The 55,616-nt window shown below is 53.6% G+C and carries 64 protein-coding genes and 1 tRNA gene (2 of these 65 only partly in view); 22 read left to right on the forward strand and 43 right to left on the reverse strand.

The annotated features are described in order from the left end of the window. The 4 genes from dnaA to mutM form a co-directional block, all read right to left on the reverse strand. Positions 1-1,095: the 5' portion of a chromosomal replication initiator protein DnaA gene (gene dnaA / locus G523_RS17345; RefSeq protein WP_022693128.1), read on the reverse strand. Its footprint begins 345 nt before the window's first position; only the first 1,095 of its 1,440 coding nucleotides appear in the window; the start codon lies at positions 1,093-1,095; its stop codon lies beyond the left edge, outside the window. A 612-nt stretch (positions 1,096-1,707) separates the two neighbouring features. Beyond that, the gene (rpsT, locus tag G523_RS0100905) at positions 1,708-1,971 is read right to left on the reverse strand and encodes a 30S ribosomal protein S20 (protein WP_022693129.1); all 264 of its coding nucleotides are present in this window, start codon (positions 1,969-1,971) and stop codon (positions 1,708-1,710) included. A 109-nt stretch (positions 1,972-2,080) separates the two neighbouring features. Beyond that, positions 2,081-2,857, reverse strand: coding sequence for an enoyl-CoA hydratase (locus G523_RS0100910; RefSeq protein WP_022693130.1), 777 nt, complete (start codon positions 2,855-2,857; stop codon positions 2,081-2,083). 134 nt (positions 2,858-2,991) lie between these two features. After that, on the reverse strand, positions 2,992-3,846 hold the full coding sequence (mutM, locus tag G523_RS0100915) for a bifunctional DNA-formamidopyrimidine glycosylase/DNA-(apurinic or apyrimidinic site) lyase (protein WP_022693131.1): 855 nt from the start codon (positions 3,844-3,846) through the stop codon (positions 2,992-2,994). 91 nt (positions 3,847-3,937) lie between these two features. Here mutM and G523_RS0100920 point away from each other — a divergent pair, with 91 nt between their 5' ends. Next, positions 3,938-4,546 carry a hypothetical protein gene (locus G523_RS0100920; protein ID WP_022693132.1) on the forward strand — a complete coding sequence of 203 codons (609 nt, stop codon included), beginning with the start codon at positions 3,938-3,940 and terminating at the stop codon, positions 4,544-4,546. 6 nt (positions 4,547-4,552) lie between these two features. Here the strand turns inward: G523_RS0100920 and G523_RS0100925 are convergent, their stop codons facing one another. Both G523_RS0100925 and G523_RS0100930 read right to left on the reverse strand, forming a co-directional pair. Continuing rightward, on the reverse strand, positions 4,553-5,971 hold the full coding sequence (locus G523_RS0100925) for an MBOAT family O-acyltransferase (protein WP_022693133.1): 1,419 nt from the start codon (positions 5,969-5,971) through the stop codon (positions 4,553-4,555). Further along, a complete protein-coding gene (locus G523_RS0100930; protein ID WP_022693134.1) occupies positions 5,968-7,047 on the reverse strand; it encodes an SGNH/GDSL hydrolase family protein in 1,080 nt (359 codons plus the stop codon). The genes G523_RS0100925 and G523_RS0100930 overlap by 4 nt, the downstream gene beginning before the upstream one ends. Positions 7,048-7,295: 248 nt before the next feature. On the opposite strand from G523_RS0100930, the gene G523_RS0100935 reads away from it, so the two are divergent. Beyond that, positions 7,296-7,371 (forward strand) — tRNA-Thr (locus tag G523_RS0100935). On the opposite strand, the gene G523_RS20580 is transcribed toward G523_RS0100935, so the two are convergent. The 6 genes from G523_RS20580 to G523_RS0100965 all read right to left on the reverse strand — a co-directional run bounded on the left by G523_RS20580 (position 7,355) and on the right by G523_RS0100965 (position 12,213). Continuing rightward, on the reverse strand, positions 7,355-8,917 hold the full coding sequence (locus G523_RS20580) for a recombinase family protein (protein ID WP_081648660.1): 1,563 nt from the start codon (positions 8,915-8,917) through the stop codon (positions 7,355-7,357). The two genes, G523_RS0100935 and G523_RS20580, sit on opposite strands and share 17 nt — an antisense overlap. After that, positions 8,914-9,252 (reverse strand): hypothetical protein, encoded by a 339-nt coding sequence (locus G523_RS0100945; RefSeq protein ID WP_022693135.1) that lies wholly within the window; start codon positions 9,250-9,252, stop codon positions 8,914-8,916. Before G523_RS0100945 ends, G523_RS20580 begins: the two co-directional genes overlap by 4 nt. A gap of 164 nt (positions 9,253-9,416) precedes the next feature. Next, the gene (locus G523_RS0100950) at positions 9,417-9,710 is read right to left on the reverse strand and encodes a hypothetical protein (protein ID WP_022693136.1); all 294 of its coding nucleotides are present in this window, start codon (positions 9,708-9,710) and stop codon (positions 9,417-9,419) included. Beyond that, on the reverse strand, positions 9,707-10,051 hold the full coding sequence (locus tag G523_RS17355; protein WP_022693137.1) for a hypothetical protein: 345 nt from the start codon (positions 10,049-10,051) through the stop codon (positions 9,707-9,709). The genes G523_RS0100950 and G523_RS17355 overlap by 4 nt, the downstream gene beginning before the upstream one ends. Positions 10,052-10,066: 15 nt before the next feature. Next, positions 10,067-11,818 (reverse strand): type IV secretory system conjugative DNA transfer family protein, encoded by a 1,752-nt coding sequence (locus tag G523_RS0100960; RefSeq protein ID WP_233347246.1) that lies wholly within the window; start codon positions 11,816-11,818, stop codon positions 10,067-10,069. A 101-nt stretch (positions 11,819-11,919) separates the two neighbouring features. Continuing rightward, positions 11,920-12,213 carry a hypothetical protein gene (locus G523_RS0100965; protein WP_022693139.1) on the reverse strand — a complete coding sequence of 98 codons (294 nt, stop codon included), beginning with the start codon at positions 12,211-12,213 and terminating at the stop codon, positions 11,920-11,922. A gap of 345 nt (positions 12,214-12,558) precedes the next feature. Between G523_RS0100965 and G523_RS0100970 the strand changes: the two genes are divergently transcribed. Together G523_RS0100970 and G523_RS0100975 are read left to right on the forward strand one after the other, a co-directional pair. Continuing rightward, positions 12,559-13,251, forward strand: coding sequence for a hypothetical protein (locus G523_RS0100970; RefSeq protein ID WP_022693140.1), 693 nt, complete (start codon positions 12,559-12,561; stop codon positions 13,249-13,251). 506 nt (positions 13,252-13,757) lie between these two features. Further along, positions 13,758-14,336, forward strand: a complete 579-nt coding sequence (locus G523_RS0100975) for a recombinase family protein (RefSeq protein WP_022693141.1) — start codon at positions 13,758-13,760, stop codon at positions 14,334-14,336. Positions 14,337-14,345: 9 nt separating this feature from the next. Here G523_RS0100975 and G523_RS0100980 read toward each other — a convergent pair whose 3' ends face one another. Next, positions 14,346-14,930, reverse strand: coding sequence for a hypothetical protein (locus tag G523_RS0100980; RefSeq protein WP_022693142.1), 585 nt, complete (start codon positions 14,928-14,930; stop codon positions 14,346-14,348). Positions 14,931-15,664: 734 nt separating this feature from the next. Between G523_RS0100980 and G523_RS0100985 the strand changes: the two genes are divergently transcribed. The 8 genes from G523_RS0100985 to G523_RS0101025 all read left to right on the forward strand — a co-directional run bounded on the left by G523_RS0100985 (position 15,665) and on the right by G523_RS0101025 (position 21,824). Further along, complete coding sequence (locus tag G523_RS0100985) at positions 15,665-16,732, forward strand: HD domain-containing protein (protein ID WP_155802550.1); 1,068 nt, start codon at positions 15,665-15,667, stop codon at positions 16,730-16,732. 151 nt (positions 16,733-16,883) lie between these two features. Continuing rightward, the gene (locus G523_RS0100995) at positions 16,884-17,177 is read left to right on the forward strand and encodes a YciI family protein (RefSeq protein ID WP_022693145.1); all 294 of its coding nucleotides are present in this window, start codon (positions 16,884-16,886) and stop codon (positions 17,175-17,177) included. Positions 17,178-17,434: 257 nt separating this feature from the next. Next, on the forward strand, positions 17,435-17,737 hold the full coding sequence (locus tag G523_RS0101000) for a hypothetical protein (RefSeq protein WP_022693146.1): 303 nt from the start codon (positions 17,435-17,437) through the stop codon (positions 17,735-17,737). After that, the gene (locus G523_RS0101005) at positions 17,734-18,093 is read left to right on the forward strand and encodes a helix-turn-helix domain-containing protein (RefSeq protein ID WP_022693147.1); all 360 of its coding nucleotides are present in this window, start codon (positions 17,734-17,736) and stop codon (positions 18,091-18,093) included. Before G523_RS0101000 ends, G523_RS0101005 begins: the two co-directional genes overlap by 4 nt. Beyond that, on the forward strand, positions 18,093-18,971 hold the full coding sequence (locus G523_RS0101010) for an ImmA/IrrE family metallo-endopeptidase (protein ID WP_022693148.1): 879 nt from the start codon (positions 18,093-18,095) through the stop codon (positions 18,969-18,971). The genes G523_RS0101005 and G523_RS0101010 overlap by 1 nt, the downstream gene beginning before the upstream one ends. After that, positions 18,972-19,796, forward strand: coding sequence for a thymidylate synthase family protein (locus G523_RS0101015; RefSeq protein WP_022693149.1), 825 nt, complete (start codon positions 18,972-18,974; stop codon positions 19,794-19,796). Between the two features lie 113 nt (positions 19,797-19,909). Beyond that, a complete protein-coding gene (locus tag G523_RS17360) occupies positions 19,910-20,962 on the forward strand; it encodes a nucleotide kinase domain-containing protein (RefSeq protein WP_051134783.1) in 1,053 nt (350 codons plus the stop codon). Beyond that, positions 20,952-21,824, forward strand: a complete 873-nt coding sequence (locus tag G523_RS0101025; RefSeq protein ID WP_022693151.1) for a nucleoside triphosphate pyrophosphohydrolase family protein — start codon at positions 20,952-20,954, stop codon at positions 21,822-21,824. The genes G523_RS17360 and G523_RS0101025 overlap by 11 nt, the downstream gene beginning before the upstream one ends. Before the next feature lie 4 nt (positions 21,825-21,828). On the opposite strand, the gene acpS is transcribed toward G523_RS0101025, so the two are convergent. Then, positions 21,829-22,248: a holo-ACP synthase gene (gene acpS / locus G523_RS0101030; RefSeq protein WP_233347247.1), complete on the reverse strand. Its 420-nt coding sequence runs from the start codon at positions 22,246-22,248 to the stop codon at positions 21,829-21,831. Between the two features lie 233 nt (positions 22,249-22,481). Between acpS and G523_RS0101035 the strand changes: the two genes are divergently transcribed. Together G523_RS0101035 and G523_RS0101040 are read left to right on the forward strand one after the other, a co-directional pair. Continuing rightward, on the forward strand, positions 22,482-22,997 hold the full coding sequence (locus tag G523_RS0101035) for an antirestriction protein ArdA (RefSeq protein ID WP_022693152.1): 516 nt from the start codon (positions 22,482-22,484) through the stop codon (positions 22,995-22,997). Position 22,998: 1 nt separating this feature from the next. Further along, complete coding sequence (locus G523_RS0101040) at positions 22,999-23,289, forward strand: hypothetical protein (protein WP_022693153.1); 291 nt, start codon at positions 22,999-23,001, stop codon at positions 23,287-23,289. Positions 23,290-23,315: 26 nt separating this feature from the next. Here G523_RS0101040 and G523_RS0101045 read toward each other — a convergent pair whose 3' ends face one another. The 7 genes from G523_RS0101045 to G523_RS0101080 all read right to left on the reverse strand — a co-directional run bounded on the left by G523_RS0101045 (position 23,316) and on the right by G523_RS0101080 (position 28,674). After that, positions 23,316-24,554 carry a Fic family protein gene (locus G523_RS0101045; protein ID WP_022693154.1) on the reverse strand — a complete coding sequence of 413 codons (1,239 nt, stop codon included), beginning with the start codon at positions 24,552-24,554 and terminating at the stop codon, positions 23,316-23,318. Positions 24,555-24,634: 80 nt separating this feature from the next. Continuing rightward, the gene (locus tag G523_RS0101050) at positions 24,635-25,990 is read right to left on the reverse strand and encodes a relaxase/mobilization nuclease domain-containing protein (RefSeq protein ID WP_022693155.1); all 1,356 of its coding nucleotides are present in this window, start codon (positions 25,988-25,990) and stop codon (positions 24,635-24,637) included. 4 nt (positions 25,991-25,994) lie between these two features. Continuing rightward, positions 25,995-26,396, reverse strand: coding sequence for a hypothetical protein (locus G523_RS0101055; RefSeq protein ID WP_022693156.1), 402 nt, complete (start codon positions 26,394-26,396; stop codon positions 25,995-25,997). A 476-nt stretch (positions 26,397-26,872) separates the two neighbouring features. Further along, the gene (locus G523_RS20775) at positions 26,873-27,043 is read right to left on the reverse strand and encodes a hypothetical protein (protein ID WP_022693158.1); all 171 of its coding nucleotides are present in this window, start codon (positions 27,041-27,043) and stop codon (positions 26,873-26,875) included. Between the two features lie 34 nt (positions 27,044-27,077). Beyond that, positions 27,078-27,476 carry a hypothetical protein gene (locus G523_RS20780; RefSeq protein ID WP_155802551.1) on the reverse strand — a complete coding sequence of 133 codons (399 nt, stop codon included), beginning with the start codon at positions 27,474-27,476 and terminating at the stop codon, positions 27,078-27,080. 422 nt (positions 27,477-27,898) lie between these two features. Then, the gene (locus G523_RS0101075; RefSeq protein ID WP_155802552.1) at positions 27,899-28,321 is read right to left on the reverse strand and encodes a hypothetical protein; all 423 of its coding nucleotides are present in this window, start codon (positions 28,319-28,321) and stop codon (positions 27,899-27,901) included. An 11-nt stretch (positions 28,322-28,332) separates the two neighbouring features. Further along, entirely contained in the window at positions 28,333-28,674 is a 342-nt protein-coding gene (locus G523_RS0101080; RefSeq protein WP_155802553.1) for a hypothetical protein, read from the reverse strand. A gap of 245 nt (positions 28,675-28,919) precedes the next feature. Between G523_RS0101080 and G523_RS0101085 the strand changes: the two genes are divergently transcribed. Continuing rightward, positions 28,920-29,375, forward strand: coding sequence for a group III truncated hemoglobin (locus G523_RS0101085; protein ID WP_022693162.1), 456 nt, complete (start codon positions 28,920-28,922; stop codon positions 29,373-29,375). On the opposite strand, the gene G523_RS0101090 is transcribed toward G523_RS0101085, so the two are convergent. The 9 genes from G523_RS0101090 to hemC all read right to left on the reverse strand — a co-directional run bounded on the left by G523_RS0101090 (position 29,372) and on the right by hemC (position 38,632). Next, on the reverse strand, positions 29,372-30,124 hold the full coding sequence (locus G523_RS0101090; RefSeq protein ID WP_022693163.1) for a MauE/DoxX family redox-associated membrane protein: 753 nt from the start codon (positions 30,122-30,124) through the stop codon (positions 29,372-29,374). The genes G523_RS0101085 and G523_RS0101090 overlap by 4 nt on opposite strands. 21 nt (positions 30,125-30,145) lie before the next feature. Continuing rightward, complete coding sequence (locus G523_RS0101095) at positions 30,146-30,658, reverse strand: DUF305 domain-containing protein (protein WP_022693164.1); 513 nt, start codon at positions 30,656-30,658, stop codon at positions 30,146-30,148. Positions 30,659-30,733: 75 nt separating this feature from the next. Then, positions 30,734-31,543 (reverse strand): copper resistance protein B, encoded by an 810-nt coding sequence (locus G523_RS0101100; RefSeq protein WP_022693165.1) that lies wholly within the window; start codon positions 31,541-31,543, stop codon positions 30,734-30,736. After that, complete coding sequence (locus G523_RS0101105) at positions 31,540-33,582, reverse strand: copper resistance system multicopper oxidase (protein WP_022693166.1); 2,043 nt, start codon at positions 33,580-33,582, stop codon at positions 31,540-31,542. The genes G523_RS0101100 and G523_RS0101105 overlap by 4 nt, the downstream gene beginning before the upstream one ends. A 67-nt stretch (positions 33,583-33,649) precedes the next feature. Further along, positions 33,650-34,042 (reverse strand): hypothetical protein, encoded by a 393-nt coding sequence (locus G523_RS0101110; protein WP_022693167.1) that lies wholly within the window; start codon positions 34,040-34,042, stop codon positions 33,650-33,652. After that, complete coding sequence (locus G523_RS17365; RefSeq protein ID WP_022693168.1) at positions 34,043-35,512, reverse strand: heme biosynthesis protein HemY; 1,470 nt, start codon at positions 35,510-35,512, stop codon at positions 34,043-34,045. Next, on the reverse strand, positions 35,509-36,939 hold the full coding sequence (locus G523_RS0101120) for a hypothetical protein (RefSeq protein ID WP_022693169.1): 1,431 nt from the start codon (positions 36,937-36,939) through the stop codon (positions 35,509-35,511). Before G523_RS0101120 ends, G523_RS17365 begins: the two co-directional genes overlap by 4 nt. A 23-nt stretch (positions 36,940-36,962) precedes the next feature. Then, positions 36,963-37,682, reverse strand: coding sequence for a uroporphyrinogen-III synthase (locus G523_RS19955; RefSeq protein ID WP_022693170.1), 720 nt, complete (start codon positions 37,680-37,682; stop codon positions 36,963-36,965). A gap of 2 nt (positions 37,683-37,684) precedes the next feature. After that, positions 37,685-38,632, reverse strand: a complete 948-nt coding sequence (hemC, locus tag G523_RS0101130; RefSeq protein WP_022693171.1) for a hydroxymethylbilane synthase — start codon at positions 38,630-38,632, stop codon at positions 37,685-37,687. 47 nt (positions 38,633-38,679) lie between these two features. Between hemC and tsaD the strand changes: the two genes are divergently transcribed. Further along, the gene (gene tsaD / locus G523_RS0101135) at positions 38,680-39,807 is read left to right on the forward strand and encodes a tRNA (adenosine(37)-N6)-threonylcarbamoyltransferase complex transferase subunit TsaD (RefSeq protein WP_022693172.1); all 1,128 of its coding nucleotides are present in this window, start codon (positions 38,680-38,682) and stop codon (positions 39,805-39,807) included. Between the two features lie 226 nt (positions 39,808-40,033). Then, positions 40,034-40,564 (forward strand): response regulator, encoded by a 531-nt coding sequence (locus G523_RS0101140; protein ID WP_022693173.1) that lies wholly within the window; start codon positions 40,034-40,036, stop codon positions 40,562-40,564. Between the two features lie 4 nt (positions 40,565-40,568). Here the strand turns inward: G523_RS0101140 and rarD are convergent, their stop codons facing one another. The 4 genes from rarD to G523_RS0101160 form a co-directional block, all read right to left on the reverse strand. Beyond that, the gene (gene rarD, locus G523_RS0101145) at positions 40,569-41,465 is read right to left on the reverse strand and encodes an EamA family transporter RarD (protein WP_022693174.1); all 897 of its coding nucleotides are present in this window, start codon (positions 41,463-41,465) and stop codon (positions 40,569-40,571) included. Between the two features lie 149 nt (positions 41,466-41,614). Beyond that, positions 41,615-42,478: a glutathione-dependent disulfide-bond oxidoreductase gene (yghU, locus tag G523_RS0101150; protein WP_022693175.1), complete on the reverse strand. Its 864-nt coding sequence runs from the start codon at positions 42,476-42,478 to the stop codon at positions 41,615-41,617. 166 nt (positions 42,479-42,644) lie between these two features. After that, the gene (locus G523_RS0101155) at positions 42,645-43,037 is read right to left on the reverse strand and encodes a hypothetical protein (RefSeq protein ID WP_022693176.1); all 393 of its coding nucleotides are present in this window, start codon (positions 43,035-43,037) and stop codon (positions 42,645-42,647) included. A 449-nt stretch (positions 43,038-43,486) separates the two neighbouring features. Then, positions 43,487-44,545: an aspartate-semialdehyde dehydrogenase gene (locus tag G523_RS0101160; protein ID WP_022693177.1), complete on the reverse strand. Its 1,059-nt coding sequence runs from the start codon at positions 44,543-44,545 to the stop codon at positions 43,487-43,489. A 124-nt stretch (positions 44,546-44,669) separates the two neighbouring features. On the opposite strand from G523_RS0101160, the gene G523_RS0101165 reads away from it, so the two are divergent. The 3 genes from G523_RS0101165 to G523_RS0101175 all read left to right on the forward strand — a co-directional run bounded on the left by G523_RS0101165 (position 44,670) and on the right by G523_RS0101175 (position 47,458). After that, positions 44,670-45,047 (forward strand): nuclear transport factor 2 family protein, encoded by a 378-nt coding sequence (locus G523_RS0101165; RefSeq protein ID WP_022693178.1) that lies wholly within the window; start codon positions 44,670-44,672, stop codon positions 45,045-45,047. Positions 45,048-45,197: 150 nt separating this feature from the next. Next, complete coding sequence (locus G523_RS17375) at positions 45,198-46,892, forward strand: hypothetical protein (RefSeq protein ID WP_022693179.1); 1,695 nt, start codon at positions 45,198-45,200, stop codon at positions 46,890-46,892. 14 nt (positions 46,893-46,906) lie between these two features. Then, complete coding sequence (locus G523_RS0101175; protein ID WP_022693180.1) at positions 46,907-47,458, forward strand: hypothetical protein; 552 nt, start codon at positions 46,907-46,909, stop codon at positions 47,456-47,458. A 2-nt stretch (positions 47,459-47,460) separates the two neighbouring features. Here the strand turns inward: G523_RS0101175 and G523_RS0101180 are convergent, their stop codons facing one another. From G523_RS0101180 to G523_RS0101220, 9 genes are all read right to left on the reverse strand, one after another. Continuing rightward, on the reverse strand, positions 47,461-48,375 hold the full coding sequence (locus G523_RS0101180; protein ID WP_022693181.1) for an SGNH/GDSL hydrolase family protein: 915 nt from the start codon (positions 48,373-48,375) through the stop codon (positions 47,461-47,463). Between the two features lie 66 nt (positions 48,376-48,441). Then, the gene (locus tag G523_RS0101185) at positions 48,442-49,302 is read right to left on the reverse strand and encodes a DUF817 domain-containing protein (protein ID WP_022693182.1); all 861 of its coding nucleotides are present in this window, start codon (positions 49,300-49,302) and stop codon (positions 48,442-48,444) included. Between the two features lie 98 nt (positions 49,303-49,400). Further along, on the reverse strand, positions 49,401-49,715 hold the full coding sequence (locus G523_RS0101190; RefSeq protein WP_022693183.1) for a helix-turn-helix transcriptional regulator: 315 nt from the start codon (positions 49,713-49,715) through the stop codon (positions 49,401-49,403). 3 nt (positions 49,716-49,718) lie between these two features. Next, complete coding sequence (locus G523_RS0101195; RefSeq protein WP_022693184.1) at positions 49,719-50,150, reverse strand: hypothetical protein; 432 nt, start codon at positions 50,148-50,150, stop codon at positions 49,719-49,721. 114 nt (positions 50,151-50,264) lie between these two features. Continuing rightward, positions 50,265-51,344 (reverse strand): 3-isopropylmalate dehydrogenase, encoded by a 1,080-nt coding sequence (gene leuB / locus G523_RS0101200; RefSeq protein ID WP_022693185.1) that lies wholly within the window; start codon positions 51,342-51,344, stop codon positions 50,265-50,267. 196 nt (positions 51,345-51,540) lie between these two features. Next, positions 51,541-51,978, reverse strand: coding sequence for a protease inhibitor I42 family protein (locus G523_RS19960; RefSeq protein ID WP_022693186.1), 438 nt, complete (start codon positions 51,976-51,978; stop codon positions 51,541-51,543). Then, positions 51,978-52,589: a 3-isopropylmalate dehydratase small subunit gene (gene leuD, locus G523_RS0101210; protein WP_022693187.1), complete on the reverse strand. Its 612-nt coding sequence runs from the start codon at positions 52,587-52,589 to the stop codon at positions 51,978-51,980. Before leuD ends, G523_RS19960 begins: the two co-directional genes overlap by 1 nt. A 53-nt stretch (positions 52,590-52,642) precedes the next feature. Continuing rightward, positions 52,643-53,494 carry a VOC family protein gene (locus G523_RS0101215; protein WP_033232492.1) on the reverse strand — a complete coding sequence of 284 codons (852 nt, stop codon included), beginning with the start codon at positions 53,492-53,494 and terminating at the stop codon, positions 52,643-52,645. Positions 53,495-53,617: 123 nt separating this feature from the next. Continuing rightward, positions 53,618-53,977 (reverse strand): hypothetical protein, encoded by a 360-nt coding sequence (locus G523_RS0101220; protein ID WP_022693189.1) that lies wholly within the window; start codon positions 53,975-53,977, stop codon positions 53,618-53,620. A gap of 457 nt (positions 53,978-54,434) precedes the next feature. On the opposite strand from G523_RS0101220, the gene G523_RS17385 reads away from it, so the two are divergent. Next, positions 54,435-54,737: a CC_3452 family protein gene (locus G523_RS17385; protein WP_022693190.1), complete on the forward strand. Its 303-nt coding sequence runs from the start codon at positions 54,435-54,437 to the stop codon at positions 54,735-54,737. Between the two features lie 196 nt (positions 54,738-54,933). Continuing rightward, positions 54,934-55,616: the 5' portion of a glycoside hydrolase family 5 protein gene (locus G523_RS17390; protein WP_022693191.1), read on the forward strand. 376 nt of this gene lie beyond the right edge of the window; only the first 683 of its 1,059 coding nucleotides appear in the window; it begins with the start codon at positions 54,934-54,936; its stop codon lies beyond the right edge, outside the window.

The raw sequence follows: 55,616 nt of genomic DNA on the forward strand, positions 1-55,616 counted from the left end.
GACATCATCCAGCGTAACCGGTTGACCAATAAAGGTCGTTGCCGTGAATACGTTGCAGACAGCACCATAAAGCTGGCGACCCGGTCCTTTAACGCGGCTGACAATCAGATTAACCGCATCATCGCAAAGCTCGAAGCCCGGATTTTCTGCTGCGATTGTCTGAGCCTTCATGCGAACGATCGCGCGGCGCATTTCTTCGTCAGGCTCATCTACCTGAATCAGAACGCCACCCTGGAATTCGTCACGGACGCGAGAATTGAGCGCGCCAAGCTGGGACGGGCTTTCATCAGCCGCGATAACCACCTGACCGCCACGACCAACAACTGCACGGATATTGCCGAAGAATTCCTTCTGCGTGCCGCCCATGCCGGCAATCGCCTGCAGGTCGTCAATCAGAAGAACATCAGCGCCGCGAAGACGTGATTTCAGGTCAGACGTGTCACGGCGCTTAACGCCTTCCACGAATGCAACCATGAACTCCTCAGCGCTCATATATACAACGCTGCGCTCATCGTCTGAGACTTCGATCTGTGACTCAATCGCCTTCAGAAGGTGGGTCTTACCGACGCCATGATGACCATACAGATAGACGATCTGCGATGGAGTCGCCTGATTGCCAGCAATTTTCGTGCAGACTGTCGCTGCCAGACGGTTTGACTCCGCCACAACGAGATTATCGAACGTGAAATGACGCGCCGGAGCGCGAACGCCAGGCTGCTCGACAGGTTCTTCTGTCTTTCGTGCAGCACGTTCTGCGCGCGCTTCTTCTGCCAGTGCCCGTACGTCTGAAGGAAGATCAGCCCAGCTGCACACCGCTACGCGACGGCCGGATGTATCACGCTCCGCCCAGAGCATATTGATCTTGTGAATGAAGTCGTTGTTCACACGGTCGCTCTGAATCCCAGTTGGAGCAGCCAATTGAATCACGCCTTCCATGTCAGCGACGAACTCCAGATCCTTCAGCCATTTGCCGAATGATGCCGCTGAGACTTCATTTTTGAGAACTTCAATGACGGACTGCCAGATGACTATAGCTGTTTGAGCCGAGCCTTCTGCGGCCGATTTTTCAAGTTCGGGAATATTATATTCTTTCATGCCCCGAATGCACCCCTAATTAGTTTGTTATAGCCGTTAACCATAATCTACGCGAGAAGCACAAACCTCCACACATCGGTTCCCGCGAACCGTCGTTTTTTACATCTTTGTGCGGACGTTAACTGTGATCTGATCTCAGGATAGATGCCGGGCGATTTTGGTCAATCTGACTTATTTTTCAGAATGCATGTTTTAGGTGCCTATCCCGGCTTGACGCCCAACAAGGTTTTGTAAGTTCTGAGATTTTTCTCACAAAAACATTCACAGCCATTTTGCCCGGAAAGCTTGACTTCTCCGCGGGCCTTGCGCGCCCCGATTCGAAAGTCAACGAATCAATTTCGACTCATTTGTGGATAAATTACCAAGACTGTCACAAAACTGTTTTTCCCACAGAATTGAGTCCCTTAAAGGTTAATTATCCCCAGATTGCATGACCGTCAGAAGGGCTATTCCTCACACAAATCGCGCCCTCAAAACGAGGCCGCGCTCAAAAATTTTGCACCCTGCGTGCCAAATATTCATCGCTAAAATCGAACACAAAAAAAGCGCCCGGCGGGGCGCTTTCCTCATTCAAGCCTGAACATCTCCAGAAAGGAGATATCAGTATGTCGCTTAAGCCATTGCGCCTACGCGCTTAGAAAGGCGAGACACTTTACGTGAGCTCGTATTCTTGTGCATGAGGCCCTTAGTGACCGCACGCATCAGCTCTGGCTGAGCGTTTTTCAGAGCTTCCTGAGCCGCAGTTTTATCACCGCTCTCAATAGCTTCTTCTACCTTGCGCACATAGGTACGTACACGAGAGCGACGTGCCTTGTTGACTTCAGTCCGGCGCGCAATCTTACGAACCATTTTTTTGGCTGACCGGGTGTTGGCCATGCAATGTCTCCAGTCGGATAAATTCGGAAAGCGGCTTATTATGCTTTTGCAGGCCAAACGTCAACGTCTTTAGCCGGAGATTCTTTGTCCAGCCTGCATAAACCCGAGTTTATTTGTTTTTAAAGTGGGCGTCGCGCTTCTCGATGAAGGCTTCCATGCCCTCATCCTTGTCTTCTGTCGCGAAAGCAGCGTGGAACAGGCGGCGCTCGAACAACACGCCCTGGCTGAGCGCGGTCTCATAGGCTGCATTCACGCTTTCCTTCACCATCATAGTGACAGGACGGGATTTTGCGTTAATGGAGGCAGCGACTTTCTTGGCCTCATCCATGAGAGAATCGGTAGGCACGACGCGTGCGACCAGTCCGGATCGTTCTGCTTCTTCAGCATCCATGAAACGGCCTGTAAGGCACATTTCCATAGCCTTGGACTTGCCCACAAAGCGCGTCAGGCGCTGCGTACCACCTGCGCCCGGCGGAATACCAAGATTGATCTCAGGCTGGCCGAACTTTGCATTCTCTGCAGCGAGAATAAAATCGCACATCATTGCAAGCTCGCAACCACCGCCCAGCGCATAGCCGGACACCGCTGCGATAACCGGCTTGCGACAGCTGGTGACGCGTTCCCAGTTCTTAGAGATCAGGTCTTTTTGATAGGCCGATGCGAAATCAAAAGCTTTGAGCTCTTTAATATCCGCGCCCGCAGCAAACGCCTTTTTAGACCCGATGATGACGATGCAGCCGATATCGTCATTCGCCTCGAAATCATCGAGCGCAGCTGTCATTTCATCCATCAGGGTGTTGTTTAGCGCATTCAGATCATCCGGGCGGTTCAGCCGGATAATTCCCGTCTGATCAGAAATCTCGATCAGAAGTGTTTCATAAGCCATAAAGTGTCCTTTTCTGGCGAACAAATGTCAGAGCAAGCGCGAGTCGTTTCGCATGCTGCCCCTGGGTCTGTACGCACCCGGAACCAGTCCGCCGACAGACCATGAAGACGTGTATGCGTCAACAGATTCATCGATCAGCGCTGGCAATGTGAGCAAAAGAAAGTGGATCGACCAGACTGGACTTTTCGAAGAACAGGTTTTGTGCAGGCGCTGCAAGCCTCGCCCTCACGGCCATAAACCTTAAAGCTGTGCTGGAAATAGCCGAGCGCGCCATCGGTGTGCGCATAGTCTTTCAGCGTAGAGCCGCCAGCTTGAATCGCCCTTTCCAGAACCCCCCTCACGCATTGCGCCAGCACATCGCACTTCTTGCGCGAAACATTGCCTGCCAGGCGATTGGGAGAGATGCCTGCCATGAAGAGCGCCTCACACACATATATATTACCCAGACCTGCAACGACATGCTGATCAAGCAAAGCCGTCTTCACAGGGCTTTTCTTACCGCGAAATGCCTCATACAGGCTTTCACCGGAAAATGCGTTGGAAAGCGGTTCGGGCCCGACCTCAACGAACGGATCACCATCAGCCTCACCGAACATCTGCATATAGCCAAACCGTCGCGGATCATTGAACACAATCCGTACGCCCTTCCCCGTCAGAAACTCGACATGGTCATGCCTGGGATTAGTCGCCTGCGCGTGAGCAAACTCGCCGGGGTTCTGCTGAACCGGTATGTCAGGGTCGTGGATGGTGAAGCGGCCTGACATGCCCAGATGCATGACCAGCTTTTCGTTGCGGTCGGTTTCCGCCACCAGAAACTTTGCGCGGCGTGAAAGGCTAAGAATGCGCGCGCCCTCAAGCCGGTCCGCCATGCGTTCGGGAAACGGAAAGCGCAGATCAGCGCGGTTCAGCGTGACTTTGGCAAGCTCCTCGCCCTCCAGATATGGCTGGAGGCCACGACGCACGGTTTCGACTTCAGGTAACTCAGGCATCCAAAAGTTGACTTCCTGTACTTTTCAACAATGAATTTATTCCGAGGTATTTTAAAAAGGCAGACCGTTAAAAAGGATAGATAGAGTCGTCATGAATCGATTGGAAATTTCGCTAACGGTGTGCAGCATCGTTACCACTTTAATCAGCATTGGAATGACGCTTTATGCCTTCCACTTAAGGCGTAAACTGCAAAAGCTCGATCTCGGAAGCCTACGCTACAGTGCACAAAAGCTCGCCCAAAAAATAGTTCGGAGCGGCTATCAACCTGACGTACTTCTTGTTCCTGACGCCAAGGTCGCAATTACCGCATACTTACTTAGTGAATACCTGCCCGTTCCTCCGGCCATTGTCGTTGGCTGTCGGCAAAACCGAGAAATTGCTTTCAACGGTAGCGATCATCCCAAACGAGAAGGGTATATGACTGTCGACCGCGGAGATAAATTTCTTTTCATTCCTGATTTCTTGAGAAACTACTCCGGTAGAAAGTTTCTATTTGTAGACTCAATACATAAGCGCGGCACAACCATGAACGTCATCAGGACCGCGTTGAGTCCGGTGAGCGACGACCCCAGCACCTACAAGACTTGCTGTTTTGTTAGAAGCAAATCGTATGATGCAAATAACGAACCCGACTTCTTCCATAGAGAAATGAGCGGGAGAGTAGTTTTTCCCTGGGGCACGGTCGACGTGGACGCATAAAATCTATCAAAACTGGAAATAGACGAACGGCGCAGATTTCAGCGGATAGAGCGCCAGCGCCAGTGCGGCCAGACACCCCATACCCGCCCAATAGAGTGACGGATTCCGGAACACTGGAAGCTTTGGCAGGCCTTTCAGCTTGTCAGCCTGGCTGAACAGGCTGTCGATCACCAGAAGCAGAGGCACACAGAAAGCCACCCATGAAAGGCTCTGCGGACCGCCTTCGCGCACACCGATCACACCAGCCCACACAGATAGCGTGTCGGACAGGCTTTCAGCGCGGAATGGCACCCATGCCGCGAACACCAGCGCAACGGTCAGAACGATACCCACGACGCCTTTCAGGGCCGGTACGAGCGAGCGACCATTCGCGCCGCCCATGACAAAGCGATGGACGCTCAGCGCTGCGCCATGGATTGCGCCCCAGATAACAAAGCTCCACGCCGCGCCATGCCAGAGGCCGCCCAGCACCATAGTGATCATGAGATTGCGATAGGTTTTGACCGGCCCTTTACGGTTTCCGCCCAGCGGAATGTAGAGATAATCACGAAGCCAGAAGGACAGCGACATATGCCAGCGACGCCAGAACTCGGCGATGGACGGCGAGCTATACGGATCGTTGAAGTTCTTTGGAATGAAATAGCCGAACCAGCGCGCAACGCCGATCGCCATCAACGAATATCCCGCGAAGTCGAAATATATCTGCGTACCGAAAGCGAATGTCGCGGCAATCACGGATGGCGTGTCCCATGCGCTGATATCGGCGAACACAGGGTCCACGAATGGCGCGATATTGTCAGCAATCGCCGCTTTATAAATGAAACCCAGAATGAAGGCGCGCGCACCTGCCGCCAGAAGCGCAGATGAGAACGTCTTCTTCCTGTCGATCTGCATCATAAAGCTTGCCGCGCGCACAATCGGGCCAGCCACGAGCTGCGGGAAGAACGAGATATAAAGCGCTACGCGAGACAGGCGCGTCTCAACCGGAATATCCTTGCGATAAATATCCACCAGATAGGAAATCGCCTGGAAGATATAAAAGCTGATACCGACCGGCAGGATGATGTTCAGCGTCGGCCAACTCGCGCTCATACCGACAGCACTCAGCGCTGCAGCTGCACTTTCAGAGAAGAAGCCAAAATATTTGAACGTGCCCAGCATGACGAGCTGGAAGATGATCGCGCTCCACAGAACCGTCAGCTGCCCGCGCCCCACTTCAGCGCGCTGATTCATCAGAATGCCTGCCAGCCATGAAACGAGGATGACGGCGCCGATGAGCGCCAGAAAACGTACATCCCACCAGCCATAGAACACGGCGCTCGTCACGAGCAGCCAGTGATTGCGCCACGCACCACGCATCAGCCCCCAATAAACGCCCAGAACGACGAGCAGGAAGAGCGGAAAAATTGCCTCGGTGAAGATCATTGAAGCGCCCCCCAGCTTTCAATCTGGCCAGCGAGCCATGTTGTGTAGACGTCCGCGCCTTCCGCCAGAAGATGCTCATGATCGAGCCAGACCTCGCCCTCAAGCTGGGAAAGAAGCTGACGATCAACCGGCGCAATGCACGGATACTCAGCCAACTCACCAGCACACAGGCGCGCGACATATTGGCGATCTTCTGGCGGCAGAACCGGCGGATAGTAATACGCGATACGGCGCACGCCCGCCTCTTGCAGACGCTCTCGCTGATCCAGACGGAACAGGCGCGCCCATGACGGCCCGGTTTCCGGATGAATTTCAGCTGGCACATTGAGCGCTTCGACGATCTCGTCGACCGGCCAGTCGAATGTTTCACGCGGCATGTTCTGCGGATCAAAAGACGGGAACGGCTCGACATCGCTTGCGGCTTCACCCGTCGCGAGCAGCCCGATATTGGTCCAGTTCATTGCCGCATGGACCTTCAGAAGCACCCAGTTCTTCACGCAGTCAGCCATGCCGTGGCACGCGCCCTGCGCGAGGCCCTTCATAGACCAGTAAGCCGAATTCGGATCGAATTGCTCGATGGCGCGGTCAGAAAACTTGGCGACATTAAATACATAGGCCGGATTGCTATCGAAGAGGTCAGCCACCTCCAGAAACACAACATCAGGCGCCATGCCTGTCATACGCATAAACTGCCAGAGGTGAGCATCACGCTCCTGAAGGCTCGCGCCCTGAAGCGAAAGGTTCACAACGCGATGCGGGTAGCCCGCCGCGCGCAGCTGCGCTGTCAGCGCTTCATCATCAATCGCATTGCGCGAAAAGCTCGCGCCTACAAACACAACGAATGGCGTATCCGGTTCGTTGCGGACCTGTTCGGCCGCATAGGTAACAAACTGGTCGTATTCGGTCGGGCGGGTAATCTCCGCCTGTTCAGAGCCCACCCGTATTGCAAAGCTGGTCACAGCGAAAGCCGACAGAAAGAACGCAACGCCGGTCAACATGCCGGAACGCGCCGGCGCACGAAGTGTCCGCGCCAGTATCAGCGCAAGTCCCGCTGTCAGAAGTGCAATCCAATGCATGTGTATAAGCGTCCCGCGTCCACCATAAATCCCGGCTGACTGTCGCGTAAAAAGACTGAATTGTGGTGATTGCGGCCCCTTAAACTGCGCCGCCCCCATTAACGCTCCGGTAGGAAACCCCGCATTTTAGCCTATTCCCGCTCGAATCCGTCTCCCGCCTCACACGAAAGTGAGATTTGATAGATGAAGACCGGATTTAGGTATTTGAAATCCACGACGGATTAGGTATACGCAGTGCCCTTTGGTGTGCCGCGTTAGCTCAGCTGGTAGAGCATCGCATTCGTAATGCGGGGGTCAGGTGTTCAAGTCACCTACGCGGCACCATTTTACACGCAGGGTCAAAACTTAACGATTTTCGGCTCATTTTTTCTCCTAACTCATTGATTATATTGAAAACACCAGAATAAGCCGGGTGTTCAAACCCATGACCACGGGCATATCGCACGGCTTCAGTAAAACTCAGCCTCGTGAGCAACCTTTTCAGCGCTAAACTGCCTGAATTCCATAGCTTTTTGGGTTCCGACAGAAATCTCAAGGAGTGTTCAAACAGCTCGTCGAATGGCATGATAGGAGCGCCAACTTTTGAGGCCTTCTGTGTCAGGATGGTCTTTTCATCCTGAAGTTCTTCAATGCGCTTTTCAAAAGCCTCCGCGACTCGCGAATTAGAGGTTTGCACAATCCGCTCTACCAGCGCACTGATCTCTGTCTCTTTAGATTCCGCTTCTTTCAAGAACTTAGCGCGCTGACTATCGATGTCTTGCGTTTTCTGATCCCAACGTAATCTGAACATCTCTCTCAGTATGATCACCATCGTCTGCGACGGGACGAGAGTGTTTAAAATATCCGCAAATTCCCCTTCGATTTTATCGCGAGGGATAGTTTTCGATTTCATTTCGCAGTCTTTGTTCGAGCACCAATAATACGGATAGTGACGACATTTGCCCTTCGCCCAGCCGCCTGTAAGCAAATTACCGCAGCTCGCGCATGCCACTGATCCACGAAGTGGAAAGTCTTCATTGGTGTCGACCCGCGCTTTCGTAAAGCTACGTGCTTTCATGCGCTGCTTGATACGCTTGTGTGTTTCGAGGTCGATCAAAGGCTCATGCTTGCCTTCGGCCTTAATGCCCCAACACTTCGCATCAATCTTTCCGGCATAAAATGGATTTTCGAGAATACGAATAACCGTCTGCGAACGCACATTGCCTGCTGCAGTATTCTTGGGAAATTCTGGAATACTGCTCAGATAGCGCTCGATCTCTGCTATGGAACGGAAGTGACCACTGGCGTATCCCTTCAGAGCATTTTCGATGATGGAGGCAAGAGGCTCGTCACGGACGACAATCTTACCGCCACCCTTGGCCGGGACATATTTGTAGCCGATAGGTTTTTGAAAAACCCAGTATCCTTGCTTTAAGCGCGCTTCGCTCTTCTGTCGGTTCTGGCGCGTGTTCTGCTCTCGATCCAAAGCGCCCTGAGCCGCAACGATCGTCTCGATGAACCGTCCTTCGGGCGTTTCTTCAAACTGATAATTCAGGCATTCAGGGATCGCGTTTCGAGCTTTGAGTGTCCGGCGTAATGTCCAATGAAACTCGATGTCGCGTGCAAATCTTTTTAGATCATCAAAAATGACAACGTGAGGCTCCCCGTTTTGGGCCTCAAGAAACTTCAACAACGCGACCATTCCCGGACGAGCCATGAAATCACCACCTCCCGACGCAGAATCTGGGAAGACAGCCTCCACATGGTAACCTTGCTGCTCAGCGTATTCACGGCACCTGAACTCCTGAGAACTCAATCCGCTTCCTTTGAGCTGCGACCGGGAGGAAACACGACAATAAATGATCGCTTTTCGCGGTTTCTGATTTGTCATACCTCCTCCTTTTCCGGCACCGTCAGCGCCTTCGTAAGTTCCGTTTCAATTAGCTTTGGGAGAGAGTATTTTACACTATTGCGGCGCTCTTGCGTTCTTTCGAGGCAATCTTGGCCACTCTGTCCACAGGCTTGCTGCACTGGATGAACTGAAAAGCCAAAATCAACGAATGCGCATGCGATCTCCCACAGCGCAGCAAGAACCTCTTCAACTTGCTCTTCACTGCACCCATCGTCCAATAAACGTTGAGAACAAACCAAAAAATCTAACTCCACAGAGGGCGCACCAGTCCACTGCGCGACTAAGCTTTCTGGATTGGTAGATTTACCGGACATGCCGAAGCGCTCCTGTAGCTAGTTGGTTTTGGTTCTTGCTCCTGTAAAATCTTGCCCTCACACTTCCGAGAACAAAAAAGGAACATTAAAACAAGTTTCTAGAGTTGTCACTTGTTAATTTGGAAAGCCCGCTGAACGAAAACCAATCGTGCAGCGGACTTGTTTCAATGGCTTTGCCCGAAGTCCACACACGCTTTTCCAGCCATGCGGCTCTGACTAAAACCTTTGTCCAAAGAGCAGTGCGCCCCATCAAGGCTCTGTCTCAATTGAGCCAGCCGCTCTTGCGTCCGCTCATAAACCATCGTGTTGACCTGGGGCGTCACGATCCCCTTCGGCGTCAATTGCGGCGCAGGCTCAGGTGGGCAGCGCTGGCTTTCCAACATGTCCATTTCAGCTTTGGTTTTGATGTCTGGGAATTGCGGACGCACAGCATCATTGAAGACATCGGGCGCGCTCACTCACCATGCCCCTGATCTTTCGCGGCATCTGTCTGCTGAGGTTCGTCGCTACGCAATTGCTCCAGTCGCTCACGTGGAGTGCGCAAAACAAGCCGATGATTGATCGGCCAGGCCTCAGCTTCGACCGTGATCCCGTTATTGTCGCGGTGATTGAAACCCACACCGACTTTGGTGAAATAGCTCTGGCCGTTATCCCCGTCTTTCACACTGAAGGCATTGTAATCAGGGCCGCGATTAACAGGCGCTTCAGCGGCTTGCGGTTGCGTCTCCGTCGCGTTGCTCTGGGTGACTTCAGGCTCAGCTTGCGAGACACAAGGGTTTTGCTGTGTCGTTTCACTCATGAGAGGGCTCCGTCGTTAAAATGGAAAACTTTCCAATCTTCGCACGCACCCGTGAGCGTATTGGGGGAACCCCGCATACTTATCTGGAACTGTGCCCTCAATGACACGCACTGATTTGGAACCAAAGCTTGTTGCGACTTTCACCTGATCGTTAGGTGGGTGGTTAGGGTTCGGAAGGAACCGCCCAGCCATTTCCTTGCGCTCATAATAGGGGTGCTTATTTACCCGGAGTGGATGGAGATTTTTGCCCGATATGAAAAGAATTTGTTCATGCTCAGGCATGTTCAGAATCTCATCGGGCTCCATGAGAGGGCGTGCTTGTTTCGTCTTTCTTTGAGCTGACTTGCCGTAGTGCTGATATTCGAATGCCTTTTCGAACGGATCACCTCCTGAGAAAGCATGACGCATCGCATCCATCCGGTATCTACGCGCCTCCTGCTGATAGTTGAGATCGTCATATTCGAGTGTCTGATCGCCCAGCATTTTAGATACGAGTTCTGCCGTTTCGAAATCACGTACGCCGAAAAACTGGCGAACTTGCGCTGAGCCGAGAAATGTCTGCACAGCTGAAGGCTCAAAGTTCTCGATAATCTGAGAGACTGCCTGAAACAGCGCCCAGGTGCGTACCCCCTTGCCGCGATCAAAGGTAAAAGAGCGCTTCAAAGCCTCGAAGCGACCGAGTTGCCCTGCCTCATCAATGATGAAGTTTACGCGCGGCGCTTCTAGCGCGCGGCCTTTGTAAAGCGAGGCAACAGTGAAAAAGATCCGGATGACAGGCGACCAGATACCAAGATATTCGGCAGGGACATTAAGATGAATGCGCGTGATCGGATTATGCCGCGTCAGGTCTTTCAATGAAAAGTCGCCGCCTTCGAGTGCCGCGCTCAAAGCAGGGTCGGCAAGGAATGAGGTGTAGGCGTAGATTTCACCCATGACCGAGCCAAACTCCCGCTGGGAGTCTTGTTGCTTGGTGAGCATTTCAGAGGCTGTTCGGCGCGCTTCTGCAAAGCGCGAGCGAAGCATCACTTCAAGAAAGTCTGCCCATTTAAGGCCATCGCCTTCGATCCAATTGATGACCTGATAGAGCATGGGCAGTGAAACATAGCCCCAATGCTCGACACAGACTTTGGCGATGCTTTCAACCCATTCACGGGCACGAAGTATAAAGTAAGGTTGGCTCACCCCCGGCGGCATGGGGATCAACCCTTCGAAGATGAATTTGCAGTCCGCATGAAAATTCGGGCTATCGAGTTTCAGAATGTCGAGCGGATTGCAGCTATGTTGCGGCGCGCCTGTCAGGTGCAAAGGGTCCCAAGCAAAGCAATACGTACCTGCTGCAGCGAGACCAAGTATCGACACAGCATAAAGCTCGCCGCGCGGATCAAGGATGAGCATCGGCTCTGCAGGACACAGACACAGAACGTAGGCAAGGATGTCTCCCAATTTGCCTGAACCCGCACCGCCGAAAGTAATAAGTGGGGCATCGCTGTGCAGACGAAGCAAACTGTTTCGGCAAAAGCCCAGCGGCAGACCTTTTTCGCCCAGCAATCCAGCGCGACGGATTTCAGATTCGTCCGCCCAACGCGCTGAACCAAAGCGGTGCTCCGAGTTAAAATTGTCGTTTTGCCCCATTGATTCTGTCCTCCGGTTTGAACAAAAAAGGGGCCGCTTGAAGCGACCCCTGAAGTAAGTGTTGTGTTTGGTTATCCTGCGCACGCGCCCATGATCAGGAGAACCACAAAGCCGACACCAAAAATGGCAGGCCAAGGGTTTTCCTTTTTTGGAGGGATGGGCGTGTAAAAGTCTGTTCTACGCGAACCGACATATTTGTAGTCCTGTCTCTTACTCATATGTGCCTCCTTTCAGGCTCAAACCATGCGAGCTGCGATTGCCAGGCCGCCCATGGTGATGGCGGTGGCGAGCGTGGCTCGGCTCATGAAGAAAATCGCGGCAGCGAGCAAAATACCCCAGAAGAGCGTTGCGATGTCGGCAAACTCATATCCGTAATGGTTTCCGGTATAGGCTTTGACCCAACCGGCCGTGCTCCCGTAAGCCAGTGGGGTCAGCAAGTACGTAACCGCAACGGCAGAAACGTTTGCGAGCCCCTTGACCGAACCAGAAAAGACATTAGCCGCAGCCTGCTTCTGATCCTGTTTACCCATCAATATGGACCTCACTCCCAAGCCGTTGGCGCGGTAATGCGCTGGCTTGTGGAAGTAAGGTCTCACGTCCCAATCATGGTTTCGGGGGAAATAGGAATATAGTGTGAGAAAAGCATCAGAAAAGTGAATATTACTGATATAAAACAACACACTTGGTATCACTCTTAACCAAATGTTAAATTACTTCGACTTATAATTGCAGTATTGTGGAATACCGTACTTATTTGAGAAATTGTGATTTTGGGAAAGGTGGGACACCGGGGCAGACGGTTATGTCTGATGTTCTCCTTCTGAATATCAGATATTGCGGAGGTATAGCTCCGCGCAGAAATCAGCGAGGCCGACATGGATATCTTCGCTGATGATCAGACAAACACTAATCAGAAAGAGCTGACGCGTCGCGCCATTGCAGAAGCAGGCGGCGCAATCATTGGCAGCGCTGCTGCGACCGAGAAGGATAAACGCGAGCGCCTGGAACGAGCAGAGTCCAGAAGCGCTCTTCAGGCGCAGCTCACAGCGCTTCAGCAATGTCTGCAAGACCCCGAATATCTTGCGCTTTATTCGAGAGTGTCTGACAAACTCGAAAACACCCAGTCTGAGCTCGATCAGGCAATTCTGGAGAATGCTGAAGAGATTGAGCGATTGGAGGCGAACGCCGCCAGAACCGATCAGGGGCAATTCATCTTCAGAAAGGACGATGGAAGCTTCGTCTACGCAGATGGGACTATAGTTCCCGGAAGTGCGCTGCCAAACCCATCGAGCCTTCCGGACAATCCAACCTCCTGGTCAGCGTTCAGAAACGCGAAAGAACGTGAAGCTGAGCTTGCGCGCATTCAAACGCAAGTGCTCGATCCTATTCGCGGCAGACTGCAAGATCACGATGATCCGCCTAGCGCTGACAAGCTGAGAGAATTCGACGGTCAGCTTGATAGAGCTGACTTGGAAATGAACTCTATAGTCGAGTTGATCCCTCAGGCTGAAGAACCTGTTCAAGCAATTGCTGCTCTAAGCCTGAGTATTCCAGAACCAGTAGCCTAGTTGGGGGCGCAGGCTGAAGACGCAGCGGCTACAATCAAGGATGTTGCGTGGCGGTCTCGATAGCTTTCTAACGCGAGTTCAATAATCTGGCTTCCGTTGCTCTCGAAGTACCATCCAAGAATGCATCCGGAAAAATCTTGGTCGTACCGTGCTGCGGTCTGAGCCATAAGTGACACAGCCCCATGAATCCACGCTTCTCGCTCTCTTTCAGGCAGAGCCAGAATATCCGAAGCCTTCAAATCTCTTGGTTTTAGGGTACCAATTTGCGGGTGAGCATCACTTTGTGCTGCAGCTGACGACAGAACCGTCAGTCCGGATAGTGCCACAGCGCATACGAGCGTATGCAAATGTCTCTTCAAGGTACCCTAAAAGGACGTCATGAAGTAACCTCTAATCTACTGCAATGAATTGCCGATATCCGTGCATCATGCGGCATAATTATTAGGAGAAAACAGTGTCCCGAAAAGGTACCCTTTTGGGACAACAAATAGCAGTACACACGCCATTTGGCGCGTCGCTGGAAAGCAGTATTAATGCGCGTTGGATACACTCGCGTCAGCACAGACAAACAAACGGTGTTTCAATCCGAGCAAGCATTGAAACATTCAGGTTGCGACCAGATTTATTCCGATATCGCCACGTCAGCGCTCGCAAAGAATCGCCCCGGATTGGGAGCAGCACGCTCTAGCTTGAAGCGCGGGGATACTTTCGTTGTATTGTCCATTGATCGGGCATTTAGAAGCACAATTGAAGGCCTCGTCTTCTTAGATGAGTTGCACAAACGCGGCATCGAATTTCAAAGCATTTGGCAGAACATAGACACAGCGACCCCTGAAGGTAGAAAGTGGTTCACTTACGCGGTAGCGGATGCTGAGTACGAACGGGCCGTGATTGCGCGTCGAACGAAACTCGCGATGCAGGCAGCTAAGTCCAGGGGAATCAAGTTTGGGCGCAAGCCCGTTATCAATGCTGAAAGTCTGGAGCGTATTTCTTTCCATCTGACGCAAAACAAAAGCGTGGCTGAAATAGCCACGCTTCTTGGGATAGGGCGCTCAACCTTGTATCGACACCTTAAAAACTGTTAGCCGGAGCGCCTATTGCGGCTTAACCTTAAGCAGTTCGCGTTGGGCAATTTGAGCTTGAGGCCTCTTAGAACGAACTCGTTTGTTTCTTTGAAAGCTGACCGAGCGTCCGTGAGCCCTTAAATAGCGGTTGGTGTTCCACCTTTCCCAAGACCGTTGACGCTCCAATTCCCTTTCAGAAGTGTGCTTCGTCCACAGGAGCGCCTTTTCAGGAAAGGCTAAGGCAAAGATGCCCGCCAAAAGCCAGAACATGTCTTTGACCTCGCTTCTCACAAAGACACGCTCGCCTTGTTCAATGAAGCGACCGAAGCGCGCACCGTACCAATTTTCCCATTGCTCCCAGTAGCGCATTTCGATTTCTGCGCACTGATCTTCGCCGAGTGCGTCAATGTTTTGATTGTGGGTTGGCAGCGGATCGCATGTCAGAAGCGCCAGATTGAGCTTATCCGTCGCGTCTCGTATTTCAGCGGTATCCGGCAATCGAGCCACAAGCTCCAAGAAGCGGTCGGCAAACTCGCTCGGAGCGAACTGGAGCGAATGGATGTCGTTGATAGCTCGCCGAGCATCAGTGTTTGACGAATTGTTCAGATTGATCATCGAGCACCGCCTCCCGGAGAAAGAATACTCGAACTTACGAACGTCCGAGCGAGTGTCGGCTGCTTAATATGTTTAGAGTTTTGGAGATGTTTCATTGCCTTTCCCTCACGATTGCTTGCCCGTTATCTGGCGCAGATACGCACATTAAATGGATGTGGAGAGACAGTCGCTCACTCGCTTCTCACAGAGGTCACAGCAAAATCACATCAAATTTCTTGTATCGAATTTCAATAATCCGTATACTGATCATGTGAATTTTAATGGAAGCCAACGCAAGCAGATATTTACTGAAAGACTAGTCGTCGAAAGATGCTTTGACACAGCATCGCGCGCCTTGCTTCACGAAAGCTGGATAGACCCGAGCTTACCCGATCCCGACAACAACTGCCATCGAACTGACGGGCCTGCATACACAATGTATGATCCAGAAACAGGCAAGCCAATAGTAGAAGAATGGATGATACACGGACGTCTTTCTCGCCCAGACGGACCAGCACGCGTGTACTATGACGAAGAGGGAACGGGAGCGCTTTCTTGTGAAATGTTCTATCACTGCGGCGAGTTACATAGAGCAGATGGTCCCGCCGTGGTTCATTACGATTTGAGCACAGGCGATACAATTTCGTCCGAATGGTATGCAATGGGCAAAAAAATATCGCCTCAACCAGCTTTGCCACCCGACACAGAGCCAAGATAATGCAACTGTAAGGCAACATTTTCGATGAGAAGCATGCATGCCCAGTTCTTTCAATCGCGGTTCAATTCGCCGCCACTACTCCAGCGAAGCGCAGAGTAGAATAGCAGAAGATTTCAGAGAGCTTGCCGGGCGCGGACGACGTTTCGTAATGAAACAAGCGTTCTATCAAATGGAAGAAATAAAAACTGGGTTAAACAATCAATATCTTGCTCGGCTGTCCCTTGGAAAACTAACTGACACTCTCGCAATTTCGGCGTTTGTTCATTGGGTCGATATTCAACGTCCAGGGTATCGGGATAGAATAGATCGTGAGTTTTCAACTCTTCCTGAAAAATTTTCAGAATCAGCCCATCATTCATCAGAATTCAGTTCTTTCGATTCAGTTTTCTCGGCACAGAACTGTGAATATCTAGATAGACTTAAGTTGATACGCCGCAGGGCTGACAAGGATCTGGTTCAAATTCCAATTTCGGACTACGCACATGCTTCTCTGGACCATGCTATCAAAACAACAGAATTCATAGATCTGCTGTTTCATCAAAAAATTGCACATGAATTGGAAGTCGAAGAAAAGTTTATTCTCGGAGTATTTGCATACATTCATGATATCGGCATGAAGCCGATGTCTGATGAAGCGACTCCCAAGCACATGTATGCGATACATGCCCGTCAGTCCCAACTTTTTGTCCAACGGCTAAATGACGAGGGCCTGCTGAATTCAAAAGAATCTGACGAGATCGGCGTATTGTGCAAATATCACAACCGTCCGATTGAGGAAGCGATGAAAAGTTTTGAAGTCGCTCCTGAAGGTTCGAGATTGCATTTAATTTTCAGCATGTTTCGAATAGCCGACATGCTAGACGTTGAGCTGCAACCTGGAGAGATGTTGCGAATTCACCCCGACATCATTCGACAAACCATAGCAGAAGTTATCCCGATGCCGGATGAAAACAAAGTCGTGATCATTAAAGCCCCAGATACTCCCTCTGGTCGATTTGATATCTGGAAACGTTATTTCTCAAACAGGCTAGATGGCTTCAACGCACAACTTTCAGAAATCAGTGCCGAGTACACGGTTGAGTATCAGGAGTTTGATTGTGACTGAATCTCTCGATGAATTTTGCAAGAGGTACGACGCTACATCGCATATGAAAAACAAGTTGTTTCACAGGCGTGCCGCTTTGAGCGAGACTCAGTCTAATCTGGCCCTAAAGGCAGCGGAAAGCAGCACAACAATGATCAAAAGCAGTGTTTAAATGCCCCACTTTTTAATTGTCGCACGGGATTTTCCAGGACAGCTCACACGCCGACTGAGCGTTCGAGCAGAGCACTTGGCGTTGGCAGACAAACTGACCGCCGAAGGAAAATTGTTGATCGCAGGCGCCACGGTCGGAGACGATGGCGCAATGACGGGTTCGATGATGATTTGCGAGTTCGAAAATCGAGACGAACTTGATAGGTGGCTCGAAATTGAGCCTTACAACGTTCACAAAGTCTGGGAACACATCGAAGTAAGCAATTTTAACATTGGGCCTGCATTTCTTAAATAATTACGTTCCGCAAGATGGAGGCTGTCTTACAGCCTCAAGTGCTCACCGCGCTGCGCTTGCTCGGCAAAGGGCGGTGGCTGCGCCCGCCCCGTTGCATCCCCACCTGCGTTCGCTTTTCACTTTTTTCAGTTAAGTAGAACTGCTGGCATCAATCCAGTCCAGCACTCGTTTTTTCTGAAATCGGTTCTCTCAGAACTGCTCCTTGACAACTTACTAGGTAAGATTATATTACCACTTGTAAGAACGGAGCATACGTCATGGACGCCACTAAGGTTGAAACCGCACTCAAAAACATCATTGCTGAAATTCAGAATAACAGCGGGCTCGAGTGCCCACCGCTGACAGGCACACTTGTCCCAGCAGAAGAGGTTCCTCAATTTGACAGTAAAGTTTGGATAGCAGCCACAACCATGCTAGCGGCAAAGATCGGGGCCGAAATCCCAAACGACGAAAATATTTTCATGGATAAGGAAAGCAAGAAAGCGCTGTCTTTGTCAGAAATCGCTGCGACGGTTTGCAAGATCGCCTCCTCGAATGACGCCGAGGAAGCCGCTGCATGACAGTCGATCCGCAAGTCAACTCAATGCATGCTCGGTTGAAAGAAGCACGCAAAATGGCTGGCCTATCACAAGGACAAGTTGCAAAACTACTCGGCTTGCACAGACCCTCCGTTTCCGAAATCGAAGCTGGTAATCGCCGCGTTTCCGCCGATGAACTGAGTCAGCTTTGCGACATTTACGATATTAGTCCTGACTGGGTACTAGGGAAGTCTCCAGAAACAATAAGTCCTGACGACCCAAAGCTGGAATTGGCGGCGAGAGAACTAGCGAAGTTAAAACCTGATGATCTATCCCGCCTTTTGAAAGTGATAGCGGCTATGCGCTCTTCTAACGACACCGGCGGAGAGAAAATCTGATGCGTGTACAAGCACATTTGAGCGCTAGCAATGCGGACAAAAAGGGCATCGCCACTTCGGCCATGACAGCCGTTTCGAATGTACGTCAGTCGCTTGGCCTGGATCAGTTTTCGCCGACATGTATCTACGACATCTGCCACAAGATAGGCGTGACCGTACGCTTCAATGACATCAATATGGAGGGCATGTATCAAAAGGCAGACAAGCCCCATATTCATCTGTCATCGAAACGGCCGCTGTCCAGACGTGCTTTCAACTGCGGGCATGAGCTCGGGCATCATATTTTTGGTCATGGAAGCTCAATTGATGAGCTTCAAGAGGACACGAGTAAATATGGCGCATCGGACCCAAAGGAATTGCTCGCCGATTCATTCGCGGCCCACCTCCTGATGCCAGCAATCGCGGTTAGAGCTTCGTTCAACATCAGGGGGATTACCCCTGATGATGCCACACCTCAGCAGCTATACGTAATCGCTTGTGATTTTGGAGTCGGCTACTCGACACTGATTACTCACCTTTCCAGCGGACTTGGATTGATGTCCCGCAGTAGAGCTGGCGAAATGAAGCGCCACACGCCGAAGTCTATTCGTGCATTACTACTCGGCGAAGATATCTCCACACCACTCATCGTGGCGGGCGCAAAACGTAAAAACCCGCTGATCGACATTGAGGTCGGAAGTCTGCTTCTTCTTCCTAAAGACACCATCGTCGATGCTTCAAAATTGACGCCAGTTCGCCGATTGAAGAACGCGGCGCTCTACCAAGCTTCTTCTCCCGGGATCGGGCAAGTACGTGCTCCAGAATGGTCAGCTTTTGCGCGGGTATCTCGCAAAGCATACATCGGCCTCGCAAGATACCGACATTTAGAGGATGATTGAATGTCGAAATCGAGGACCACCGCTGCAACGAAACCGCTGCTCATTGCTCAGAACTCGGTGTCCAAGGCCTGGGCACAAGCTCTTTTATACGTTCTCGACCATCCAGGAACGGAAATCGCCCCACTCATTCTTTCGATTGACTGTGTGAATGGACAGTACATCGATGATCCGTCTGACCCCGTCTACTCAGCATTGGATGCAGTGCTCTCGACTAAAGGACGTCCCAGCATCGAAAATGTCGCTTTTACGATTTTTCCAGAACGCTACAGACAGATCGTCGGAGGGGACCGCAATGCGTTATTCGATCTATACAGACGCAGCTTCCCCCGCATGCAAGAGAGAAAAAAGTCTTTAAACGGTCGAGGTTTGTATTTTCAAAGAATGATTATGTACGACGGAGCGCCATGTAACGGTAATCAACTCGAATGGATATTATCTCAATATCAGAAGCGCACATCGGTCAGACGTTCGATGTTACAAGCAACCGTATTTGACGCGAGAAAGGATCATGTCGCTAGCGCTCAACTAGGTTTTCCTTGTCTTCAGCACGTCAGTTTTGAACCTACAACCGCAGGTCTTGTTCTGAATGCCTTTTATGCGACGCAACAACTCTTCGACAAAGCATATGGCAATTACCTTGGTCTACTTCATCTAGGTCAATTCATGGCCGCGCAGATGGGAACTGCACTGGTTCGCTTGAATGTTATGGTCGGAGTGGCAAAGCTTGAACGGATCACTAAGTCTGATCCAGCTTTGAAACAACTTGTCGCTATAGCCAAGGCGCTTGTCGAAAACCACGAACCGGCACAGACTCTAACGCAGTAAATGCAGAAGAGTGAACAAACGATTTGGCAGACAGTGTAATGAGCTTAGGCGGCTCCGCAGCATCAGAGTCATCCTCCAATACGCCCAACGCTCAAGGAAGTTTTGACTTCGAAATGAATACCGACAAACCCCAGCCGATGTTGACAAAAGCGCCTTATGTGTTCGCAAGGATCGAACCCGCTAAAGCAAGCCCAGCTTTCGATACCTATTGGCGTTTTGCCACCGAGAGGCAGTCTATTTTTTTTCACAGACTGTCTGGACACAAGCAGCCTTGGACTAGCGACCCCATTCTTTTAACCTACAAGTTCACAAACGCTTACCGCGCATCGGATAGGGTTAGTCAGTTTCTCATTCGTGACGTGATCTATAGAAACGACTTACCAAATACAGTCGATGAAATATTTTTTCGCATAATGCTGTTCAAGCTTTTCAATAAGATTGAAACTTGGCAAATGCTGGAAAGAGAGTTCGGCCCAATTACTTGGGAAGACTATAGCCGAACCTCATTCAACAACCTACTCACGAACGCTAAATCGAATGGCCGAACGATTTATTCGGCAGCGTATATAATGCCCCCAGGCACAAAAGCTTTCGGTCATGCAAGCAAACATATGAACCATCTTGAGTTGCTTGAACTAATGATGGCTCAGCGCGTTCCCGATCGATTGGCCCAGCTGCCACGAATGCAGGACGGCTTTGAATTAATCAAATCATTTCCAACGATGGGTGATTTTCTAGCCTATCAGTTTATTACGGACATCAACTACAGCGAAATCACTAATTTCAGCGAGATGGACTTTGTGGTGCCAGGCCCCGGCGCCAAAGATGGTATCCGCAAGTGCTTTACAGACACGGGCGGCCTATCTGAGGCTGAGTTGATCAGATTTATGGCTGACCGACAAGAAATCGAATTCGAACGACTGGGCCTATCTTTTCAAGACTTATGGGGCCGAAGGCTGCAACTCATCGACTGCCAAAATTTGTTCTGTGAAATCGATAAATATTCACGCGTCGCCCATCCAAACATTGCGGGTATATCTGGCCGAACTCGAATCAAACAAAAATTTCGCTGTTCAGGCATAATCGAGGCCCCATTTTACCCTCCTAAATGGCGACTGAACTCAGAACAGGGTCTTCATCACACGGAGTCTGCCCTTGAACTTTGACGATTATCAAACACGAGCGGAAGTCACCGACAGGGTGCCAGCAAAAGCAGCCACATCGCATCAAGACGCCGTAATCGTTCCAATGCTAGGATTAGCCGGCGAAGCGGGCCAACTTTTGAGCGAATACAAAAAACATCTGCGTGACGGCGACGCACACACTTTGTTCAAATCTAAAGTCGCAGAAGAACTTGGAGACCTCCTGTGGTACGTGTCAAACGTCGCCACCAAGTTTGATATTAAGCTCAGCGATGTTGCATCGCAAAACATCGAGAAGATTGAATCCCGATGGCTGCGGCAACGTTCGGCAAAACAGTTTTTTGACGATGATTTTGAAGCCGAACAGCAGCTGCCGCGCAGAGCGAGGATCGAAATCATCAGCTTGGATGAAAAAAAGGTTCGCATCCTGTTAGATGGTCGCAAAATTGGCGCTGACTTAACTGACAACTCCTACGCTGAAGACGGATATCGATTTCATGACGTGTTTCACTTCGCATTTGCGGCTGTCCTTGGTTGGTCACCAGTTACAAGAGCTATTATTGGAGCAAAAAGACGTAGCGCACCCGATATCGATGAAATCGAAGACGGCGGTAGAGCCATCGTCATCGAGGAGGGTTTGTCAGCACTGATTTTCGAATACGCCCGAAGACATAATTTTCTCGAAGGTGTCACCCGGCTTGACTATGGTCTTTTGAGAACGATTCAAGATATGACTGGTCATTTGGAAGTTAGAACACGAACACCAGCTGATTGGGAAAATGCTATCTTGCAAGGCTATATGGTTTGGCGACTAATCGCAGCATCCAAAGGAGGTGTTCTAGAAATCGACCAAGAAACTAAAACCATAAAATGCATTTCAGAGTAACCAATCAGGCATCGGAAGTCGCAATAACACTGGCTATCGCAACGGTTTGAGAATGCGATATACTCAGGCTTAGCTTTGTTATGCCAATCCTATTTGCACAAGCGGCCGCGCCTCCCGTAAGCGCCACGTCCGGAGGCGCTCCATCGGCTCTGCTAATACCAATATCGGTTAAAGCAACCCCGTCTCCAAAACCACATCCCAATGCTTTGAGCACAGCTTCCTTCGCTGCAAACCTACCCGCGATGTGGGCGCTACGCGTTGGACCTACTGGAATTTTCTGCAGCTCTTCATTATTGAAGCAACGCTTCAACCATCCATCATCATTTTGGAACGCCGCCATAGTTTTTAGATCGACGATGTCGACACCGTGTCCGAGTATCAAGTCATTCTCCTCGAGTTTTTGCATCTCAACAGTATTCTTCAAATTGTAAAATCACCAGTTGAACTAAGATGAAGCAATGCTGTTTAGTTCGATTTCAACGAAACTGTTCACTTATGGGCCAGCCCCTCAGCGCACTTCGATTAAAATAGACGGTCTCCCGAGGCTCACAGGCAAGCCTGCTGCGCCCGCCGTCGATTTTCATCTCCGTTTGCACACCCCGTTCTCGGCGAAGGCCAAGGTTGCATGCGCAACCCTTACCTGACGGAGGTTTTAAAATGAAAAACGAAGGAGAAATCAGAATCTATGTTGCCTGTCTGGCGGCATACAGTAACGGCTATCTGCACGGGCAATGGATCGATGTCACACTCGGCGAAGATGCCATCTGGGATCAGATCAACGAGGTTTTGAAAACCTCTCCGATGCCCGACGCGGAAGAATGGGCGATTCATGATTCTGAAGGCTTTGAAGGGCTGAATATCTCTGAATACGAGGGTATTCAAAGTGTCGTAGAGCAGGCCGAATTCATCGAAGAGCACGGCCGCTTAGGCGCGGAGCTCGTCACATATTACGGAGATTTGGAGACAGCGCGCAAAGCGCTCGAAGACGATTATGCTGGCGTCTACAAATCTCTGACCGAGTTTGCGGAAGAGCTAACAGAGCAGACCACGCCAATTCCGGACTCGCTGCAATACTACATCGATTATGAGCGTATGGCGCGTGACCTTGCGGTCAATGATGTTCTGGCCGTTGAGCTTGGCTTTGAAGAAATCCACGTCTTCTGGAGCCGATAAGATGTGCTACCAGACCCACGAAATCGAGTGGCAGGGGATCAGGATTTGCGTCCGCTACGCCCCTGTCAAATGGAACGTCATTTCTCACATCGAGATTAAGGTTATAGAACCAGCGAGAGCGCCCTTGCCGATCACATCGACGGGATATCTCTCACATCATATCCCGATTGGCAGCGTCGAAGCTGAATTCGACAATGTAGTCGATTGCATTCTGAGCTGGCTTGATGCGCGTGCTCAGTCTGCGGAATGGCGCGAGCATGTCGAAAAATCGGCGCAAGGCGAACTCTTCTGAGTTCCCCTTGCATTGATATTTCCGCATCAATCTTTCTTCTCAGGGAAAAGACCTGGCATCCATTCATGCGCGAGCGCCGCAGGAAAGGTGAGCTTCAGGTTTGCTTTCGGGCTGGCGGACGTGAGGACACCCTTATCGAGCAATGCAGAAGTAACACGGCGCGCACTTCTGTCCGCCACTTGAAGCAGCGCGGCAACATCACTGCGCGGCAATTCACCTCTGAACAGAACCGCTTCCAGCACAACGCTTGAGCGCGGTGGTAAGTCCGGTTCTTTTTCCGCCCAGTCCAGAATGCGCGCGCGTAGCTTCTCGGGCTCGACAAGGCCGCGCATAAAGATCACCTGATCAATACAGATTTGAAGAAAGAACTTTGTGAATTCTCGCAGCGCGCCCTCGCTGAGGTTGCCGCGTCCGTCCATATCGCCGCGACGCGTTGAATCGCAGGCCGCTAAATGCTTCTTGTAGTCCGCTTCATTGCGCGCGAGACCGCGCGCAATCGACCATATCCCGCCAGTGTCGAGAACGTCATGCAAAAGCCCGTAAGAGAGCAATCGCGCGACGCGGCCATTTCCATCGAGAAACGGGTGAAGCCATAACAGCCTATGGTGGGAGGTTGCGGCAGAAATGATCCGTCTGGTTTTGCCGAGCCTGTCGTAGGCCTCATCGAAACGATCCAGAAATCTCGGCAGTGCTCCTGGGCTGATCGCAACGTGATGACCTACCTTGACGTCACGGTGTCTGAGTTCGCCCGGAATGACTTTGATTTTTTCACCCGTTTCGGGATTTTCCACCCACAGGAGATCATCGGGGAGCTTCTCGCAAAAACGTTTGTGAATATCCAGAACAGCCGAGCTGAGTTTGACATGCTCACGCAAGCCGCCCGCATCGATCCATGCCTGCACTTCGATGTGTGCGCGCGCTTCGAGCTGTAAATCGCGTTTCTTGGGATCATTGCTGTAATCGCTGCGCATCGCGCGTTCGATGTCTATCGGGTGCGTGTCGTGTCCCTCGATCAGATTGCTGTAATAGCAATTCATTGCGCGCACGAGGTCGGCGAGCGCTTCGACAACGCCCTTGGGAAGCTTGCTGCGCAAATCGGTCGAACAACTTGTCAGCTCTACAACAAGATCGGTAATCTCGTCATATTTCGGGCCGCCCTCGCTTGGTAGCATGGGCTCCATCGAAAATGGAGATTCACCGCGATCTTCGGCCACTTTCGTGTCCGCGATTTTGGCCGCTTTATTTGCCGCTTTTTTATCGATCATAAATTCAATAATATCATTATGTTGCGTTATTTAGAAGATAATTTTTGTCCGGATAATTGGCCGCTTTTCTGGCCGGGATTTTAACGCTCCAATTCAGGTCCCTGATAACCTGTTGATTGGTCATTGTTCCTCAACCTCTGTAAGCGATCCTGAGTGTCGTTTTGTGCCTGTTGTCTGAGCGCTTCCAGCCTGTCGTTCTCTGGAAAGGCGACCGATTCAACGGGCTCTTCATAAACGTCCAGCTTCGCACGATCCTTATAAAGATCATCCAGCATTTGTTTCTCACGCTCGCGCGCAGCTTGAATATCTGACTGGAGCCTACGTCTCTCATTTGCCTGCGCACGTACGAGCGCTTCGCGCTCATGCCGATCTCGTTCATTGGCCGAATTGGCTGCATCCATATTCTCCTGAATGATTTGCCTGTGCCGTCCTGTCAGGCGATCCCAAAGCCCTCGCAAACCAGTATTCAGGCGAGCAGAACGCTCAAGCGTTTCTCGGTCAAAACGCTCTTTTTGGTCGGATGATAATTTGTGTCTATCGGCTCGCTGTCGTTCGACCAGTTCAATACGCTGAGAATCCAATTCCGCGCGCTTTTCCTCGGCTGTATCTTTTGCCTCCGAAATCAATCGCTCAAAAGTCGGAGAGAGCTCCTGAGCAATATAGGCCTTCGTATCGTCTACTGAGCGCAGATCATCGGCCTTCCCAAGCTTTGCCTCAAGCTCTTTAGATTTCTTGCCGATATATCGCGACAGAGAAATCGTCTCACCTTCATGAGTAACAGCGACATACCCTCGTCGATCACCCCTGACGAGCCACATACCGTTTTCGGAAAGCGCCGCTTCAAAAGCATGCCGATTATCCGAAATCGCCCAGCAATCCTGAACCTGGCCTTTCACATTGCGCGCATTCTTTCCCATGCGCTTGCACTCCTGCCACTCCTCAAGTGTAAAATTGCGCGGATCGGCTTCACGAGCATCGATCAGCCCACGCGGCATTTGCCAGTTGTGTTCGAGATATAACTGCTTGGAGAGTTCTCGCGCCTTGTATTTGTAGAGCCCGAGTTCCTTCGCTTTCATCGTTTCGGCATCAATGCGACTCCAAACAGCATGCATGTGCCGTCTGCCTTCCTTTTCATGAAAGACGAGCGCGCGCGGCTGACCTGAAAGGCCGCAACTTTCCTCGTATCGATCTGCGGCATCCTCGAACTGAGCATCGGTGACATCCGCTTCGCACGGCGGATTGAATGAGACTGAGAAGAGGTGCTTCTGGCATTTTGTGCCTTGGGCTACCGCATGCGATTCTTTCATCGCGCCAATCAGATCATCTGACACGAATCCACGCATCTCATGCACGGTGACGTGCTCATTCTCCTCGGTCTTCAGTAGGTGAAGGCCGAGTTTCTTAGCGCCGCCCCTTTGAGATGCTTTGATGATCACCTGACTATTCCTCGCTGATTCCAAGACCGCGCATCAGCAAGGACTTCATTTCGGCGATATCATCACAACTCTTCTGCAGGGCTTCTTCGGTATCATCCAGAACAGGAAGCGCCCCATTCTTCGCGGCCAATGCCAGAACGGCCATGCTTTGTGCAAGAGATGATTGTCCAAGCTTGGCCAACAACTGGGCCAAAACGATATGATCGGCCTTTGGTTGAATAGATGTTTCGCGAAACGTCTCACCGAAGAGCTTCGTTCGGGCATAGGCGCTGAGCGAATGTTTTCCGGCTCGACGTTCCAGATAGGACCGCTCTCCAGACTTCAATCTTATTGTGAGTGTAGAGGGCTTCTGCTTTTCGCAAGACACCGCGCCAACGAAACGTGTTTTGAGGATACTGGCCTTCATAGTCCCAGCTCCTCCAGCTCAGCCGAGTAAGGCTTAAGCTGTGCTTCCCAATCATGTAATTCGTCGAAAATGGTGTTTAATCTATCCCCGTCCAAGGACACCATCCGCTTTCGCAAATTTTTCTTCGAAAAATTTCGCTACAGCGCGATAGCGTGTAGCGCGCGAAACGGATGTCGCGCCGAAGCCGAGGCGAAGGCGGACTTTTAAGCCCGGCGGCAGGTCTGCCGCTGTATGGAGTCGGGCCCAAAACATTCGCGCCAGTGGCACGGATTTAAGAATGAATTGTGTTTGATCCCCGCCTTCGCGGGTATCTGCGGTGTTGAGAGAGTTCCAGCGCAATCAGATACACCTCTATCGCCGCAAGGGATTCCCTGCCGCGTTTATATTTGTGATTGCTCGGTGCTGTGTCAGCTTACGCTGTGGCACCTGCGCCTACGCGCTGCTTGTGAGTCCCACGCATGAATGGCGTTTCAGATTTAATGGTTCTCGAATGCGCGCTGACGCTCCGGGATACGAACGGGCGGCGGCCATGGCTCTTGTTGTGCGGTGATCTGACGGGAAGTCGGGAACACTGATTCCGTTTGCTTACCGAACACGAGAGACGTGCGTTCTTCAGGCTCAAGAAACACCAGCGCGCAGACGATCACGCGAGCCAGATGGCTCGCCAGTATCTCCGCCCGTTCAAAATTTTCGATTGTGTTTTTGAGACGATCGATAAGCTCGGCGGAGGTGAGCGCGCTCTGTGCGCACCGAGGGTGCGCGAGAGCAAACTAAATTGTCGGCTCCACCTTCGGCTTGAGCCGACCTACGCGTTTGTCGCTCACCCATCGGAGTACGCATCGCGTTAGCCGCGAAGGTAAAACCGGCCCGTTCCAGCTGGGTCGAGGCCAGCATACGTACATAGGAATGCACCATAGCGTCGGTTAAAATCACCATCCGAACGAGGTCATGCGGCGCGCGTATTTCGCCCGACGCGTGAAGCCGCAGGCACCAGGCATAAAGCCGCGCAAGGTTCAGCCCGATCAGCTGACCGATCGTCAGCGATGTATAATCAGGGGCAGATGATGGCGCGGGGGTCATACCCCAAGTTTAGGGTGGCGTGCGGTGGGGTTGGATAAGAAAATGTAGGGCGGTGTTGCGCGCAACGCGCGATACCCGCCGGCGCGGGGATCTGTCGTTTTGATAGGTTTTCGCTCTTTCCCGCGAAGGCGGGAAACTGGACCAGCCATGTCAAACCAGATCCCTGCCTGCGCAGGAATGAGCGAAGCACGACCCCGTGTCATCCCGGATGCTGTGCAGCATGATAATGATGCACTGCTGATCCGGGACCCGAAACATGCATTTTCCCGCCATCAGGTCCCGTGTCTGCAGAGCACCGCTTCGCCTCGCTGCGGCCGGGATAACAATGAGATAGCCCCAGAAACCTGAACCCATGCGCACCGGTTCTTTCTGGTGCATTGCTACGCAGAATGCACCTTACCCCATGCAACGCATCGGATTGCTTAAGATACTCGTCGATGGTTTATCACCTTAAAATTTTGAGTCAGAGTCCGTCGGCCATCATTCATATGCACATTCACAGCGTCGTAACCGTGCTCAACATCAAGATGCCAGAGAGAACGGTCAGCCATCTTTATAAGCAAAGCGAGCGGGAATGTAACGCTCACATCTGCCAAAATAGCTCTCCCGCCCGGATCAGTTTGCACCGCACGCGACTTGATTGTCGGAGTCTCCTTGCAAGTGATGGACAAAAGCTGGGCACCTGGAGTCTGGACATACAGTTCACTTTCAACATCATTTGTCAGAAAATGACGAAAGTCCTCACCTCGACCCAGCAGTGCAATCATATGTGATGAACTATCAACCATAGAAAAGCCTGTGGCTTCCACTCTCTGCGGGGCGTTCAACGAAGCTATATATTCCATTTTTGGGTCCTTCATAGGATTCGCGGAACGCCGGGCCTTCGATCTTCGTGATCTTCTCCCAATAAAATGAGATCGAAGGTGATTTCTAATCGGTCGGCCAATTCCTCCATCGCACACTGATCTCCCCTGATGTATGGGGCATCGGCGCGAAGGGATTTAATCGCAGACCTCATCCCCCACAAAACCCATTTTGGAATGAATGGCTGATCTTTGAGTAAGCGAGCGAGTGCCTGACTCTCCGCCTCAAACCTTTCCATCGCACCAGAATCGAGAGCACGAACATTTTTTATTTTCGAAAGGAAGAAGTCCAGCTCGGACTGATATCGCTCAATCTCTGGCCAAAGTTCGTCCATTCCCACCATTTAATAGCCTCGCTTGGAACTGCCTTGCAGATCGTGACTTCCCTAGCAAACGGAACTCCATTCCGCCGTAGGATGCATTAAGCACAGCGAATGCACCAGAAAAATGATGTGGAGCGATGCAAAACAGCAAACTGCTGCATGCCCCATGCCCTCAGCCGGCGCCCACCGATACCACCTGTCACATTGAAAGCCTGTAACAGCCGCCCCAGATAAAGGCCTTATCAGGAGGCCTTGAAGTGACGGAAAAGCGCCAGCGTTCAGCCGAACAACGTATCGCAGAAAAGCAGGCAGAGGCCGCCGCAATGGGCGTGGATGAGGCCTATATCTCAGACCTGATCGACGAGTTTTACACCCGTGTCCGCGCGGACGAGACACTCGGCCCGATCTTCGAGGGCGCCATCGGTGACCATTGGGCGCCGCACCTGTCTACGATGAAGGATTTCTGGTCCAGCATGGTACTTTCGACAGGGCGCTATCAGGGGCGCCCAATGCCAAAGCACATGGCGCTTAAAGACATTCAGCCAGAGCATTTCGAAACATGGCTGGAACTTTTTTATCAGACGCTGAAAGACACAGCCCCGACCCAGGAGGCCGAGGACTGGTTTATTGATCGTGCGGTGCGCATCGGGAAGAGCTTTCAGCTGGCGCTGTTTTACCGTCCCGATATGCGCGGCGGTGTTATCGACGCTTAAAGCAGCGGCTTCACCATCATCCAGATGGCCATCGCCATCATCATGATGTTTTCCGTCAACGAGACAAAGCCGAGCGGCACATTGCTGTTGCCGCCCACGCAGGCGCATTTCAGCTCGCGCTTGTCCACATAAACCGCCTTATAGACCGACACCGCTCCAATCGTACCGATTACCAGCGCAACCGGCGCGGCGATAAAGGTCGCAAACCCTGCAAGCATGAGAATGCCCGCCCAGCCTTCTGCGAACGGATAGATGTAGGCGTATGGCACCCATTTGCGCGCAAGAAGATCATAGCCCAGAAACTGACCGGAAAAGCTCGCCAGATCCTGCAGCTTCTGCACGGCCAGAACGCACATTGAAATGGCAATGAAGTGCTCGATCAGACGCACACCGATAACAGGCCCCGGCAGCAGCCAACCAAGGGCCGCGGCCATCAGGAAGGTCATTGAGAAGATCGCAATTATCGGTCGGTAAGTCGTTTCGCCCGGCTTCACACGGTCCAGTCCGAAATGATCTCGCAGACTGTCATAGCCGCCAATGCGCTCACCTTCGATGAAGGTTTGCGGCGTGGTTTTGACATCGTGTTCGGCTTTGAAGGCGTCAGTCTCTTCGCGCGTAGTCAAATGGTGGTCTTCGACCTCAAACCCTTTGCGCTGGAGCAGGTCCAGTGATTTCAGCCCGTACGGGCAAATATGGCCCGGCATCACCATGCGATACAGTACGGCAGTTTTCTTGGTTTCGTTCGTCATCCTTGCCCCCTGCGACCGGCCTTAAAACTCAGGTACCGGACGCGCATTCACGTCTTCCTGCGTCGTCGCAGGACCGTTCTGTTCAATATCTTCTAATAACCATTTCATTTCCGCTATCTCGCGTTTCTGAGCGGCGATAATGCCATCTGCCAGCTCCCTCACGCGGAGGTCTTCGATATCCGCCCGCTCACTTGTGAGCAGCGCGATCGAATGGTGCGGGATCATTCCATCCATATATGCTTCATCGCCAACGGTTGCCTGTGAACGCACAAGCCACGTCGCCACAATGAACAGGGCCACTGCCCCACACAGTGTAGTCAGGTTCATCAAAGTGTTGTCGTACATGCGAAGCATAAACAACAACATAACGACCATCATGCTGGCCCCCATGAGGAGCGTCATGAACAGGCGTGTTTCGCTGAAGTGAACATGGTCCAACTCGTAGGTATGCAGATACATCACGCCGTACATCACCACCATAGACACGGCGATCATCACAAAGAAGCGTAGATATTTCTGAGCAGATTCACTCAAAGCTGTTCTCCGTCAGGCTGCTATCAGAAAACCAACGGCACAATATACCGTTGGTTCCGAAAAGCGGCCCGCGATCTAATACCAGGCATGAAACCCGATCACGAAAACAGTCTGCTCAGTGTCTTCACCAGCAGCACTTAGAATGTTTTCGGTTTCTCCAAGACTGCCCTGCCACTCGACACCCACGAATGGCGCGAACTCACGCACAATGTCATATGCCAGACGAACGCCCAACTGACCGTTCGTGAAGCCTTCGCCTGTACCGCGTTCGGGAATATCCTGTGCAGACCAGCCAAGTTCAGCGCGCGGCAGAATATGAAGCCGCTGCGTAAGCATCAGCTCGTATTCCACCTCAACGCCCGCTGTCAGGTCACCTTCTTCGCTCAGGAAGAACGCACCATCCATATCGAACCGGTATGGCAGCATGCCTTCAAGGCCGAGCACAGCATGGCTTAAACCATCGGGCTCGAAATCATGGCGGATACCAGCCTGCACATCGAGATATGGAGAGATTGCATGCGACCAGAGCGCCTGCACTTCTATCTCTTCAAACTCGCTATGATCGAGGCTGTATTCCGCCTCGGTTTTCACGACGAGCTTGTTGATATCGCCGCCATACCAGATGTCGCCATCGAGCAGGATGACATCCTCATCCTCACGCGACTGAAGCTCGAAACGGTGAATCTCAACAGCATCCGTTGCCATGCGCCCGTGATGGTGGACGAGCGCATTGCGCGACTCTTCCATCACCTCTTCGCCCCAGATTTCATCGGCTTGAGACCAGAGAGGTGCCTCGCGTTCTGAATGATGACCATGCTGGGCAAAGGCTGGCAGGGCGAACGCGGCGACGCCGAGAAGCAGCCCCAAAGTCAAAGAGAGTCTCATCGGTGATGCCCTCCATGGTTATGTTGCTGTGTCGCGGCTGCCTCCGGCTCGGCGGCGGGCATCTGATGACCTGAATGATCCATGCCTTGATGCTGGCTATGGTCCATCTGACCGTGACCGGAATGGTCCATGCCCTGATGCTGGCTGTGATCCATCTGGCCGTGGCCGGAATGATCCATACCCTGATGCTGCATATGGCGGAGCTGTTCATCACGGCGCGCTGCGCCAGCTGCATCCGGGAGAACAGACACAACCTGCATCATGCCCGCCATCATGTGGTAGAGAAGGTGACAGTGGAACGCCCAGTCACCCACATGGTCTGCAGAGACATCAAACGAGACTTTCTCTGCTGGTTTTACGTTCACCGTATGCTTGCGCGGGCGATGATTTCCGCCGCCATTCACCAGATCGAAGAACATGCCGTGCAAGTGGATCGGGTGGGTCATCATGGTGTTGTTGACCAGCGTCACGCGGACGCGCTCACCCTCTCGCATCTGGATCGCCTCACGAATGTCAGCGAAACGCACCCCGTCGAAGGACCACATATAGCGTTCCATATTTGACGTCAGGTGGATCTCGATCTCACGATCTGGCAGACGCGTATCCGGATTAGGCTCAAGGCTTCGCAACATCTCGTAGTTGAGCGTGCGGTGCGGCACATTCTCCAGCCCGAGGCCAGGCTCGTTCAGCCGGTAAAGCGGCATGGCGTTGATATTTACCACGCCCGGCCCGACTGCGAGATCAGGACGCTCGACCGGCCAGTCGCCCGCCTCTTCTGGTGCTGACGCCATATGCGCAGAATGGTCCATGCCGCCCATGTCGTGACCCATTGCGCTGTGATCCATGCCGCCTGACATGTCATGGCCGGAATGATCCATGGAGCCATGATCCATGCCCGACATATCATGCCCCATCGAACCGTGGTTCATACCCATATCGCGCATGGTCAGCGTCGGGATTGCGCGAAGCTCAGGTGCCTGTGCCCGCATACCCGGACGTGGTCCGAGCGTCGCGACAGCCTGTCCTGACCGGTCAATGCTTTCAGCGACGAACGCATAGGCCTGATCATCCTGTGGCTCGATGATGACGTCATAGGTTTCCGCGACGCCCATCTGGAATTCGTCGACCTCGACCGGCTGCACGTGAAGCCCGTCGGCCTGAACCACTTTCATCGGCAGCCCCGGAATGCGGACGTTAAAAATCGTCATCGCAGAGGCGTTGATGATCCGCAAGCGTATCCGCTCACCCGGATTGAACACGCCATTCCAGTTATCCGCGGTCGAATGGCCGTTAATGAGGAAGTGATAGGTCGAGCCGGTGACATCTGCGATGTCGCGAGGGCTCATGCGCATATGTCCCCACATCGCGCGGTCGGACAGCGTCTCGGACAGGCCGTTCTCGTTGGCATCTTCAAGGAAGTCCGGAATGGTACGTTCCTGGAAATTGTATGTGTGGCTGACGGTCTTCAGTTTTTCATAGATGCGTTCCGGGCTTTCAAAGCTCCAGTCGGAAAGCACCATGACATACTCACGGTCATACTCGACAGGATCAGTGCCCGCCGGATCGATAATGATCGGACCATAATGGCCAACCTGCTCCTGCAGACCGGAGTGTGAGTGATACCAGTATGTGCCGTTTTGCGGCACAGTGAAGCGATAGGTGAAGGTGTCACCCGCGCGAATGCCCGGGAAGCTAACGCCCGGTACGCCGTCCATATGGAACGGCACAAGCAGGCCGTGCCAGTGAATGCTGGTGTCGACATCCAGCATATTATGGACGCGCAGCGTAATGTCGTCGCCTTCACGGAAACGGATCAGCGGCGCAGGGACAGTGCCGTTTACACCAATCGCTTGCCCCGTCCGGCCGTTGATATTGACCGGAAATTCACTGACATGCAGGTCGAACTCGGTCGCGCTATGATGCATATGCCCCATATTCCCGTGCGACGCGGATTGCGCCCATGCAGGAAGAAGGCTGGTGGCGCCGAGCGTGGTGGCAACGCCCACGCCGGACTTCAGAAAATGTCGTCGATTAAACATGGAAAACCTCTGTGACGAGAAAACATGCGCAGTCGAAAGCCCTGCGCGGCCCGGCATCAGAGGAGATTCAATTCAGAAAGACGGTCTTCCGCGCAAAGGGCCGATCAGGCGGCGGTATGGGCCGCAATTCCTCAAGGTTTTGAAGCGTATCGGGAATGCTGGTCTCAACAGCCGCATACTGAACTGCCAGGATCAGATCGAGAGCAGGTTGAACAAGGCTGTCGTCCAAATCACTACGGACCGCCATGAACTCGGTCGCAGGCACATGATCACAGTCATCTTCAAGCACAGGTGCAGGCATGCCGTGCCCAGCATCCATCATTGCCATTTCATGGCAGTGATCGCTCGCATCAGCCTGCTGCTGAAGCGCAAATTCATGATTGCAGGCACACGCCGTCTGGACACCAACAAGACTGAGGGTGAGCAGGAGAAGGACGTATGTGCGCAGCTGCTTAATCATCTAAGGCTTTTGAATATAGTCCACGGGCGGCGGAGCGCAAGACGTGCCCGGTGCGTCACCCGGTGTCGGCGCCGCTTTAGGCTCCGGCGCAGGCGCCTGAGCGGGTGCGGAATAGGTGATAGCCCGCGTGCGCGCGACATCCAGCTCGGCGCGGTAGGTCTCATGACGCGGATGGATCAGCTGGCCTGAGTCACCATAGGCATAGACCATACGAGCCCAGTCATCCTTGGAGTACATGAAAGCTGTGCCGTCTGTATCTATGTCGCTCCATTCCGGCTCTCGCGCAGCAGACGCAGCGCGTTCAGACCATGTGCGCGCGGCACCTTCATCATGTTTCGCCGAAGAGATCATTTCCATCAGACGGCAAACGCGGCTTGTCGGCGCCCCGCCCTGAAGCAGAGGTGCGAGCGCTTTCTCTGCCGCTTCCCACTCACCCTGAGCGATCGCCGTATCAGCTTTTAGCAAGGCCGTTTCACGATGGGTTTTGTTTGCCGCAATCAGAGCGTTGGTCGCGCGACGTCCACCCGATTTACCCTCGCCATCATCGAGACGTTCTGCCACCAGCGCGAGCGCTGGATGCGGGTGAGATTTCCAGCCCGTCTCCAGAGATGTGATTGCAGGTTTAATCGCATCACGCGCAAGCTGGAGCCGCGCAAGATGATAAGCTGCCGGAGGAAATGCCGGATCGGTTTTCAGCGCTTCAGAGAGAATGCGCTCAGCACCTTCAGGGTCCGTCGACATGATGTCTGACGCCTCAGCCGTCAGAAGCACGCCGCGGCGACGACGGGCATTATCCGAGGTGATGTGACGCTTCGTTTCGCCCTGAGCGAGCACAGTACGCGCTTCTTCCCAATTGCCACGTGCGACGTAGATCTCGAACAGAGAGCGGAACGGCCAGTCGCCGGTTTCACCCTTCATTTCGAGGGCTTCGCGCGCTCGCTCAATGGCCATGCCATAGTCGCCGCGCTTCACCGCAGCGCCCGTCAGGCCACGAAGACCAGCCAGATGCGCACCCGGTTTACGGGACAGTTCGGCATAAGCGCGTTCGGCGCGCGTCCAGTCAGCTTCCTGCTCTGCCGTCATAGCATCCAGAAGGAGCGCAAGGCGTTCGTCTTCGGCGTCAGAAAGCGCCTTACCGATCAGACGTTTTGCGCCTTTAATATCCCCGCCTTCAATGGCGAGGAGACCATTTGCAAGCGCCTCATTGCCTTTGCGCTTACGAGAGCGCAGGCGCATGGATTTGATGCGGGTCGGCAGGCGGAACACACCAGTTACGAACGCCCAGAAAATTGCAATCACAGCGCCAAAAACCAGAAGCGCGATTGCTGCACCGGTCAGTGTCAGCACGACATCCGGCTGGTTCTCACGTTCGAGAACAAAGCGCCATGGAATATCGTTTGCCCACATGGCCAGTACGACGAGCGCCCCAACCAGAAGGACGGTCAAAAGGAGCCAGAAAAGTTTGGTCATTGTGCGCTGCCCCCGTCCATTACGTCACGGCGTAGCCGGTTCATCAATTGATTGATCTGTGCACGGCGCTGCGCATCCGCAAGCCAGCCGGCAAGCGCCTCACCCTGAGGCCCCTCCACCATGCGAATTTCGCGCAAGGCTGCTGGCAAATCATTTTCTTCCAGAAGTTCAAGCGCGACATCCATGCGGCGCGTCGCGGTTTCACCGCTTGCTGAACCTTCTTCGCGCATAGTCACCACGCCGGACAGCAGATCGCCAAGCCACGCCCACTCGCCGGATGGTGGCTCAGGTATACCCGCCTGCGCGACCTGCGGCTTCAAGTCTTCCAGACGGCGGCGGAGCACCTCAATAGATGGCGCGCCCTGTTCAGACAGACGACGAAGCGTCGACACGCTCGCATTGGCCGGAAGCTGAATAGCAAGCGCTTCAAGCTCGGTGCCAAACGGGCCGCCATCCTGAACCGCAGCATCAAGAGAAGACAGCGCCAGAACCCGGTCGGCACGGCGCACCAGCGCCTGCTCATCTTCATTCAGCTGGGCAGCTTCAACGCTGTTAATGCGCTCGTTAACGACTTCACGCAGCGCATTGAGGTCACCAGTCATGTCTGCAATTGCCTGCTGACGCTCAGCATCCGTTTCGGCCGCGCCCGTTATGCGCTCATCTACAGCGCCGAGCTCTGTTTCAAGCGCTCCGATTTGCTGGGCAAGCTCACGCAGAGCTTCGTCACGCGCATCCATTGCGTCAGCAAATTGCTGATCGACAGCTTCAAGCTGCGATGTGCGTTCCTGTAACGATGCAACCGTGCGCGCCAGTTCCTGCGGCGTGGCTTCGCCGGTCGGATCGAGCGCCTCGATTGCATTCAGCCGGTCCATGAGGGCCGCAAGTGAGATTTCCGGACGTGGCAAAGGCGTTGAGTCGCCATCCGTTTCCGGTCCTGCAGGCGCTTCCGCTCCGTCTTCCGCAGGCGCAACCACCTCACCGTCAACTGGCGCGTTGTCAGAAACACCGAGCAGAGACATGTAGCGCGCGTTCAGGAAGGCAATATCTTCACGCAGCGCGGCGAGTGCTTCGCCTTGTGTTTCTTCCAGCTCGGCTTCGCGGCTTGCAACGTCCTCAAGACGAACATTCAACGTGCGCATCTGCTCCTGAACATTGTCGATGCGGGTCGTCATTGTGCGATCTGCATCTTCAAGCAGGGAAATATCTACAGCGACTTCGGCAGCCTGCGCATAACGTCCGTCAGTACCACTGGCCACCACGCCGATTGCGCCGCCACCAAGGGCTGCAAGCACACCGGCAGAGATCAGACCGATCCATCCAGGTCCTGATGATGATGCGGTTGTTTTTGAACTCGTTTCAGACTGATCAGCCGGCGTAAATTCAACGTCGATCGGTTCGGATTCGGATGGATTTTCAGCGCTAGCCATAACAGGGGCCTTGGGTGGTTAAGTCAGTCCGATGATAGCCCCGATTTGAGGGCAATTTGAAGTGCTTCGAGCAGCTTCTCTTCATTTGGCCCTGATGCGCAGGAAACACAATGCCATTGAAGGTGCTTAAGCGGTTCTGCCGCACGTTCTGATACTGCCACCAGCATGAGCTTACCGGTCTCAACGGGCGTTTCATCCAGCCAGCCTAGCACAGCATCAGCCGCCTTGGCCGAATGCAGGAGAATTACGTCGCCGGACTGCAATTGTTCCAGAGAAACAGGACGCTGCGTTGGCCGCGCGCCATAAAGCGGGACAAAGCGCGCCGCAAAACCAGCACCGTTCAGCCTGCGGCACACCTCACCTGCTGCCGCATCGTTGGCGTAATGCACCCAGGCACCATCATGGGTTTCGAAGTCGGAAGTGATCTTTTGGACGAGCGCGTCTGAATTTCCGTCCGCATTCCAGATCGCGCGAAAGCCAGCCTCCTCAGCGGCGCTGGTTGTCGCCGGGCCGACGCACATTGCATCAACCGAAACCGGAAAGCCTGCTTCGACATACGCGCGCACACCATTCGCACTTGTGAAGATCACACGCTCGCCGTCTTGCGGCGGCCAATCGGCCTCAGGGGCAAACGCCTTAATGGACAGCGCTGGCGCGACAAGCGGGACGAGCCCCATCGCATTCAGCCGCGCCGCCGTTTCACTGGCACCCGGTTCTGCCCGCGTTACCAGCACTCGCCTCATGTCTATTCGGTCTCCAGATGAGGAAGCTTTCCGCCCGCCTGCTCTCGCAATTTACGACCGGCGCTCAGCCCCATCTCATGGAAATCCTGAAGGAAGAGCTCCAGCCCTTCCAGCGTTTCTTCAGCCTCATAAAAAGGCGTGCCAGACGGATCAGCCGTGCGAACAACGAGGCGATAGACACCCGTCCCCTCATGAAAAAGATGCGCAGCAATCGGCGTTCGACAGGAGCCATCCAGCTCATAAAGTGCAGCCCGCTCTGCAATCGCGGCACGCTCAGCAGAAACGTCATTAAGCGAGGCCACGCATTTCAGCACGTCCTCGTCGAGCTGGTCCGGATAGGCTGCGATACCGAGAATGCCCTGCCCGACCGCTGGCAGGAAGGTATTCGGATCGAGCGGGCGACCAACCTTCTCTTCAAGAGACAATCTGTTCAGACCAGCAGATGCAAGGAAGGTCGCATCGGCGACGCCATCGCCCAGCTTTTTGAGACGCGTCTGCACATTGCCGCGAAACTCGACCACTTTCAGGTCCGGACGGCGCGCCAGCGCAAACGCTCGGCGGCGCAGGCTTGATGTACCAAGCGTCGCGCCCTCAGGCAGATCATCAAAGCTCTCATATTTCAGGCTGACGAAAGCATCGCGCGGGTCTTCACGCACCGGATACGCAATGATGCGCTGACCGACCGGCAGCTCAACGGGCACGTCTTTCAAAGAGTGCACAAGAATGTCGACACGGTTTTCCTCAAGCGCGATGTCCAGCTCTTTTGTGAACAGGCCTTTGCCGCCCGCCGCCAGAAGGCTGCGATCCTGCAACTGGTCGCCGCTCGTCGTCATGCTCACCAGCTCGCACTTGATATCACCCACAGATGCCGCCTCAATCTGGGATGCCACCCATTCAGATTGGGCGAGCGCGAGAGGAGAGTTACGAGTGCCGATACGAAGCGTTTTCATATAATTGCCAGTTGTTTTCTATCTTGGACATTGCGTCGGGGACCAGAATGGCTACAACCGCGCCCATCATGGAGCAAGCCCCAGACAGCGCTAAGATCATTCTCGGCATCGAAACCAGCTGCGACGAAACAGCTGCGGCCGTGCTACGCCTTGAGAACGGCGTGCCGGAGATACTCGGCGAAGTCATTGCCAGCCAGTTTGACGATCACAAAGCCTATGGCGGTGTGGTGCCTGAAATTGCGGCCCGCGCGCATGCCGATGTCTGCGACAGCGTTGTCGAAGAAACGCTGAAACGCGCTGGCGTCACGGTCGCCGATATTGATGCCTTCGCCGCGACATCCGGACCAGGCCTGATCGGCGGGGTAATGGTCGGCATGATGACAGCCAAAGCGCTCGCCATGTCTTCTGGCAAACCGTTTATCGGTGTGAACCATCTGGAAGGCCACGCGCTCTCCCCGCGCCTGAGCGAGCCGGTTGAGTTTCCCTATCTGCTGCTTCTGGTCTCTGGCGGACACTGCCAGTTTATTGCCGTTGAGGGGCTTGGCCAGTATCGTCGCCTTGGTTCGACCATTGATGACGCAGTCGGTGAAGCCTTCGACAAAACGGCTAAAGTTCTGGGCCTTGGCTTTCCGGGCGGGCCTGCAGTTGAACGCCGCGCCAAAGATGGAAATCCTGACGCCATCAAATTGCCTCGCCCGCTGCTCGACCGGCCGGGCCTCGATATGTCGTTTGCTGGCCTCAAAACTGCGGTGCTGCGTGAAGCCCAGCAAATGGAACTCACCGATCAGGCACTCTGCGATATCGCCGCGAGCTTTCAGAAAACCATTTGCGAAATTCTCACCGAGAAATCCCGCCGCGCCATGCAGCTTGTTCGCGAAGAGATGAATTTTGCGGGTGAACCCGGATTTGTAATCGCAGGCGGTGTGGGCGCCAATCAGGCTCTGCGCACCTCCCTCACCGAGCTTGCTTCAGAAGAAGGCTTCAGCTTTCACGCCCCGCCTTTGAAATGGTGCACCGACAATGGCGCCATGATCGCCTATGCCGGCGCCATGCGTTTCATTTCGGGACAAGTTTCACCGCTGGATCTCGCCGCGCGACCAAGATGGCCCCTTGATGAGGCCTCAGCTGAGACAAATCCGGTGTTTGGCGGCGGAAAACGGGGCGCTAAAGCCTGATTCACCTGGCACGGGAATCGCAAAGACAGATTTGAGTTTGATGCTTCATCGATCTCACACACTAGGCAAATACTTTCAGGCTTCGACCGGCACCGGTTCGAAGCCTTTTCTTTGTTCTGCACAGCCAAAACCGATTCACCGGCAGATTACTTAAATTCAATATCCGCCTGTTAACACTTAACGCGTAAACATGAGGCTCTAATTGGTGTGCGGAGCTATTGGGATAATGCGGGCAAACAATCTGTCTGTTCTGATTGTGGATGATAACGTCCACATGCTGCGCATTCTTGCGACGATGGTTCGTGGCTACGGCTTTGACGAAGTGCACATGGTTCAGGACCCGGCGGACGCGCTCGAAGTCATCAAATCCACACCGGTTGATCTTATATTCCTCGATTACCGCATGCCAGTACTCGATGGCATCGAATTTACCCAGCTCGTTCGCAATTCTCACGACTCCCCGAACCCATATGTGCCGATCATCATGATCACTGCGCACTCAGAGCCTTCCAAGGTCCGCGCAGCGCGCGATGCGGGTGTGACCGAGTTCTGCTGTAAGCCGATCAATGCGCAAACGCTTTACAGTCGCATTGTGTCAGTCGTGAACAAGCCGCGCGATTTCATCCGCGCACCAAACTATTTCGGCCCGGACCGTCGCCGCCGCGATGATCCGCACTATCGCGGACCTGAACGTCGCCATGACCGCATGCAGGACGATATCGACAACATCATGAAAGACGACACAGTCGGCTTCTGATCCGTCAGGTCGGACGCAGCGCGCTTCGGCGCAAATGCCTGTCATGCCCGTAAGCATCCAGTGAAAATAGAATAACCGCGACAAGTATCAGCGAGAATGTGCCGAGACGCAGAGACGTCAGCGTCTCTCCAAAGGCCAATGCCAGCAGAAACTGCATGGTTGGCCCCAGATACTGCATGATGCCAATCGTCGAGAATTTGAGCCGCTTCGCCGCGAGCGCAAAAAGAATAAGCGGAAACGCCGTAGCTGGGCCTGCAAGCATCAGCATGAGCAGGTTTGGAATACTGCCACCGATGAGCGAACCACCCTGCTGAGCCACGATAGCCAACCAGATCAATGCGGCCGGCAGCAGGAACAGCACTTCAAGCGTCAGCCCGACACGGCCATCCACCTGCACCTGCCGGCGAATATATCCGTACGTCGCGAAGCTGAAGCACAGGATTAGCGACACCCAGGGAAGACGGCCAAGCGCAATCGTTTCGACAATGACGGCTATCGCCGCGATAGAGACGGCAAACCATTGCAGGCGGCGCAGCTTCTCAGACAAGAACACCGCACCAATCGCGACATTTACAAGCGGGTTCAGAAAATATCCGAGGCTCGCCTCGATAATCCGGTCATTCGTAACGGCCCAGATATAGGTAAGCCAGTTTCCCGCAATCAACGCCGAAGACAGAACCAGCCAGAGCGTGGACGGGCGCCGCAGCATTGCGAATATCTCGTGGAAACGTCCGGCAACAATCAGCAAAAGCGCGCCGGTCGGCACGGACCAGACAACCCGGTGCGCGAGAATATCTGTCGGCGCAATGTGATCGAGCAATTTCAGGTAAAGCGGAAGCAGGCCCCACATGAAATAGGCGCCCAGTCCGGACATAAAACCGAAGCGTTGGTCAGGTGACATATTTTAACCCCCTCCGCTCCGGTTAGACAGTTTCAACGCGCCAATACACCCGTTTCATGAGGCCTGTCAGACAAAAATTCGCCGCCACACAAAAATGTCGGCAGGACCAGCCTGCCGACATTTCGTTTCAGCTCAAACCACAGAAAGGATCAGGCCTGCAGCTTGTCCTGAGTTTTGGTATCAAAGTCGGATGCGTCATGACGCTCGTGCAGCTGGGAAGACGGCTCACCGAATGTGCGGTTCACCATACGCCCGCGCTTCACAGCAGGGCGCGCGCCGACCTCATCGGCCCAGCGAATGACATGCTCATACTCGTGCACAGCGAGGAACTCTTTGGCGTCATAAAGAACGCCCTTCGCCATCGCGCCATACCACGGCCAGATCGCCATATCGGCGATGGAATATTCGTCACCTGCCATGAATTTGTTCTCAGCCAGATGACGGTTAAGCACATCCATCTGACGCTTCACTTCCATCGCAAAGCGATTGATCGGATATTCCATCTTGAACGGCGCATAGGCATAGAAATGCCCGAAGCCGCCGCCCAGATATGGCGCTGAGCCCATCTGCCAGAACAGCCAGTTCATCGCTTCTGTCTTCGCGCCGTGTTCTTCAGGAACGAAGGCACCGAATTTATTTGCGAGGTAGAGAAGGATGGAGGCGGACTCGAACACACGCGTGCCGGTCGTCGTATCCAGCATGACCGGAATTTTCGAATTCGGGTTCAGCTCCACATAGCCTGACGAAAACTGATCGCCCTCACCAATATTGATAAGCCAGGCATCGTATTCCGCGTCAGAATACCCTGCCGCCAGCAGCTCCTCCAGCATGATGGTGACTTTCACGCCGTTCGGCGTACCAAGCGAGTAGAGCTGGATCGGATGCTTGCCCTTTGGCAATTCCTTCTCGTGCGTCGGCCCTGCGATCGGACGATTGATGTTCGCAAAGCGACCGCCGCTTTCCGCATCCCAGGTCCACACCTTTGGTGGTACATATTCGTTTTGTTCTGCCATTTCCCAGCTCCTTTTCTTCGTCAGACCCTGACGCCCGTTTGCTCCACTCCATCTGGGAAAGCGGTCGCCCACATCAAGCCTGACAAGGTTCAACTGAATGTGAGCACAAAAAGAAAGGGCCGGCACGCTTTCACGTCCGGCCCTGTTCGTCAGATGAGAATATGTATCAGGAGCGCTGGATACGGTGGAGGCTGAGCTCCTCGATGCCAAACGCCGGGTCCTGCGCTATACGGTGAAGCGCGAAGCCATTGAAGAAGCCGAATGCAGCAATGAAGAATGCTTCAAAGAGTGCAAGGTGGCCGATATCCATTTTGCCCATAGCAATCGCTACAATGAACGCAGCATATACAGGCAGCATGAGATAGAATGCGTAACGGCCAATCAGGCCTCCGCGTTCGGTGATTACCTTCCAGCCATCATCCTCTTTCTGGAGATAGCTGTCGTAAAAGATTGTTTTTCCGAGCGCTACCTTATCGGCAGAAACATCAGAAGGGGGGTCGTTGCGCCACTGGCTCGTAAAACGGCCAAAATGGATCGCATCCCAGATTTTTTTCAGCATGGTGCGAACCTTATGTCTTATTTAGTCGTGTACCGGACCTATTTTTCGATCTCGAACACGCGTTGAATATGATAGTATCGCAAAACTGAGAAATTTCAATATCTAAATTTTTTCAATTATTTCAGTGCATTGAAAATTTTTAATTTGTCACTTTTTAATCCGTATAGAGATTAAATATTAAACGACAAGATTTTTGACAGTTTCGTGACACTCCGAAAAAGCCTGATTTGAGAGCTCAATTATCCGAAGTGGCAGATACAACACCGGAACGCGAAACGGGTTCCAATTTATCTGCAAAAAAATTTTGAGAACGCCGCGCTGCACACGGAGCATTACGCAGACCAGCAATGTTGCCCACGGAAAAAGCCCCGCGACACGAAATGCATCACGGGGCTTTCAAAGAACGGGTGTTTTCCGGGACTAACAGACAGCCCCACGGCCAGACAAACTTAAGCGTCAGCTGGTGGCGGCACCAAAATCTTTTCGGGCTTGAGCACGCCGCGGTTCAGAAGCTCTTCAGCGATCTGGACTGCGTTGAGCGCAGCGCCCTTACGCAGATTGTCAGACACACACCAGAACGCGATGCCATGCTCGACGGTTTTGTCGACGCGGATGCGGGAAATAAACGTCGCCCACTCACCCACGCACTCAATTGGCGTTACGAAATTCTCTTCGTCAGACTCACGCTTGTCGACCACCATAATACCCGGGCTTTCACGTAGAAGGTTTCGGCACTCTTCTTCCGTAAGCGCACCGGCAAGCTCAAGGTGAACCGCCTCAGCATGCCCGACAAACGTCGGCACGCGCACACACGTGGCAACGAGCTCGATGTCTTCGTCGAGAATCTTCTTCGTCTCGACTTCCATCTTCCACTCTTCCTTAGTGCGACCGTCTTCCATGAAGTCGTCGATCTGCGGAATAACGTTGAACGCAATCTGCTTTGAGAACTCTCGCGGCTCGGCCTCCTGATTGACGTAAATGCCCTTGGTCTGATTCCAGAGCTCGTCCATCGCCTCACGGCCAGCACCGGATGTGGACTGATAAGTCGAGACGACAACGCGCTCGATACCGACCTTGTCGTGGATCGGCTTCAGCGCAACAACCAGCTGCGCCGTAGAGCAGTTCGGATTGGCGATGATATTCTTCTCATCATATCCCATCACCGCGTCCGCGTTCACCTCCGGAACAACCAGCGGCACGAGCGGGTCCATCCGGAAAGCAGACGAGTTGTCGATCACGATACAATCCTGCAGCGCGATCTTCGGCGCCCATTCGAGCGCGACAGAACCGCCCGCGGACATGAAACACAGATCGACCGTTGAGAAGTCAAACTGCTCAATATCATGACACTTCAGCTCACGATCACCATAAGAGACCGTTCGACCGATTGATTTACGCGATGCAACCGCGAAAACCTCGTCAGAAGGGAACAGACGCTCTTCAAGAATGTTGAGCATTTCCTGGCCCACATTACCCGTGGCGCCTACGACAGCTACTCGCAAAGCCATGTTAACTGATCCCTGTTTTGAAAGTGGAGAGCGCGTGGATTACAGGATTTTCGCCGCAATGCAAAATACTCTTGATCAAACGCCCCTTTATAATGTTATCCCTAGCGCCTGACAGGAGACCGGAATGGAAAGCCTAGAAAGCCTCGTAGAGCGCTATGTCGAATGCTATAATCGCGTCGATGTGGAGGGCATGCTGGAGTGCGTGACAGACGACGTCGAGTTCGAAAACATTTCCAACTCCGGCCAATCCATGCAGCTGCAGGGAAAAGAGGCGCTTGCACAGGTGGCATCCGCCAGCTCGCAGGCGTTTTCCTTTCGTCGCCAGCGCGTCCTCAGCCTGGTCTGCACCGAAGACAAAGCCGCAGCAGAAGTCCAGTTTAAGGGCATTGCGGCGCTCGATCTACCTAATGGTGTCATGCAGGGCCAGAGCGTCGATATTCGCGGCGCCAGCTTCTTTGAAGCACGCGACGGGCTTATCTCCCGCATTGTCGATTATTCCTGAGCACGTACTCCGGCAAAAACAGCCCCGGAAATCGCTTCAATTCACTAGAATTTGCTCCGTATTAACGGTGACACGCGAGATGTATTCGGACTAACCTGTTTCCTCGCGGCAGCAGGCCGCAATGTGTTTTACGAATAAGGTTGATTTGGCATGGTCAGTAAATTCAAAGCCGTAAGCTACGTCGCTCTTGCAGCAGCTATGCTGACCGTTACGGCATGTAGCGGCGGTGGTGGCGGCAGCAGCCCGACACCAACTCCAACGCCGACGCCAACACCGTCTCCACCACCACCGCCGCCACCTCCTCCACCGCCACCTCCGCCTCCGCCTCCGCCTCCGAGCTCGGTGACGATTTCCGGTACGATTACGTATGACAGCGTTCCGCATAATCCGGCGACAAGCGGCCTGAACTACAATGCGACAGTCCAGCTGCCAGCGCGCGGCGTGACAGTTCAACTCCTCAACGGCTCGGGAAGCGTTCTGGACACCACCAGGACCGATGCGACGGGCGGTTACTCTTTCAGCGTCGCTTCAGAGACGAACGTTCGTGTTCGCGCCCGCGCAGAGATCGTAGAAACCGGTACGCCGGGCTGGGATGTCAGCGTCACTGACAACACCAATAACAATGCGCTCTATGTGCTGTCAGGTTCTCTGACGTCATCCAGCACAGCGGACTCCACCCGTGACCTGCACGCAGCATCCGGCTGGGGCGGCACATCGTACACCAGCACACGCGCCGCTGCGCCGTTCGCAATCCTCGATCCGCTCTATGATGCTGTGAACGAAGTGACCACTGCCGATCCGACAGCCGTTCTGCCACCGGTCGAGCTACGCTGGAGTACAGATAACCGCGCCGCTAGAGGAGACCTGACGATCGGCGAAATCGGCACCTCATTCTACAATGGCACCGCAATTTATATTCTGGGTGATGAAAACGGTGACACGGATGAATATGACAGCAGCGTCGTCGTCCACGAATGGGGCCATTATCTCGAAGACAATGTCAGCCGGTCTGACAGCATGGGCGGCAGCCACAGCCCTGATCAGTATCTGGACCCGCGAATAGCCTGGGGCGAAGGCTTTGCGAACGCCTTCTCAGGCATCATTCTGCAAGACCCTGTATACCGAGACAGCGGCGGCCAACAGCAAGCGGGCGGCTTCGGCATCAATATGGAAAATCGGCCATCAGCGAATCCGGGCTGGTATAACGAGCTGACCGTCCAGAAAGTCGTCTATGATATCTGGGACAGCAATTCTGACGGCGCAGACAATCTGAGTCTCGGCTTTGCGCCAATTTACTCGGTACTGACATCCTCGTCCTATACCGGGTCGGAATACTTCATCACGATCTTCAACTTCCTGGATGAGCTGGCGTCGCAAAATCCGGGGGCTGCAGCCCAGATCACGGCCATCGCAAACGACCAGTCAATTAATGGTACCGGCCATAACGGCGCTGGCGAAACCAATTCGGGCAATTATGCAAACGCTCTGCCAGTGTATCAGGAAATCACGCCGGGCCAGACCACACAGGTCTGCTCCACGGACCTGAACGGCAGCTTCAACAAGCTGGGCAATCGTGACCTTGTGACCGTGACCTTCCCAAGCGCCGGCACACACACAATCACGATGTCCCGCGTTTCGGGCCCGACAGGCACAGACCCTGATTTTATCATTTATCGCGACGGCCAACGCATCGTTGTCAGCCAGGAACAAACGGCAGATAGCGAAACATATACAGGCGACTTCGAGGCGGACACCTACGTCATCGATACATATGATTTTGTCTATGCGGATGGCGGCAGCACCTATACCGGTGAAATCTGCTTCGATTTCAGCGTCTCAAACTAAGGCGGAGACCCACAATGTTCTTTAAGAAAACACCAATGATCCTCGCCGCCTCGCTTCTGGCTGTTGCGGCCTGCTCTTCACAGACGTCCACGACCACAACAGCGGCGACCGAAGAGGCACACGGCGCAGGCGATTACACCAAGCCGGGCCCTGCGCTGGAAATGAGCCATTCCTATGACGGCCAGTCTAACAGTTTCTCGTCTGAGAACTTCACCGTTACCGTTACTGACGGATACGATGACGGTACGCTGACAGTCATCATCGATGCGCCTGAAGCTCTGAACTTCTTCTCAGCGCAGGAATTCACCTTCGACATGTCGGGCGATGCGCCGCATACGATGCCAGTCGACTTCTCCGCGCGCGAAGATGGCCGCTACTATCTGAACGTCATTATGCATGCCGACCTCGGCAATGATGAGGTTCAGTCGACCGTTGCGTCCATCGCGATTCCGGTTGGCACGGGTGAAGCCGTCGCGTTCACACCAGAGCACGAAACAACCCTCACACCGGACGGCGAAACTGTCATCGAGATGGAAGCCGAAGAATCCATCTCAACAGGCGAATAAGCCTAGTCCGCTGCTTCCAGTTCAAACTGGTCGATAAAGGCCTCCGCCAGCAATTCGTGCACGGCGGAAGTTTTATGCGCGCCGTCATGATTGATGAGACCGGTGCAATCCTCATTCGAGATGCAATAGCCCGCTTCGCTGCCATCATACGCCGCAAAGCCGTGAGCCTCGGCGTTGTCAGCAATCTCCCGGATGACCGCATACGTATCAAACAGCTCGACATCGGCTTCCAGCGCCTCGTCCAGCTCTGACACCAACGCCCTGATCGCGATATTCATCTGACGCCCTGCCGCATCATTGCGAGCGGCCTCATCTGGCTCATCTTCCGGTCTGTTATGATCGGAAAGCACGGGCCGCGGCGTTCGCGTCCCGACAACAATCTGCTCAGCCCCGAGCGCATCGAGCTGCGTCACCGTATAGCGAAGGTTTTGAACGACGCCTTCAACCGCTTCATCGATTGCAGCCTGATCATTCTTGTCTATCAGCGCGATGTCGTTAGAGCCCGCAGTCACTGTGTAGAGCGCCTGCGGATCTGCCGGATACCCGCCCAGAAACGCTTCAAACTCGGCAAGCTGAGCGAGCGTGCCCGTCTCCATTACATCAGGCAGGCCGCGATAGCCGACAATGTTCAGCGCGCCACTCGTCGCGCCGCCCCACGAGAAGTTCAGCTGCGAGATACCCAGCTCTCGCACGAGGAACTCAGGCAGGATCGCACCGTTAGACGAGCGACCCGCAATCGTGTTTGGCGGAGGACGAATACCGTCATTGGCCGAACCGCCTGTCGCCTCGGAATTCACGCGACCAACATCCAGATTGCTATCGCCGAAAAATATAAGCTGCGTTACCTCTCCGGCATGCGCCGACACAGGCAAACAGATCAGCGCAGACGCGCTGACAAGCCCTTTAAATACGCGCATATGCGCCTCCTCCCTATTATTATGTGAGCGCACTATGACAAAGTGCGAGGGAGCAGGCCAGAGGCACTAAACGCCGGTTTCGGGCTTTTTCCGCATATGCACGAAGGCGACGAGAACGAAGCTGATAATCATCAGAAGATACCAGGCACCCAGCTTTTGCAGGGACACCATATGCCACTCAACCTCCTGCCCCGGATAGCTCCAGGCACGGGCAAAGGTCGCAATATTCTCGGCGAACCAGATAAAAAGCGCGACAAGCAACAGCCCGATAAAAAGCGGCATAGGACGGTGTTTCTCATCCGGCCTGAACCAGATGACGCTCGGCCCGTAAATCAGCACGCTCACCACATAGAGGCCAATCCGGACATCAACCGTGAAATGATGGGTGAAGAAGTTGATATAGACCGCGAGCGCCAGAAGCCCCTGCACCCATAGCGGTGGAAACCGGTCAAACCGGAAATCGAATATCCGCCAGACCCGCGCAATGTAAGACCCGACGCAGGCATACATAAAACCGGAAAACAGCGGCACGCCGCCTATTCGAAAGAAGGCCGGCTCTGGATACACCCAAGAGCCCATCTCGGTTTTGAAGACCTCCATGAGCGTGCCAACCACATGGAAGACGAAGATGACCTTCGCTTCTTCAAGGCTCTCCAGCCCTGAGATCAGCATCCCGATCTGGATCGCCAGTGCGCAGAGGAAAATGAAATCGAACCGGCCGATCGGCGCATCATCCGGATAGAAGAGATATGTGCCCATCAGAAGCACCAGCATCGCGCCGCCAAACAGGCAGGCCCAGGCCTGTTTTATGCCGAAAGAGAGAAACTCATAGGCACCGAGACTCCATGGTCCGTTCACCCATCTGGCGCGCAGACTGACATGCGCCTCATGCAAGCGCTCTCTCATGGATTTATAGGCTGGCTTCATGCATCCGGTTCCCTCACGCGACTAGACTAGCCTTTGCCTTGAATTGCCGACAGAAAAAAGGCGGCCCCGTGGCCGCCTATTTATGATTTGAGGCCGCATCAAAAAAGGGTGGTGATCATCACCCCCGCTCCAAGCCCCAGCACGAAGAGCGCAAGCCCGGCCACGCCATGCGCCCATGAGGTTTTGGGCTGCGCAGTCGCCTCACCGCCTTCGCGCACACTGTCCATAAGCAAGGTTGTCTTCTCGACGTTAAATACGCTGGCGAGCGCGAGAGTCGTCTCCATCGAGGCGACCCCATCCTTCTCCACCCGCTGGATGGTGCGCACGCTGACATCACAGATTTCTGCCAGATGCTGCTGCGTCCAGCCGTTTTGCGAGCGAAGGTCTTTGACCGTTTCAGATACGAGCAACATGGATTACGCGCCCGCACCAGATGCTCGGGCGATTGCTTCGCCGATATACACGCCCAGCGGATACATCACCGCGCCCATAGCCAGCCCGGCCGCGAGGAAAGCGCCTAGCGCAACCACGCCTTTTGCGTCCTGCGTGATGCCCTTGGTGAAGAGCTTCTGGCCGCCTGCATGCGCCTCGCAATAAAGCGTCGTGCCCCAGCGATAGCCGAGCGTGACCTGAATGATCTCACCGTCTGGCAGCGTCACATCATGCGTCTCGGAAAACTTCCAGCTGTCAATCTCATCGACGATTTCGTCATTCAGCCAGATGCGTGTGCGCGGCGACCATGTAGAGGCCTGCGCAATAATCTGCTGCCCTTTATAGACGAACGGGAAAGTCACCCAGCCGAGCGAGACTTTCATTTGCGGTATTGAGTGCGTGATTGTGTTTGTCATGGTGGAACTCCTTTCATCCCACCAAACGAGCTATAGCAAGCATTTCCGAAAAAGAACGACACGGACGTGACTGTCACCTTTGTGTCAGGGTGACAGTCAGCTGTCAGGTTCGATTTACAGCTCCGCCAGGATGGCATCGCCCATTTGGGACGTACTCATAGAACCACCGATATCACCCGTGCGCGCGCCCTTCTCAAGCGCCTGACCGACGGCGCGTGTAATCTCGTCAGCCGCGTCAGGGCGGTTAAGGCTCCAGCGAAGCGCCATTTCAAATGACAGGATAGCCGCTGAAGGGTTTGCTTTGCCCTGCCCTGCAATATCTGGCGCAGAACCGTGCACCGGCTCATAAAGGCCCGGCTTGCCTGCATCAGACAGAGACGCAGATGGAAGCATGCCGATAGAGCCTGTCAGCATAGAGGCTTCGTCAGAGAGAATATCGCCGAACAGATTGTCCGCTAGGATGACGTCAAAGCCCTTTGGCTCACGTACCAGCTGCATTGCGCAGGCATCGGCCAGCATGTGGTGAAGCGGCACGCCCATATCTTTCAGCTCGGCGTCATAAAGCGCCTGAACTTCCTGTTTCCAGAGCAGGCCGGAGTCCATGACATTGGATTTCTCAACCGAGCAGACACCGCCCCATTTGCGACCAAAGTTTCCACGGCCCTTCGCAATGTCAAATGCAACGCGCGTGATACGGTGGATTTCCGGTGTCGAGTATTCGGCATTATCAAAGCCGCGGCGCGTACCATCCGGCAGTGTTTCAATGCCTTTTGGCTGGCCGAAATACACGCCGCCAACCAGCTCGCGCACGATCAGGATATCAAGTCCCTCAATCAGCTCACGCTTCAGCGCAGAGGCATCAGCCAGCGCAGAGAAGCAAAGCGCCGGGCGCAGGTTAGCATAGGTGTCGAGACCTTTACGAAGGCCCAGAAGGCCAGCTTCCGGACGGTGCTGACGCTCGACGCCATCCCATTTCGGGCCGCCAACCGCACCCATCAGGACAGCACTGGAGGCTTTCGCGCGGTTCAGCGTGTCTTCTGTCAGCGGCGTGCCGTATTCGTCATAGCTCGCACCGCCGACGGCGCCGTATTCGAGGTTCAGATCAGGCGCGACTTTTTCTGCCACGCGAACTGTCTGTTCTATGACTTCAGGACCAATACCATCACCGGGAAGAAGAAGAAGTGTCTGGCTCATAGCGCGCGCCTGTCGATTAGAAGAAATACCAGTCGCCTGTGAGCCTCAGCTTGAGACAAAAATCAAGACCCTGGCACGTAACACAGCGTCGCAATTCCGCAATTCGTTTCCAGAATACGGGATTTGGCGCGAAATACTTCTCCAGCGCGCCGGATAGCGGCGCGTTGGACGCAACAGATTTTCAAAAAAGGGCAGTTTAGCGCGGAATGACCGACACGTGGATATCGAGCGTCTCATCAGGCGTCTGACCAGAGCGCGCATAACCAAGGCTCAGCGTGGTTTCACCCACCTGATCGGCGTTGAACACATATACGGTCTGCCCGCCGACACCGACCATGCCGCGCGGATTGTCATCGCCGACATAGTCGTCGCTTGAGAGGCTCATCACGCCTGCATCCGCGCCAGACAGAACGGACCACATATACCCCGTGGTAGGGTTCGACCGCAGCTCAAGGATGAGCTGATTGCCTTCGGACAGCACCACCTCAGAACCTGAAGCAGGATCGGTCAGGCGTTGCGGTGAAATCTGGCCGGAAAGCCCACGTACTTCAGGGTCGGTATTCAGCGTATTGACCGCGCAACCGCTAACGAAAAGCCCGGCACCCAAGAGAAGTGAAGATACCAGGAGTTTCATTATGCGCGCTCCAGCCAAGGGGTTGCAAGCTTGCGGCGTGCCTCGAACTCGGAAATCCGCTCCTCAGCCTGAAGTGTAAGGCCGATATCGTCGAGGCCTTCCAGCAGGTTGTGGCGACGCGATCCATCAAGATCGAACTCAACCACTTCGCCGTCCGGCAGCGTGATCTTCATGTTCTCGAGATCGACCGTGAAGATGTGATTGCCACCGTTTGCCTCGTCCATCATCTTATCGATAACCGGCTGCGGCAGCGCGATCGGCAGAATGCCGTTCTTGAAGCAGTTATTGTAGAAAATGTCAGCAAAGCTTGGCGCGATCACGCAGCGAATACCCTGATCGAGCAGCGCCCATGGCGCGTGCTCACGTGAGGAGCCACAGCCAAAGTTCGCGCCAGCGATCAGAATGTTTGCGTCTTTGTATTCTTCACGGTTCAGAACGAAATCCGGGTTCGGGCTACCGTCGGCATTTGTCTTCAATTCGAAGAACAGACCGCGCGAGAGGCCTGTGCGCTCTGTCGTTTTCAGGAACTGTTTCGGGATGATCATGTCGGTATCGACATTGCTCATGCGGAGTGGGGCGGCACGGCCCGTGAGTGTTTTAAACGCTTCCATACGCGCCTTTTAGGCTGCAAATCGGGCGAAGATCAATTCCCTTTTAGGCGAACTCAGCGCTCACCCTTATTGTCGAGCAGCAGCGTCGGGATGCCGAGGTCATGACTTTTGACACTCATAACACGCGTTCCGGCCTTACGACCCTTGCGGACTTCAGAAACCTGAACGCCCGCAACCGTGAGCCTGGTGTGCGCATCATCCAGATCATTCACCTCATAGGTAACGCCCCAGAGGTGATCCTTGTCGTCCGCTGACATGCTGCCATCAAGACGCTGCACAACCTCGATCGTCAGGTCGTGCGTGCGGAAGAAAACAAAGCGTGCACCCCATTTTTCGTTCGTGCGGTCCAATGCGAGCCGCAGGTCGAGCTTTGCACCATAGGCTGCCATTGTCCGCTCCGGATGTCCGGTATTCAGCACAATATGGTCCACACGGGTCGCAGCGCCTGCGCGGGGCGGAATGACAACCTTCACGCCCTCGGTATTGGAGAGCATGAAAACCTTCACATCACCGAACAGAGGATCACCGCAGCGAAAGCGGGACCAGCTTCGCGTAAGGCCATTATACGTTGCCGACTGGCCGATAATCTCTTCAGGGAGCAATCCACGACGGCTCGCTGTGTAATGAGTTTCATGAATGTCGTCTGTATTGAAGACCAGCGTGGTCAGCGCCCCAGGCTTGTCACCCAGAATTTCGCGAATGCGTGCGCCCACTGGGCCGTCACCCGAAGGACCAAGTAACTCAACGCTTGTATTACCGAGAAAGAAGGCCGCGGTCGTCGTGCCGTCTGCTGGATTATGATGCTTCCAGTCACATTCGCGGCCGAGCACCAGGCCATACTTGTCAGCTGCCGCTTCGGCATCGGGTACGAGAATGACGAAATGGTCGAGCGCGTTAGTTAGCATGGCGAATTTCCCGTAAAACATACTGCCGAGGTCGTTTTCGACACCCTGCACGTCACGGCGCGCCCTGCAAGCTTTAAACCGTCAACACCGCCAACAGCGGATCAACGCTGCGTGAGCTGTTACTTAGTTAAGTTTGGAAAGCTCGTCTTTGAATTCTCGTTTGAGAAGCAGGCATTTTGCATCGTCGGGAAACACGATCTCGGTCAGAGACGAGATGGCCTCCTTGTCCGGCGCCGTGCCATCATCAGTTTCCTTCTCCGAGAGTTCCTGAAGGACGACCTCAAGAACTTTTTCCAGCACAATATAAGCAGAATCCCGCCGTTCACGCAGCTCAGCAAGCTCGGCCTTCTGGCGATCATCCGGCGCGCCATCCGCAGACAGCAACATGTCTTTCTCACTCAGAAATGACTGATCGATGATGCTGGTCAGGAATGAAATGATTTGTCGGTATTCGCGGGATTTTAAAATCGTGTGCTCAGGCAAGGTCTAAACCCAGACATTATTCATAGAATTAAGGGATAAGTGCAGCACATTCTAATTCAGTGCTGACGAGGCGCGGCTTAAAGCACAGATCAAATGAAAAGTCTCGAATATTTACATTAAATTTGCAGCGAAACTGCAAGTTTGCAAGATTCATCTAATAGAGAGAAGATCAAATACTTGAAAGGGCATATCAGCCCCAAATTCTCCAATCAGTGGAGAATAATATTTTAAAAATCTATTCTCCTGCGGAATACCTCTGCATTCTCACGTATTCGTGACCGCGGTGGGAACCAATTTCCGTCCCTGAGGCTTCCTGTTTGTCAGGAAAAGTCCAAACATTTCAGCGCTATTTCGCACCCGCATCATTTTAGAGAACAGTGTTCACTAAATTCTGGACAGATCATTCAATCCTCCTATATAAAGGTCTCAACACCAAATCGCATGATGGGATCGATTTATGATGTTTCGTTTTGCCGCTCTGTTCGCAGCCACTGCAATCGCAGCCATGCCTGCTGCTGCTTCCACGCTTTTCACCGCTGAACTTCAGACACCTGTTGAAGAAACAACCCGTATCGCAGCCTATGATGCGATCTGGATTTGCGAAGCCGACACGTGCGAAGCCGTACTCAATCGTCGCACTGCCACGGTCCGCGTCTGCAAGCGTGTCGTGGAAGAACTTGGTCCGATCAACGCATTCGGCACAGATACCGACCCGCTGACGGAAGACGAAGTCACCGAATGTAACGCCTCACTGAATTAGTCCCTAAGAATTCAGTGCACTCCCCTGAGCCGCTCATTCGAGCGGCTCTTTTTTATGCCTGCCGCCACGCATCTTTTTGCAGCGCAAAAGAAATGGCGGGGTTCTGCTGCGAATTTACTGTTCGTGTTAAATAAACGGCGGCACATTTGCTGTACCTTCCCACGCAGGACATACGGGTGAGGAAGGAAATACCGACATGACACGTACAATCTGGCTCGTCTTGTGCGGTATACTTATAGCCGCCGCCAGCGGACTTACTTACGTGTCGCTTTCCGGCAATCGCTCCGAAGCGGAGCCTGTCCTTCAAAACATCCAACTACGCCCGCGCACGACTGAGGCGAGCACCTCACCCATCCAACAATGCGTCAATCTTGGCGGCGCACTGGAAGCCGATAATGAGGGCGATTGGGGCTATGTCATCCGCGAGCGTGATCTGCACATGATACGCGAACTGGGCTTTGATACTGTCCGCATTCCGGTGAAATGGTCCGCACATGCAAAATCCCGCGCACCATATGAGATCGACCAGCTCTTCTTCCGTCGTGTCGATACGGTCGCTGCGCAGGCACTTGCCGCCGGTTTGCAGGTCATCATTGATGTTCACCATTATGAAGACGTGAATGAGAACCCGGACCGGCACCTACCCCGCCTTTATGCCTTCTGGGAGCAGATTGCTGAACGCTATGCCAGCTGGCCGGACGGGCTCTATTTCGAAGTCCTGAACGAGCCGCACACAAATCTGACCTTCCGCCGGATCGATCAGATGAACCGTGACATCCTCTCGATCATCCGTCAGACAAACCCAGACCGCTGGGTCATTCTGGGCGGCGGCCAGTGGGGCAATCTGGAGGGACTGGTGCCAACCAACCCGCCTTACGA

It is taken from the genome of Ponticaulis koreensis DSM 19734, assembly GCF_000420665.1.
In the GTDB taxonomy this organism is placed as follows: domain Bacteria; phylum Pseudomonadota; class Alphaproteobacteria; order Caulobacterales; family Hyphomonadaceae; genus Ponticaulis; species Ponticaulis koreensis.

Excerpts from the sequence above, each read along its gene's own strand:
- G523_RS0101195 (WP_022693184.1), bottom strand. The coding sequence starts at position 50,150 with ATGACAAACACAATCACGCACTCAATACCGCAAATGAAAGTCTCGCTC.
- G523_RS0100970 (WP_022693140.1), top strand. The coding sequence starts at position 12,559 with ATGGATATCTTCGCTGATGATCAGACAAACACTAATCAGAAAGAGCTG.
- tsaD (WP_022693172.1), top strand. The coding sequence starts at position 38,680 with ATGGCTACAACCGCGCCCATCATGGAGCAAGCCCCAGACAGCGCTAAG.
- G523_RS17385 (WP_022693190.1), top strand. The coding sequence starts at position 54,435 with ATGATGTTTCGTTTTGCCGCTCTGTTCGCAGCCACTGCAATCGCAGCC.
- yghU (WP_022693175.1), bottom strand. The coding sequence starts at position 42,478 with ATGGCAGAACAAAACGAATATGTACCACCAAAGGTGTGGACCTGGGAT.
- G523_RS17365 (WP_022693168.1), bottom strand. The coding sequence starts at position 35,512 with ATGACCAAACTTTTCTGGCTCCTTTTGACCGTCCTTCTGGTTGGGGCG.
- G523_RS0100930 (WP_022693134.1), bottom strand. The coding sequence starts at position 7,047 with ATGCATTGGATTGCACTTCTGACAGCGGGACTTGCGCTGATACTGGCG.
- G523_RS0101215 (WP_033232492.1), bottom strand. The coding sequence starts at position 53,494 with ATGCTAACTAACGCGCTCGACCATTTCGTCATTCTCGTACCCGATGCC.
- G523_RS0101120 (WP_022693169.1), bottom strand. The coding sequence starts at position 36,939 with ATGGCTAGCGCTGAAAATCCATCCGAATCCGAACCGATCGACGTTGAA.
- G523_RS0101175 (WP_022693180.1), top strand. The coding sequence starts at position 46,907 with ATGTTCTTTAAGAAAACACCAATGATCCTCGCCGCCTCGCTTCTGGCT.
- G523_RS0100995 (WP_022693145.1), top strand. The coding sequence starts at position 16,884 with ATGCCCCACTTTTTAATTGTCGCACGGGATTTTCCAGGACAGCTCACA.
- G523_RS17355 (WP_022693137.1), bottom strand. The coding sequence starts at position 10,051 with ATGAGTGAAACGACACAGCAAAACCCTTGTGTCTCGCAAGCTGAGCCT.
- G523_RS0100910 (WP_022693130.1), bottom strand. The coding sequence starts at position 2,857 with ATGGCTTATGAAACACTTCTGATCGAGATTTCTGATCAGACGGGAATT.
- G523_RS19955 (WP_022693170.1), bottom strand. The coding sequence starts at position 37,682 with ATGAGGCGAGTGCTGGTAACGCGGGCAGAACCGGGTGCCAGTGAAACG.
- G523_RS0101190 (WP_022693183.1), bottom strand. The coding sequence starts at position 49,715 with ATGTTGCTCGTATCTGAAACGGTCAAAGACCTTCGCTCGCAAAACGGC.
- rpsT (WP_022693129.1), bottom strand. The coding sequence starts at position 1,971 with ATGGCCAACACCCGGTCAGCCAAAAAAATGGTTCGTAAGATTGCGCGC.
- G523_RS0100925 (WP_022693133.1), bottom strand. The coding sequence starts at position 5,971 with ATGATCTTCACCGAGGCAATTTTTCCGCTCTTCCTGCTCGTCGTTCTG.
- G523_RS17375 (WP_022693179.1), top strand. The coding sequence starts at position 45,198 with ATGGTCAGTAAATTCAAAGCCGTAAGCTACGTCGCTCTTGCAGCAGCT.
- G523_RS0101045 (WP_022693154.1), bottom strand. The coding sequence starts at position 24,554 with ATGATCGATAAAAAAGCGGCAAATAAAGCGGCCAAAATCGCGGACACG.
- G523_RS0100965 (WP_022693139.1), bottom strand. The coding sequence starts at position 12,213 with ATGGGTAAACAGGATCAGAAGCAGGCTGCGGCTAATGTCTTTTCTGGT.
- G523_RS0101180 (WP_022693181.1), bottom strand. The coding sequence starts at position 48,375 with ATGCGCGTATTTAAAGGGCTTGTCAGCGCGTCTGCGCTGATCTGTTTG.
- G523_RS0101185 (WP_022693182.1), bottom strand. The coding sequence starts at position 49,302 with ATGAAGCCAGCCTATAAATCCATGAGAGAGCGCTTGCATGAGGCGCAT.
- hemC (WP_022693171.1), bottom strand. The coding sequence starts at position 38,632 with ATGAAAACGCTTCGTATCGGCACTCGTAACTCTCCTCTCGCGCTCGCC.
- G523_RS0101015 (WP_022693149.1), top strand. The coding sequence starts at position 18,972 with ATGTCGAAATCGAGGACCACCGCTGCAACGAAACCGCTGCTCATTGCT.
- G523_RS0100945 (WP_022693135.1), bottom strand. The coding sequence starts at position 9,252 with ATGTCCGGTAAATCTACCAATCCAGAAAGCTTAGTCGCGCAGTGGACT.
- G523_RS0101160 (WP_022693177.1), bottom strand. The coding sequence starts at position 44,545 with ATGGCTTTGCGAGTAGCTGTCGTAGGCGCCACGGGTAATGTGGGCCAG.
- G523_RS0100920 (WP_022693132.1), top strand. The coding sequence starts at position 3,938 with ATGAATCGATTGGAAATTTCGCTAACGGTGTGCAGCATCGTTACCACT.
- G523_RS0101105 (WP_022693166.1), bottom strand. The coding sequence starts at position 33,582 with ATGTTTAATCGACGACATTTTCTGAAGTCCGGCGTGGGCGTTGCCACC.
- G523_RS17360 (WP_051134783.1), top strand. The coding sequence starts at position 19,910 with ATGAATACCGACAAACCCCAGCCGATGTTGACAAAAGCGCCTTATGTG.
- G523_RS0100985 (WP_155802550.1), top strand. The coding sequence starts at position 15,665 with ATGCCCAGTTCTTTCAATCGCGGTTCAATTCGCCGCCACTACTCCAGC.
- G523_RS0101040 (WP_022693153.1), top strand. The coding sequence starts at position 22,999 with ATGTGCTACCAGACCCACGAAATCGAGTGGCAGGGGATCAGGATTTGC.
- G523_RS0101165 (WP_022693178.1), top strand. The coding sequence starts at position 44,670 with ATGGAAAGCCTAGAAAGCCTCGTAGAGCGCTATGTCGAATGCTATAAT.
- G523_RS0101080 (WP_155802553.1), bottom strand. The coding sequence starts at position 28,674 with ATGGACGAACTTTGGCCAGAGATTGAGCGATATCAGTCCGAGCTGGAC.
- G523_RS0100980 (WP_022693142.1), bottom strand. The coding sequence starts at position 14,930 with ATGATCAATCTGAACAATTCGTCAAACACTGATGCTCGGCGAGCTATC.
- mutM (WP_022693131.1), bottom strand. The coding sequence starts at position 3,846 with ATGCCTGAGTTACCTGAAGTCGAAACCGTGCGTCGTGGCCTCCAGCCA.
- G523_RS0101075 (WP_155802552.1), bottom strand. The coding sequence starts at position 28,321 with ATGGAATATATAGCTTCGTTGAACGCCCCGCAGAGAGTGGAAGCCACA.
- G523_RS0101035 (WP_022693152.1), top strand. The coding sequence starts at position 22,482 with ATGAAAAACGAAGGAGAAATCAGAATCTATGTTGCCTGTCTGGCGGCA.
- G523_RS0101140 (WP_022693173.1), top strand. The coding sequence starts at position 40,034 with ATGCGGGCAAACAATCTGTCTGTTCTGATTGTGGATGATAACGTCCAC.
- G523_RS0101100 (WP_022693165.1), bottom strand. The coding sequence starts at position 31,543 with ATGAGACTCTCTTTGACTTTGGGGCTGCTTCTCGGCGTCGCCGCGTTC.
- G523_RS0101005 (WP_022693147.1), top strand. The coding sequence starts at position 17,734 with ATGACAGTCGATCCGCAAGTCAACTCAATGCATGCTCGGTTGAAAGAA.
- G523_RS20580 (WP_081648660.1), bottom strand. The coding sequence starts at position 8,917 with ATGACAAATCAGAAACCGCGAAAAGCGATCATTTATTGTCGTGTTTCC.
- rarD (WP_022693174.1), bottom strand. The coding sequence starts at position 41,465 with ATGTCACCTGACCAACGCTTCGGTTTTATGTCCGGACTGGGCGCCTAT.
- G523_RS0101010 (WP_022693148.1), top strand. The coding sequence starts at position 18,093 with ATGCGTGTACAAGCACATTTGAGCGCTAGCAATGCGGACAAAAAGGGC.
- G523_RS0101000 (WP_022693146.1), top strand. The coding sequence starts at position 17,435 with ATGGACGCCACTAAGGTTGAAACCGCACTCAAAAACATCATTGCTGAA.
- G523_RS0101055 (WP_022693156.1), bottom strand. The coding sequence starts at position 26,396 with ATGAAGGCCAGTATCCTCAAAACACGTTTCGTTGGCGCGGTGTCTTGC.
- leuB (WP_022693185.1), bottom strand. The coding sequence starts at position 51,344 with ATGAGCCAGACACTTCTTCTTCTTCCCGGTGATGGTATTGGTCCTGAA.
- G523_RS19960 (WP_022693186.1), bottom strand. The coding sequence starts at position 51,978 with ATGAAACTCCTGGTATCTTCACTTCTCTTGGGTGCCGGGCTTTTCGTT.
- G523_RS0101155 (WP_022693176.1), bottom strand. The coding sequence starts at position 43,037 with ATGCTGAAAAAAATCTGGGATGCGATCCATTTTGGCCGTTTTACGAGC.
- leuD (WP_022693187.1), bottom strand. The coding sequence starts at position 52,589 with ATGGAAGCGTTTAAAACACTCACGGGCCGTGCCGCCCCACTCCGCATG.
- G523_RS20780 (WP_155802551.1), bottom strand. The coding sequence starts at position 27,476 with ATGACCCCCGCGCCATCATCTGCCCCTGATTATACATCGCTGACGATC.
- G523_RS0101090 (WP_022693163.1), bottom strand. The coding sequence starts at position 30,124 with ATGACGAACGAAACCAAGAAAACTGCCGTACTGTATCGCATGGTGATG.
- G523_RS0101110 (WP_022693167.1), bottom strand. The coding sequence starts at position 34,042 with ATGATTAAGCAGCTGCGCACATACGTCCTTCTCCTGCTCACCCTCAGT.